The organism is Massilia sp. Root351 (assembly GCF_001425045.1).
Lineage (GTDB): Bacteria > Pseudomonadota > Gammaproteobacteria > Burkholderiales > Burkholderiaceae_D > Rugamonas.
In genome coordinates this window covers 170,491-228,161 of record NZ_LMDJ01000005.1, presented here as the reverse complement: position 1 = coordinate 228,161, position 57,671 = coordinate 170,491, and the positions used below count along the sequence as shown (strand labels likewise).

Genomic DNA, 57,671 nt, shown 5'->3' with positions numbered 1-57,671 from the left:
GCGGTGGCGGCCTATCTGCCGCCCGGCGTCTACCATGTCCCGGCCCAGGCGCCGGCCGCGCTGGAAGACCAGGCTTTGTTTGCCGCACTGCAGGCGGCGGGGCTGGTCCGGCTGGATGCCGGCGGCATGATCGCGATCGCTCCACGCGATTTGCCGCAATGGCTGGCCAGCGGCGCCTCCTCGCGCGCCACCGCGCTGGCGGAGTGGCGTGACGTCCGGCTGGACGGCGCAGGCATCAAACTGCTCAAGCGGCTCTACCACCAGGCCGACGGGGCATACGTGCGTCAGCAGGTCGACATCTACAACAGCGAGCGGCGCCTGCTGGCATGGCGCGTCAAATCGGGGCCCGCATGGGAAGCCAGCGCCGGCGACAGCCCGCTTGCGGCCTCCACGCACATGCCGCCCGCCGCCGCCCGCCTGTTCGCCGAGCTGCCGCAAGGCTGGCAACCGTGGACGCGTGTCGCCTACTGGCCGCAGGCCAGCGCCGCGCAGACGGTGACGCTCAGCCTGCCGCTGACCGCTGCCGCCAGCGGCATAGCCGGAGCCGCAACACTCGCTGCGATAGGCGGTGGCGAAGCCGCAAGCGCGAGCGCGGGCAAAGCCGGAGCCGAAGCCGAAGTCGAAGCCGCATCCGTCTGGCCCGGGTCCGGCCCTGGGGGAGCAGCCGCGCGCGAGGGCGCCGCGCTGCAGCTTCTCATCGCCGGGCGGGTAGTGTCGGTCACCGGCGCCCGTGCGGCGCTCGCGCCGTCATGCACCGGGCGCGGCTGCGCCTCCGCGAGCGATGCCGTTCGGCTCACGCTGGAGCCGCTGGCGGGCGCACGCGCCATCAAGGTGGAGGTGCAGCCGCTCGACATGACAGGCGTGGCCGCGTCCGGCGACCAGGCTTACCGTCATCTGCGCGTGGCGGGCGGCCGCATCGTCTGGCAGCCGCTGGAGGCCGCCTTGCCGGGCGGCGCCGGCGGCGCGGCCGGCGCCGCCCGCGCTCCGGCCGGCGCCGGCGTGCAGCTTCAAGACCGCAACGGCACGCTGCTATGGGCCGATGGCGGCAGCACGCCGGCCGCGCTGGATGCTGGTTTGGGCGCCATGCTGGGCATCGCCCCGGAGCACGCAAGCAGCATCGCCGGCGTGCTTGCCCGCGCCTTCGCCAACGGCAGCGGCAGCGGCAGCGGCGCCCCATCTGCGGGCCTGCCAGCCAGCGGCAAGCTGTCGCTGGATTTGCCGCTGCAGGCCCTTGGCCAGCGCATCATTGAATGCATAGGCATGCGCCATGGCCGCTGGGACGGCAAGACCTGCGGCGGAGGCCAACCCGCGCCCCAGGGCCGGCACGCCGGACTAGTGCTGCTGGACGCCGAAACAGGCGACATCCTGGCTGCGGCAGGCGCCGGCAATGCCCCCGCCGGCGCAGCCAACTGGCCGGAAGTGCGCGACTTCGACCGCGCCAACCCTGCCCGCAGCCCCTTGCGCCTGCCAGCGCTGCAGCACGACGGCGGTGCCCACCGCAGTCCCGGCTCCACGTTCAAGATTGTCAGCGCGGTCGGCCTGGAACTGGCGGCAAAGTCCGACCCGCGCCTCGATGCGCTCCTGGGCGGCATGCCGCTGCCCGCCATCAATGCTGTGGCCCGCCAGCGCGGCTATTCCTTCGAGACCGGCGCCGCCACCTATCCTGCAAGCGCGTCCGCCGGCGCGGGCGCACGCATCACCAACTACAAGGAGCAAGGGCTGGACCGCCGCGCGCAGGAGGGCAGGCTGGGACTGCCGCAGGCGCTGACTTACAGTCTCAATACCTGGTTCGCCTGGTCGGCGGAAATGAGCGACCGCAGCCTGTTCGGCCGGCCCGACGGCGGCGTGCCCGGCGTGCAGGCGCTGGAATCGGGCGCGCTCGACCCGGTGCGGCCGATCGCGGCCGCCGCCCATCGGTTGGGCTTCGAGCAACGCCTGCGGCTGGACGGCGGCCTGTTGCCGAAAGACTTCGCCTGGCAAGCCTATGACGCGCTGCAAGCGACGCCGGCCCACATGGACACCATCCACACCCGTCACGAGCTGCGGCAAATGGCGATCGGCCTGCGCATGCAAGCCACCCCGCTGCAGATGGCGATGGTGTCGGCCGCCATAGGCCAGGGCGCCACGGTGGCGCCGCGCCTGCTGCTGGAATTGAACGGCAGGGCGGCCGGGGAGCCGCGGCAGGAGCCGCTGGGCATCCGGCTGGACCGCATCCGGGCCGGCATGAAAGGCGTGGTCGATTCGGGCACCGCCGCCGGCGCGTTCGGCGCGCAGTCGCTGGCGGCGCTGCGCCGTGGCCTGTACGGGAAGACCGGCACGGCCCCGGTCAGCGACGGCGCCGCCACGGTCTGGTTCACCGGCTGGCTCGAGCCTGGCAGCCTGCCGCATCAGCCGCATCGCCTCGCCGTGGCGGCCTTCGTCAGCCATTCCAGCACCACCGGCGGCGAGCACGCCGCGCCCATGGCGGCCGCCCTGCTGGCGGGTTGGCCGGGCCGGAACGTGGAACAGAAGGGTAAATAGCCCTGTAACAAGGGGAATGGATGAGCGCCGGATGTGGCATGATTTTGAAGTGTCCGTCGAAGACCATACGATCCCTATGGTCCGGCGGCACTTATTCTTCGAGTACGGGATCACATGCGGCTGCCGGGAACGCGTTATCAGGAACATGGTTGGGAACAGGTGCGCAAGCTCCTGGGCCGATGCTCGCTGCTGGCCGTGCGCCACATGGATTTGCATCTGCTGCTGGACGGCGCGCACGAAGCGGCGCAGCTGGATATCTACACCGATGCGCTGGCGGCCGAACTGCGCCTGGCGCAGCGCGGCGCGCGTGGCGAGGCGGCCGGCAACAGTTATGGCGAAAGCGTGTCCGAACTGGCGACCAGCCTGGCCTTCGAGCTGCAGGCGCAGCCTTCCTATTGGAGCGCCCTGGCCTCCGCCATCGCCGGCGAGCACGCCAGGCATGGTGCGTTCTGGCTGAAGCCGGGTAGCGAAGGCATGCTGCGCAAGAAATTCAACGATATGTACGCCGGCCTGCGCGACAAAGTGGACGCCGATAACTACCAGGTCGCCACCGGCCGCGCGTGCAGTCCGAACAAGATGTACACCTACCGCATGCTCGACACCGCCTACCGCGAGATCGAGCAGCTGTTCGCCAACTGGCGGCAGCACCCCGAGCAGGTGGCCGCGATCCTGGGCCGTGCGGCGGACGGCATTCCCATCGAAGCACGCCAGATGAAAACCATAGGCGGATGCAAGGCCGACTGGGTGATACGCTGGAGCGAGTCGCTGGAGCGCTTCGGCGGCGCGCCGGGGCCGCTGCACACCAAATCGAAGCGCTTCTCCAGCCTGAAGAACGGCCCAGAAAAAATCGCCGCGCTGATGGCCGACATTGCCGACTACGAAGCGCTGTCGGCCAATATGGGCGCGGCCGAGGACTGGCGCGGCGACGAGGATGAAGCCGCCGCCTGGATGGATGACTATCTGCGCGTGATCGGCGAGTCCGAAGCGGCTGAAGAGGAAGCGCCTCTGCCGGATGTGGTGGACCAGATCCTGCAGCCGCTGGCCGATGAGGAGGAGGACGAGGAGTTCGAAATCCCGGCCGAGGCGGCCGAAGGCGATGGTCCGGACGAGGATGGCGCGGACCTGCTGGCGCCCCCGGCCACCGTGCAGCCCGTACGCGACCCTGTGCTGGCCGCAGCAGACCGGGCCCTGGCGGCCAGCCTTTCCTTGCCCCTCCGCTTTATGGAACTGGCTACCGCTGCGCAGGACGGCGGCAGCCGGATGCTGCAGGTGCTGAGCGAGGAATCGCTGCCGATCCGGCTGGCGGTCTACCAGAAGCTGCTGGGCCCTGAAGATGAAAGCTATCCTGACGCCTGGCTGGACCCGGCCACCGGCGAGCTGCCGACCTTGCAGCAGCTGGCGGCACTGGACCGGATTTCGATGCCGACGTTGCGCAAGCGGCGCAACGAGGCGATCGGCAAGCTATACGCGATGAACAGAGGGATGCAGAGATGACCACGCCAGACCAGAAATTGCAAGAGCGCCTGCTGCTGTCGCGGGCGGCGCCGGGCGATCGCCTGATGCTGCCGGACGCCGTGTTGCTGGCGGCGCTGGATGGTAGCCGCGTATTGACGCCGAACGAGCGCCGGGCGTTGCAGGACTCTCCGCTGACCTTGCGCCGTTTCCGGCAGTTATCGCTGGAGCGGCGTTCGGAGCGCGCAACCGGGGGCGGTTCCGCGCCGCACGCGGCCAACGACCCGGTATGGCGTGGCAGCCACGGTATGCTGCGCGCCGCCTCCAGTGCCGCCGTGCTGGATGAGCTGGTGACCGACGACGGGTACTGGCAGCTGCATTTCCTGCCGGGCCAGGGGCCAGCTGGCGCCGGGTGGCAGATCATCCTGAAACTGGATGGGGACGCGCCATTCGCCGCGCGCCTGCTGCGCGAGCAGCCGATGCTGCGCGTGGTGGACGGCGGCGGCGCCATCTTGCTGCAAGGACGGCTGGATGCGGACGGCGAATGCGAGCGCGCATGGCCATTCGATACCGCGCCGATGGCGCATTTCCAGCTATACGGCGCCCGTTTCGCCGTTGAACCGGTGGCGTGCTAGGCCATGGGACTGTTCTCATTCGTCCGCCGCCGCAGCACAGCCGCGGATGCCGCACCAGGCTCGCCTTGCGCTGAGCTGGGACGCAGCGTGGTTGCGATGCGCTTGCGCGGCGAGCAGGTAGCCGGTGGGTGCGTACAGGTGGTGTTCAGCGAGGCGGGCCAGTCGCGGCGCGCCGCTGCCTCAGGCGTGCGCGGAACCGAAGTGGCGTACGGCTTCCATCCGGGGCCGTACGGCATCGATATGGCACCGTTTGCCGCTGCGCCGGAAACCGGCCTGCGCATCCGCTTCGTGATCGACGCGGCAGACCCGCGGGTGGCGCAGCAGCGCTTTGATTTGTATCTCTTTAGCGAAGTGGCGGAGGTGCTGACGGTGGAGGGCTTGCGGGCGGCCGTCGAAGCGGCGGTGCAAGAGGCGCTGGCGCAAGGCATGCTGGATCTGCCGCCATGCACTTCGCTGGACGAGTGGAATGCGTTCCGCGCCGGCCTTAACCAGTTGCTGTATACCCGGTTCGGCATCACTGTCGAGGATTGCCTGCCTGTCGATCTCGGCGAACAGGCCGACTACGCCGCCCAACTCCGCGCCCGCGCCCAGGCGCCCGCACCGGCTGCGGAGCCAGCCGGCGCCGATCCAGCGGCCAGCCGCGCCAGCGTCACTGCACAAACGACCGGCGCAACCTCGACCGCCAGCGCTGCCACCGGGGCTGCTGCCGCTGCCACCGCCACCGACGCCGCTGCCACCGCTGCGGCCAAGGCCCCGCGCCGGGCCACCTTGGGCGCCGCCGCTCTCGGCGCGCCGCTGCTTGCCGGACAGGCTGCAGACGATGCACATGCGCTGCGCCGGCTGTTCCTGGAGCTTCCAGTGCTCTCCAGCGGCTTGCGCCAGGTCGCGCTGCCGCCGGGGCAGGCGCTCTTTCTGGCGCATCGCAGCCTGTTGCAGCGCATCGCCCTGATCGCACTGGATGTGAACACCATGCCCGTGCTGGCCCTGGCGGCGCCCAACCAGCCATTGCCAGCCGTGCAACAGCAGCGCCGGGCGCACCACAGCATCGAGGCCGCGCGCGGGCTGGATCAGGCCTGGGCCTTGCTGGCCCGTCTGCAACTGGCTGCCAACCCGCTGCAATTTGGCGCAGCCTGCGGCAGCACCGACCCCGAACCCATGCTTGCCGCCTTGCTTGACGACGCCGACCGCATCGTCTCCAACCTTGACCATCACTTGTCGCAGCGCCGTATCGCCAGCGCCGACGCGCGCCTGGAGCCCTCGCTATGAGCTGCGCCGCCACCGCGAAATTGCCCGCCAACGCCGAGTGCCGCTGTGTGCTGGCCGACGGCCGCGTGCTGACGGTAACCGCCAGCCGCCGCCCCCGCGCCAACCGCGCCGAAGTCAAATGCGCCGTTGCAGGCGCGCCTGCGCTGAGCGAGCGTATGCAGGAAGTGGTGCGGCTGGCGCGCCATACCGAGAGCCGTTTCGACAGCCGCGACCAGGTGGTGCTGAGCATGGACATCGCGCCTGCCGCAGAAGAACGCGGCTGGGAACTGGCCGCCGTGCTGGCCGACCGCATGGTGCGCGGCGCCTGGCAGCCGGGCTGTCCACAGGTCTACGCTTATGGCTGGTCTGACAACTGGCACTGCGGCAGTGTCGCCGGCCAGCCGGACCTCGCCGCTGCCCGCCTGCAGCAGCATGCCGCCAGGGGCCTGCTGGCCGTGCTGGGCGGCGCGGCTGCCGCTACCGTCGCGGATACTGCGTCCACGCTGCCCGGCAGCCTGTCGCTGACCCACCTGGGCGCCCTGACTGGCCACACCGATCCCTCGGCAGCCGTGTCCAGCGCGCGCGCCTGGTTCCCCTTGCACAGCGGCGGCATCAACGATAGCCTGAGCTGGGTCGAAGTGAGTGTCTACCCAGTAGAGCAGAGCGGCAGTGACGAAGAAGACACCATCGCCGTCCCCGGCCTGGGGCTGACCGCGCAGCTGGCCGTGCGCCAGGCACTGGCCGGCGCGCGCCACTTCGACGGCCGGGGCTTGGGCCGCTGGCGCACCGTGGTGCGTTTCGGCCAGCCACGCTTCCAGGGCGTTTCCTATGAACTGGCGCTGGTCATGGCCGACCGCCTTGCGCGCGGCCGTGAGTTTGTGCCGCGCGGCCGCATCATCGCCAGCGGCTGCTCTGGCGCCTGGCACGCCGGCCGCGTAGACACGGTGGAAGGACGCGAAGCGAAGCTGGAGTTGATACTAAAACAAGCGGTCCAGGGCGACCGCGTGCTGCTGCCCAAGGATTGGCAGAATGATATCACCCCGGCCTGCGCCGCCGCGCTGCGCGCCCGGGGCGCCTCGCTGGTGTGCATAGAACGGATCGGAATCATATGAATCGTGCGCAAAGTACGAGCGGCGCGCCCCTGCTAAAATCAGGACCGGACGGGGCGGCAGTAGCGAATAAGGCAATACGTAAGGCTAACAAGGAGTTCGACATGTTCCGAATGTTTGGTTTTGGCGGCGTCAAATGCCCGCGCTGCGAGCATAAAAACGGCGCCGGCACGGGCTACTGCGCGAACTGCGGCGTGATATTGGGGGCACCGCACAATGAGCCGGTGCTGCGGGATAACCGCTGGATACCGGCCAACGATGAACTGGCCGTGTATTTCGGCGTGCGCCAGCTGGCGGGGATTTTCAACAAAACCTTGCGCGTTCCCGCCACCACCCGCGCTTACATCCTGCAAGCGGACAAGGCCACCGAAGTGCCGCAGGGCGAGTACGAAATCGAAGGCTTTTTCACCCGCCTGAACCACCTGTTGCGCGACCAGCATGCCGAGATCCTGATTACCCGTACCACGCCGCTCCCGGTGGAGTTTTCCTTCAGCGATCTGCACACCGCCGAGCACCTGAAGGTGGCGGCACGCTTCAAAGTCGCCATCAAGGTGGAGCATGTGCCTGCCTTCGCCCAGCATTTCATGACCGTGCCCGGCACCGTCACCACGCTGAACCTGCACGACCTGCTGGCCGATTCCGTGCGCCAGGTGGCAGCCGAATTCGTCGGCGGCCGTTCGATGCGCGACATGAGCGGCAACGCCGACCTGCGCCCGCAGCTGGACGAGCGCCTGCAAGCGGCGCTCAAGCTGCGCCTGGCCGAATTCGGCCTGGCCGTGGCGCAAGTGGACACGCTGTCCCTGCGGCACGACAAATTCGACAACAACCGCGAGCGGGTCGGTTCGCTGTGGTTGGTGGCCGACGAGCGCCATGCGCAGCTGGAGCACGTGAAGCAGCTCGATGAGCTGTACAACGAAGAAGAATGGCAAGCCATCTGGCGTGAGGAACAGAAAATCCTCAGCGACTTCCGCCGCGCCGAGCTGCGCCAGGACGCCGCCGTGGACAAGGCCGAACTGGCGCAGCAGGAGGCTGAACGGGTGCAGGCCATCCGCGCGCGCGAAGTGGATCTGTACGGCCGCATCATCGAATCGAGAACGCGCCGCCAGGCCTTCGAACGCGGCGCCGGCGCCACGCTGATTGAGCTCGAACACGAGCTGGCGAAGAAGAAGGCCGGCCGCGCCGGCGACGTGGCGGAATGGGAGCACGTGCGCCAGCTTGCGCAGATCAAGATGCGCACCGAACTGGAAGTGGCGCAGCAGGCCGCGCAGGAACAGCGCCAGTTGGCGCAGCAGCGTTTCTCGCACCAGCTGCACATGCAGCAGATCCAGAACCAGGTGGCGCAGGCGCTGACCATCGAAGACGAAGCGCACCGGCGCGCGCAGCTGGTGCGGCTGCGCCAAAGCGAGACCGACGCGCAGCAGCGCGAAGCGGAGCTGGAAGCGGAGCACCACAAGGCGCGCTTCCACGCGGTGGCGCTGGCCAATGCGGCGCGCAAGCGCGAGGCGGAGCGGGTGCAGGAATGGCAGGACCAGCAGCAGCTGGCGCACCAGCGCGAACTGCTGCGCGGCGAGGCCGTGAAGGACGCCGAGAACGGCGTGCGGGTGGCCGAGGTGAACCAGAAGCTGGAGCAGCTGCGGCGCGAAGGCGCAGCCGCCGACGCCGTGGCCCAATACGAAAAACTGCTGCGCACCATCGAAGCGGACGGCATCCAGCAGCGCCAGATGCAGGCCGTGGTGCAGCGCGCCGCGCTGGACCAGCTGGCAGTGGACGAGCAGCGCCTGGCGCTGAAACAGCGCGAGCAGGAAGCCGGCTGGCAGCGCGAACTGAAGAAGCTGGAGCACGAGCGCGAACAGAACTTCGCGCGCTGGAAGGGCGAATACGACACTTTGCTTGCCCAGCAGGCGCACGCGGCCGAGCTGGCGCGCATCGATATCGAGCGCATCGCCACCATCGGCAACCTGAGCGACACCGGCAAGGTAGCCATGGCCGCCGCTCCGAATGCCGCCGCGCTGGCGCAGCTGATGAAGGAACAGGTCCGCTCCGGCATGAGCCCGGAGCAGATCCAGGCCATGGCGGCGGTGGTGGCGGCCGAGAATAGTGTCAGTCCGGTGGACGCCATGCGCATGATGCAGGAGCGCGTGGCCGAAGAACGCGCCCACCGCGATGCGCAGGAACAAAAGGACAAGCAGCACCAGCTTGAACTGCTCAAGCTGCAGAACGCCACCCACGCCAACGCCCTCAGCTCGCAGATGCAGCTGGGCGTGGGCGTGGCCCAGGCGCAGGCCGGCGCGCCGGTGCACCATCATCATGTCCCAGCCGCCGGGGCTGCGCAGGCTGGGCCCCGGTGCTGCGCGAACGGCCACCCGGTTCCGGCCGACCGTCCGAACGCGAAATTCTGCGCCGAATGCGGCGTGCCTTTATAAGTTGAAGATGCAAACAGCAAGAGACAAGATACGTGAACTGCGTGCCTTGCACGACGATGGCCTGTTAAGTCTGCAAGAGTTCGACCGCCGCAAGAACGCTATCCTGGACGCCGAGTATTCGCCGCTGGGAGGCAGCGCCGCGCCAGGTGCATCCGCTTCGCCCATCCAGCTGCGCCAGGGCACGGAGCTGGGCCTGATGGCGGGCCAGGAGATCGGCCCGCAGAACCGGCGCTACCGGCTGGAACGGCTGATCGGCCTGGGTGGCATGGGCCAGGTGTGGCAGGCCACGGACCTGGCCACGCAGGAGGAGCTTGGCCATAGCGCCCAGGTGGCGCTGAAGATCCTGCCGCCGCAGCTGACGCAGAGCGCCACCCACACCAAGCTGCTGATCGAGGAAGCCACGCAGGCGCGCCGCCTGGCGCACGAGAACATCGTGCGTATTTACGAGTGGGCGCAGGACCCGGCCACCTCCAGCTACTTCATAATCATGGAGTGCCTGGACGGGCAGGACCTGGACGCCTGGCTGGCGCACAGCGGCCCGGCCACGCCGGAACAGATCGAAACCATGCTGCGGCCCGTGGCGCATGCGCTGGACTATGCCTGGGACAAGTTCAAGCTGGTGCACCGCGACATCAAGCCGGGCAACGTGTTCCTGACGCAAAAGGGCGAAGTCAAGCTGCTGGACTTCGGTATCGCCTCGCGGGCGCGCAATGCCGGCAGCAGCCTGGGGCTGCAAACGCCGAACGCAGGCACCACCGGTTACCGCGCCCCGGAGGCCGGGGCCAGCCAGCGGCAGCCCAGTCCCAAGCTGGACGTGTACGCGGTGGCGGTGATGATTTACCAGCTGCTGGAAGGGCGCCTGCCTTTCGACGACGACCGCAACGCCAGGTTTGCGCCGTCCGCCCCCACGGCGCTGAACGAACTGCAATGGCAGGTGCTGCAGCGCGGCTTTGCCTTCGCGCAGGACCAGCGTCCGGAGTCGGTAACGGCCTTGCTGGACGCCTTGCTGGGCGCTTCCGGCCCCAGCGAGGAGCAGCTGGCGGCGCAGGCGGCCGAGCGCCTGGAGCGTGAACGGAAACGCGAGCAGGAACAGCGCCGCGAGCAGGCCGCGCGCGCCGAGCAAGCGCGCGCGGAGGAACTGAAGCGCCAGGCTGAACTGGCCGAACGGCGCAAGGCCGAAGCGCAGGCCGCCGCCATTGAAAAAGTGAAGCTGGACCAGCAGCGGCGCGAACTGGAGCGTGCGCAGCGGCTGGAGGCCGAGCAGCAGGCCAAGGAGCGCAAGGCGCGCTTGCGCGAGCAGTTGCTGGCGCGGCGCGAGGCGGATGCGCTGAAGGCGCGCCAGGCGCAGGAGGAACAACAGCGCAAGGCGGCCCAGCTGAAGGCCGAAGCGGCCTACCGCGCCGAGCAGGAGCGGCACCGCAAGGAGCAGGCGGCGCGCAACGCGGCCGAGCTGGCGGCGCTGATGCCGACCCCGGGCAGCCCGGTGGCGGACGCCAGCGGCGTGCTGCGCGACCGCTTCCTCGACGGCACCGGCGCCGGCCCGGACCTGGTGCTGATACCGACCGGCCGCTTCCAGATGGGTTCTTCGGATTACGAGCGCGACATTGCCATCAAGGCCGGTTCGCAGAAGACCTGGCTGGACCGCGAAACGCCGCAGCATTGGGTGGGCATCGACTATCCCTTCGCCATGGGGCGCTTCCCGGTGACGGTGGGACAGTGGCGCCAGTTTGCGCGCGCCACGGGCTGGGAATCGATGTCCGACACGGATTGGGCTGCGCCGGGTTTTCAGCAGGACGACCAGCATCCGGTGGTGGGCGTGAGCTGGAACGACGTGCAGAAATACCTGGCCTGGCTGTCGGAGAAGACCGGCCAAGTGTACCGGCTGCCGAGCGAGGCGGAGTGGGAATATGCCTGCCGCGCCGGTACGCACACGGCGTTCAGTTTCGGCGACGAGATCAGCACCGAGATGGCCAACTACGACGGCAACTTCACCTACAACAATGGCGCCAAGGGCGAGTTCCGGCAAGGCACCACCAAGGTCAGCGCCTTCCAGCCCAATCCATGGGGGCTGTTCGACATGCACGGCAATGTGTGGGAATGGACCCAGGACGTGGTGCACGAGAATTACCAGGGGGCGCCTGGCGACGGCAGCGCATGGGAGCAGGGCGGCGATCCGGTGCGGCGCGTGCTGCGCGGCGGCTCCTGGCTGTACCAGCCTCGCTACCTGCGCGCCGCGCTGCGCAACGGCTATTCGGCCGTGCTGGCCAATGACATTGTCGGCTTCCGCGTGGCACGCAAACTCGCGTAGGGCGGGCAGAGGGCCGGCGGGCCGCGCCGGCGGCGCGCGCAACCTGCCGCGCGGCGCGGCCGCGCATCGTCAACCCAGGCAGCGCAGCTTGGGTGTCTGGCGCATGGCGGGCGCGTCCAGCGGGTCCACCACCAAGCGGGAGCCGCGCGCGGCGAAGCGGTAGCGCCGGCCGGTGGCGCCGCCCGTCACCACCAGTTCGGCCATGCCGTCATACACGAAGGGAACCCCGTGCGTCGTGGCGAAATGCGGCGCGGCCGCTGGCGCTTGTGCCGCTTCCGCGGCCTGGGCGCGCGCTCCCGGCGTGCCCATCGTCTGCGCACCCGCTCGCAGGCCCGCGCTGGCGCGGTAGCCTTGCGAGCCGTAGATTTTTTGCACCATGTGCTGGCGCTTGCTTCCGCAGCATCCCATTTAATTCTCCTCTTGCCGCAGCGCGCCGCGCACGCGCTCGAGCGTGATCGCTGCGGCGGACAGCGCGGGCCACAGCAGTGCAAAATGCTGCCAGCTACTGCTTAGCATGGCGGCGGCCGGCAGCGCCACCCACAGGCTCGCGCAGTAGAAGCAGTCCATGGCGCGTCCGAGGACGCCGTCGCCAGCCCAGCCGCGCAGGCGCGCCACCGCATCCCACGGCCCGTCTTCGGCGTGCAGCAGGTGGGTCACCCGCCACACGGCCAGCACGGCGAGCAGCAGCTCGTACCAGGCGCCGGCCATGTCCCGCCGCCTCAGCCGCGCACGTTCGGCGCACCCGGGGCGCCAGCGCGGCCAGTGGCGGCGGCACCGGCGCCCGCCAAGCCCGGCTGCGTTTCTCCCGGTTCCGGGCATACATCCGGGCACAGTTCGGGACGCAGGATGGTGAACGCGACCTCGAACTCGTTGCGGTGCACCTGGCTCGGATCGTTGCAGTTGGCGGTGCGCTTCCATGCCCGCAGCCGCAGGATGTAGGCGCAGCAGCGCTCGAAGTCGCTGCCGCGCAGCGTTACCTTGTAGTGGCCGCCGTACCAGTGCGGACGCGGCGCCCCTTGCATCAGCGCTTCCGCGTAGCTTGGTCCCACTTCGAAGGTAGGGTCGGCGACGAAGGTGCCGTGCAGGCCGGTGCCGATATCGAAGGTCTGCGCCACGCCGTACTCCGCCGTCATGGTGTAGGCGCCCAGGTGGCCGTCCTCCGTAGTCGGCGGCACGGTCACGCTGAAGTGCACCGTCAGCGTGTCGTTGGTGCTCAGCCGCACCATGTCGCAGGCGCTGATGCAGTACTGGCCGGGCGTGCCTTCGTTGACACAGATCTGGCGGATATGGCAGTCCGGCTCCACGGTGCAGTCGTGCACCGTGCCGGGGCCGCAGGGATGCAGGGCGGTAGGCAGCGGATGCACGTTGGCCTGGTTGTCGATGCGGATGTAGACCGACTCGGTGGTCTGCTGGCCGCAGCTGGGCAGGATGCGTTCGCTCGACAGCACCAGGTTGTCGGCCGCGTCGGCCGAGTAGCCGACGAAGCGCAGCTGGTACAGCGCGTCGGGCGTCAGGCCAGGGTTGGCCAGCGTGTCGAAGTAGAACAGCGTGTCGTAGTCGTACCAGATGACGGCGCCGCCGAAGCGGGGAATGGCCGGATGCAGGTCCTCATAGTGGCGGCGCGTGACCATTACGGTCTGGCCGTTCTTGAGTATGGGAGTGAAGGCTGGCGCCGGGGCCACCACCGCGCTGCTGCCGTCCCAGTAGCTGCGCGTGAAGCCGCCGAAGGCCGGCTCCGCCAGGTCGCTCCACGGGCCGCCGTTGCGCGACACCTGCACCTTGAAGTAGTCGACGTCGCTGCCCACGCCGCCGCGTATCTGCAGCGAGCCGTAGAAGGGCCGGTCCAGCGTCAGCGCCGGGTAGGCGTAGCCGCGCAGGTCCGGCGGACCGGCCGTGACGCCGATCTGCTCGGTGGCGGTGCAGCCGACAAAGGTCACTTTCAGGCATTCCGGGCATTCGGGATCGAAGCAGGACGGCAGGCAGCAGGCCAGGCTGTTGGCCAGCAGCGTGACGTGCAGGTTGGCCGGGATGTCCCAGCGGATCTGCGCGTTGCTTTCATTGCGTATCACGCGCAGCGTGTCGCCGCACAGCTGGGTCACGCGGAACACCACGTCCGGTGCGCAGTCGTTGCGGTCCCACCATGGCCAGATATGCAGCGCCGCCAGTTCGGGTGACGGCGGCAGCACCGCCATCAGCGTTTCGGCCGACATGGGCTCGTCCACCACGCCGGGCGCAGCCGGCATGCGGCTCTTGGGCGCCATGCTGGCTTGCGCGGCCAATTGCTGCAGGTAGAGCGGGTCGGGGCCGGGGCCGGGCGGGGCCGGCGGCAGGCGCAGGCCGGCGCGCGCCAGCAGCTCCTGGATCTGGTTCAGCATGTCCGGATCCAGGGCCCAGCTCTGCAGCAGCCATGGCCGCCAGCGCAGGCAGCACCAGCGGAAGCGGATCACGAAGTTGCCGTTGACGTCGGTGACGGCGGACTTGATCAGGTCCCGGTGGTACCAGAAGAAGAAACGGTCCACGTCGTACGCTTCGACGGTGGCGCCGGGCACGGGCGCATCGCAGAAGCTCCACTGTCCGGTGGCGGGATTGTACTGCCAGCGGCGGCACACGACGCGGCCGCGCAGCGTGTAGGTGCGGCAGCAGAACAGCCAGCAGTTGTAGATCGAGATGTCCACCACAAGGATGCCCACATCCACCTTGACTTCGTAACTGGCGTTTGGCGATGGCTCCACCCCTTGCCCGGTGTCGCCGCCGCTGTCCGGATCGGCGCGCTGCCCGGCCAGGTCCACCACGTGGGAGAGGGTATCGATACCCATCAGTTCCATGTCGTCCAGGTCCGGGCCGGCCAGCAGCCGCACAGGGCATGGCAGCGTGGCGCCGGGCAGCAGCGGCGCCTCGAACTGCACCGCGAAGCGCACGGGCTCGCGGCGGTTGCCGGCCTTGACCACGGTGGAGCCCAGCACCGCGCCGTCGCGCACCACTGCCACGCGCAGGTCCAGCTCTGGGTCGAATTCGTCTTCCGGTATTTTGCTCAAATCGATGGCGCCTGTAATTTCGCTCATGATGGTCTCCACGGTTGGCCTGGTATCTTTTGACTTTAAGAAGCGCAAGTGCCGATTGCCAGTCTTAAGCGGCCGCTGTTTGAGGCAAGTCATGCAAAGTGCATTCTGCGAGATGGGCGAATGGGATAGGCGAAGGGCGGGCAAACGGTGTACATTGTGGCTTCCAAGACTTATGCATGCGAGGAGCCCCTATGGCAATCAAAGTAATCCGTGACCAATCGCTGCCGATGCGGCATATCGCCCACGTGCGCAACCACATCATTTCGGTGGATGGCACGGTGGAAGAGGGCGGCAACGACGCCGGCCCGTCGCCGCACGACCTGTACGACGCGGCCATCAGTGCCTGCAAGGCGCTCACCGTGGTGTGGTACGCCAGGCGCAAGGGCTATCCGCTGGAGAACGTGGAAGTGACCACGGAGCGCGACGACAGCGAGGAGCGCAAGGGCGTGTACCGCCTGGCCGCCACCGTGCACCTGAGCGGCGACTTGAGCGAAACCCAGCGTGCCGAATTGCTGTCCGCCGCGCAGAAATGCCCGGTCCACAAGCTGATGACGGCGGTCACCACCGAGATCAGCACGGTACTGGCGTAAAGGAAGAGATAAGCGTCATGACTATTTCCAATATCCTGAAGGGCCACGACAAGGACCTCGGCGGCGGCTTCATCGTGCGCCGCTATCTGCCTTCGGCGGTAAAGCAGGCAGTCGGCCCGTTCATCTTCTTCGACCATTTCGGCCCGATCGACGTGGCGCCGGGTTCGGACCACGACGTGCGTCCGCACCCGCACATCGGCCTGGCCACCGTGACCTATCTGTTCGAAGGCGCGATGGACCACCGCGACAGCCTGGGGACGGTGCAGCGCATCGAGCCGGGCGCGATCAACCTGATGACGTCCGGGAAGGGCATTGTTCATTCCGAGCGCACCCCCAAGGACCTGGTGGACCAGCCGCACCGCACGCATGGCCTGCAGCTGTGGGTGGCGCTGCCGAAAGAGCACGAGGAATGCGAGCCGTGTTTCGAGCACACCCCGTCGGCCCACATCCCGTCGTTCCAGGTGGACGGCGCCAGCGTGCGGGTGTTGATCGGCACCGCCTTCGGAAAGACATCGCCGGTCAAGACCTATAGCCAGACGCTGTACCTGGACGTGGCGCTGCAGGCGGGGCAGGAAATCGGCCTGGCGGGACTGCCGGCCGAAGCGGCCATCTACCCCATCAGCGGCGAGCTGGAAATCGACGGCGTGCCGCTGGCGCTGCACACCATGGCGCTGCTGGACACGCGCAGCGCGCAGCGCGTGCGGGCAAGTTCGGCCGCGCAGCTGGTGGTGATAGGCGGCGAGCCGCTGGACGGGCACCGCTTCATGTTCTGGAATTTTGTCTCGTCGCGCAAGGAACGCGTGGTGCAGGCGGGCGAGGATTGGGAAGCGCAGCGTTTCCCGGCGGTGTCCGGCGAAACCGAGCGCATTCCGCTGCCCAAGCGTCCGGCCGGCAAGGAGCCGACCCCGCTGTAATGACGGTCAGGCGGTGTGCATGTCCTGCGCGGTGACGGTGCTGTGCAGGTCTTGCGCACCGGTGCGGATAATCCAGCTTTCCGGATACGGTTCGCTGGCGAAGCGCGTCAGGCGCGGCACGCGGCTCAGCTTTTCCATCGACGCGGCCGGGGCCAGCGCGGTTTCCTTGCCGGTGAGCTGGTCCAGGTGCCAGAAGCCGCCGTCGTGGTGCAGTATCAGCGGTAGCGCGGCAGCTTGCGGCGTGGCCTGGAAGCCCGGCATCGGGTAGCCCGGATGGCAGTTCGGCGCCAGCAGGAACAGGCATTCCGCGTGCGCGCCCTGGTCGATGCGGTGCAGGATCACGCCGTGCGGCATGATGGCCGACACTTGCAGCACCACGATGCCCTTGATGCTGGCGCTCATCTCGATGCGCATGCCCTGGCGCAGCCGCACCGGCTTGTTCTTGCCCGGCCAGACGCCATCCAGCAGCACGCCGTAGCGCGACACGTCTTCAATTTCAAAGCCGCCGCCATGCGGCGCCGGAATGCGGCGGATCACCGCGTGGCGGCCGGACAGGCGGCGCGTGAGGCCGTTGGCGTCCGGGCCGGCATCGGCAAAGTGCTGCAGCAGCACGTCAGCCTCCGGGTCCACCAGTTCAAAACGTCCCAGCACGCATTCTTCCATTGCGAACAGACGGATCTGGCGCTGCGCACCGGCTTCCGGGGCGGCGTTGACGAAGCTGGCCGCCGTCGACGGGTGCGGATGCACCGGTTCGCTGCGCGGCACGGCGATTTCGATCAGGTCCTCGTCCCAGGCGATGGTGGAGAACCCCATGTCCACTTTGCCTTGCGGCCCGTCCAGGCTGACGTGGGCGATGCCGGCGTTGCGGGCGGTAACGTCGATATCCAGGTTTTCGCCGCCCTGCGCGCCGCCGCTCACGTTCAGGCGGGCGATGGAGGCGTCATCGGCCATCACGCGCACATTCTTGTGCGTGCTGAGGAAGATGCGGTGAATTTCCGTGAGCGTCGCGTCCAGGCGCGGCACCAGGATGACGAATACGCATTCCCAGCGGCGCGTGGGCATGCCGGCGTGCTGGCTCAGGATCTCGGCGCTGATCTGGTACTGGCCGTGCTCCTTGTTTTTCGATGTGAATTCGACAAAGGCGGGGCGCCAGCCGCCGTCCGCTGCGCGCACGAACTGCTGGCGCGAGGCGCCGTTGGGGATCAGCTCGGACTGCAGTTGAATCGCCAGTTGCGGCGCGCAGTCTTCCGGCATGCCGCGCAATTCCATTTTCAGGGTCTGGCGCCCGCCTGCGGCGCGCGGGTCGAAGCCGCTGATGTGCAGCTGCGGACGGGGACGCGCGGTCTGGTAGGCGGGTGCGCCGGCCGGAGCATTACCTGCGTGACTGAGCACCGCGGCCGGCGAGGCGGCGCGGGCGTTGCGCATCGCACTCAGTAGTTCGTAACTGGTGGAGGCGGCTGCAGGCTGCTGATGTCCGCCCGCGCAAGCGTCTTCTCCGGGCAGGACCCAGAAAGTGCAGTGCGGGTGGTCAGGATTGCTGCATTTTTTCATGGCTGTAGGACCGGCGGCATAAACGAGAGCTTACGCGCTTTTGCTGGTCCGTGGCAACGGTTCCGGGCATTATTTGCGCCTGCCTGAACCATCCGGGCGGGCCTGCAACATCGGCGTGATCAAAATGGCAGCAGAGTGGCTGCCGGCAGTGCTGTTTCGTCAATATTGACAAGGCTGCGGCCAGTGCCGAAACGCAGCGCGATGGCTGTCAGGTTGTCAAGATGCAGGCCGGGCGGCGGCGCGGTCCGGTAGTTGCCGAACAGTGCGTGGACCGCGTCGGCAGCCGATGCCGCGCCGCCCAGCAGCTGCGGCCACCGCGCAATCCATTCCTGCGGTCGGTGGCAGGCCCAGAAGCCGTCCGTGGCCAGCAGATAAATCGCTTCGCTGCGCACCGCAAGGGCGCGGCGGTCGGCCAGCGGCTGCAAAAAGCCCGGCAAGTGCGCGCCGCCGAGCGCGCACAGCGCGTCGTCCAGCCGCTGCGGATCGGCGAAGGCGTTCCCGAGGATGAAGGCCTGGGCAATCTGGGGCCGGTGTTCGCCGTGCACCTGGCGCCACCACTCCCGCGCGTCCAGCATGCCTTGCATCGCGAAAGCCGTGGCCGGAACGTGGTCGATGGTGAGCACTTGCGCGTGCTCGCGCGTGATCTCGTACAAGCGCGAGTCGCCCACATGGTAGAGCAGTGGCACCTGCCCGGCCGGCAGCTCCAGCAGCGTGAGCGTGGTGCCGGGGCGGTGGCTATGGCCGGCATGGGCGGAATCCCCCGGGACGCTGAACTGCTGCTGGAGCTGCGCGTGCAGCGCGTCGAGGCGGGCGGTGAGTTCGTCCAGCGAGGCGCAGGCGGGCATGCGCAGCAGGCCGGCGGCCACCGCTTCCGCGGCCTGGCGTCCGTATCCGTGGCCGCCCATGCCGTCCAGTACGGCCAGGCGCACGTGCCCGCGCGGCCAGTTGGGCAGTTGCAGCGCGCGTTCGACCTGCGCGTGCAGGATGACGGCGCGGCCGTTGGCGTCGATCAGGACCAGGTTGTCCTGGTTTTCCAAGAGCTGGGAGGCGTTGGTACCGGCGCTGGCGGCGCTGTGGGCTGCGATGTCGAGGGATGGGCCGAAGTCGAGTGTTTCGAACAGGGATGCCATGCTCATTCCGCCGTGCGCCGTAGCCACAGGCTGCTTACCCAGCCGGTGCTGGCGGCGCCGTCCGCCACGGCGCGCACTTCCCACCAGTCGCCGGAGCGCACGCCGGTTGGCACCACGCTGGCGCCGGCCGGCACCAGGGCCAGGCGCGGCGCGTCCACGCTGGCGGCGGCGCGCAGGTTCAGGTCGCGGTGCACACGGAAAGGATGCAGCGCGGTGCTGCGGGATCCGGCGGCTCGCGAAGGGCCGGCCGTGCTGCCTGCGCCGCCGGCGCGGCCGGCTGTTGGCGTTTCCGCCGCTGCTGCTGCGCTGGCCGGTGCGAAGGCGGTCGGCAATCCCGATTGCGCAAGTTGCGGCAGCGGGGCGCGGGCGACGTGCAGTATCAGGCTGCCGCAGGCCCAGGCGCCCAGTCCTGCGATGCACAGGTTGCGCACGGTGGGGCGGCGCCACCAGGCACGCGGCGTCAGCCAGGAGGCCAGCACCAGGGTGATGGCCAGTCCGGCCAGCCAGGCCGCCGCGCCGTAGTAGGAGACCAGGTGCATGGCTCGGCTCACGCGTCGAATCGCAGCACGTAGTGGCCGGCGACGAGGTGGTGGCCTGCGGGCAGCAGGTAGGGCGCCTCCGCGCTCGCTTCGCCTATGCTGGCGACGAACTCCAAGTGCTCGTCCAGGTGATACAACGCCTGGGAGGCTGCCAGCCGGCCGATTTTGAAGCCCTGTGGCGCCGCCTCGAAACTGAAGGCGTTGCGCGACAGGCCGATGCGGTCGGCGCTGGCGCCGCCGCTGCCGCCGTTGCCGCCGCTGCCGCCGTTGCCGGTCTGGCCGTGCTGGCCCTGGTTCAGGAAGCTTGGCGAGTCGAGCACGCGCAGCGCCGCCAGTGCCGGCGAGCTGCGGCCAAACTGCAGGCGCGCACCCGCTGCGATGGTGTTGCTGAGCGGCTGTGCCAGGCATAGCGTGGCGCAATAGCGCTCGGCCATCGCGGGCGGTGCCGGCAGCAGGCGGATGGCGCGCGCGTCCACCGGCGTGAAGCTGGCCGGCGCGGTGATGCGCTGGCGGCCGTTGTCGGTGCAGGCGTACAGTTCGTCGCTGTCGTTGACCAGGAAGCTGATCGCCTTGGCCGCCGCCGGATCCGCATTCAGGCCAAGTGCGTGGCTGAAAGGCACCTCGAGGGTGCTGGCGCCGGTGTCGCGGTAGCGGCTCAGGCGCGGCAACGCCAGTGCCACCAGGCTGACGCGCTGGCGCCGCACCACCGGCGCGTAAGTCGCATCGGTGGCGTCCGCGTCGGCGCTGCGCGCAGCTGGGGACCGCGATGGCAGGGGAATGGCAGTCAGCTCCGCACTGTCGGCCGTCAGTGGCGGACGGGCTTGCCAGACTGCGGGGCGGGCCGTGACCGGGGCCGTAGCAGCGGGCATGGCCGGGATGCTGGCGCCGGCGCCGGCGCTGGCAGGGGCGCTCTCCGCGCCGCCGCGCGGCGCCGCAGCTGCCTGCGGCGCTGCCGGGATTGCCCAGTTGGCGTCCGCCATGCGGGGCGCGGACACTGGCGCGGAGCTGCTGCGGGTGATCTTCAGCAGCAGCCGCGCCGGCACACCCTGCGCATCGACGGTGCCGCGTTTCGAAGTGATGACATAGTGGCCCTGGCTGGCATCGAAACTGCAGTTGAAAGCGTCCTTGGGGCGCATCTGCACCACGGGCTGTGCGTCCGGGCCGTCATTGAGCAGCAGGATGGCGCCGTCGTCGCCGAACGGCCAGCCGCTGGCGGCGAAGCTCGCCATGTGCTCGCTGCCGCCAATCAGCGCAAGGCGCTGGCTGGGATACACGGCGCACACGGGTTTCCACACCGCGCTGTCGCGCGATACGCTGACGTTGAACAGCGCCTTTTCATTGGCTGCGGGTAGATAGACCGCGTGGCCGAAGCGCACCTCCACTTCGCCGGGCGCCAGCTCTTCCTTGCCCAGCACGTCGTAACGCACCTGGTCGCTGCCGAGCAGGTCGCCGAAATCCTTCTGGTGCAGCGCGGTCAGCGTTTGCGCCAGTTCGCGGGCGCGGTTGCCGCGCGTGAGATGGTAGTCGTCATCGACTTCCTCTTGCGGCAGCATCAGCGTCACATGCGAGAAGCAGCGGGTGGCGGCGCGGCCGCGATGTTCGCGCGGGCTGCGCTCCAGCAAGTCGCGCAGCAGCGGGCGGCGCGAGAACAGCGCCAGGCCCGGCGCCTGCCAGATCGCCTCGGCGTTGAAGACGTCGGGAATCCGGCCCAGGACTTCATGTTGGACGTAGATCGGCATGTTCATTCTCCTCTAAAGATTGCGCGCTGACCGCACAGCAGGCTAGCAGGGGGCACAGGAAAAACAGTAAATGGCTGCCGCCTGCGGACAGGAAGCTCATGGGCTGGCCCATGATGGGGAAGATGGCGAGATTGGTGCCCCAGGACAGCAGCAGATGTCCGAACACGAAAGCTGCGCCGCCGCAGAGCGCGAAGCAGCGGAAGCGGCCCAGCCAGGCCAGGCGGAAGTCGCGCGCCGCTGCTGCTGCCACGCAGGCGCGCGCGGCGACGTGCAGCAGGCCGGCCACCAGCGCGGCCTGGCCCATCCACAGCAACATGGCGCCGAGCAAGCCGTGGCGGTTGAGGAAGAAGGCGGGCGCAAAGTCGTCCTGCACCGCGGGGATGTTGACGGCGGCGCCGGCGGACAAACCGAGCGAGCGCAGGCCCAGCATGCTGTCCGCGCCCCACCAGGCGCCGTCGGCGATGGCGCGGGCGCCGAGCAGCAATTGCTGGCCGGTGTGGGGATGGGACGCGGGTGCGAGCCAGACCTGGAAGCGGTCCGCATAGAAGCTGCCGGCCAGCGGCCATTGCGCCACGCCGTCGGCACCCGCGTCGCGCACCAGGGCGATGGCCGCCACTGCCGCGAGACCGGCGCACGCCAGTGCGGCGGCCATTGCGCGCTTGCCGGCCGCCATGGCGTAGGCGAAGGCCATCGACAAGCTCCACACCAGCAGCAGGATCAGCGGCGAGAAGTCGTCCACCTGGATCAGCGCGAGACCGAGCAGGGCCACAAACAGCAGCGCCGGCGCGGCCAGCTGCAGCCAGCGGGCCGCCTTACCTGTCTGGGGATAACCGGGATCGTTCCAGCCCATGCGCAGCGCGAGGCAGTGGGCGGTGAGCGCGCTCAATGCAAGCTTGGCCAGTTCTACCGGCTGCAGGTCGAACACGCCGGTTTCGTCGCCCCACAGCACTTGCGCGGCCAGCGACGCGAGCGCGGCGGCGGCGAGCAGGGCAAGCAGCCATTCCATGCTGCGCTGGGGCATTGTGGCGGGTGCGTTGCGGCTCCACAGCAGCCATAGCGCTCCCGCGCCGCTGCCCACCGCGAGCAGGGCGGTGCTTTTCTGGTAGTAGCGCAGCCAGGAAGAGACGCTGGCGCCGAGGCCGAGTTCGAGCTGCGCCAGCAGGCCGGCGGCCAGCAGCAGCAGAGCTGCGGCGACCGGGAACGACAGGCGCCGGGGCGTGAGCATCCACAAGGCAAGGCCGGCGGCGCCCAGCAGCAGCGAGCATGCCGCGCCGGCGGGATGCCCGGCGCGTTGCGCCACGATCGCCGCGCCGCCGGCAAGCAGCAATGCGGCCGCTGCAATGGCCTGTGCCACATTGGCCGCGTAAGCCCTGCGAGCCTTGCGGCCCCGTCCCGCCGCGCAATCGCTGCCACCCATGCCACCGATGTCGCCCGTCCCAGCCGCGCCTGCGGGTGGTCCGGGACGCCCGGTGGCGGCTGCACCGCCCGGCTTGGCGAAATGCGCGAAGGCGAGGGCGCTGATGGCACTGGCGAGCAGGGCGAGCACGACGGGGGCCTGCAGGAAATTCCACAGTGCGCGCCGCTGCCATTGCCAGCTGACTTGCGGCGCGAGCCGGACGTCGGGCGCCGTGAACAGCGTGACATGCCGGGTCGGGGCCAGCGTCAGCACATCGCTGCCGGCCTGCGGCGCGAGGGTGCCGGCGCCGAGTTGAAAGCGCGTACGGCCGATGCTGAAAGCGCTTACGCCGGCCAACGGCTGCTCTGCTTGCCGCAGGCTGGTCCATGCTCCAGCACGTCCGACCCGCAGGGCGGTGTAACCGTCGTCCTGGCTGCCGCCGCTGAACTCGAGCGGCCCGCCGCTGCGGGCCAGCATGGCGGTGGCTGGTGTAACGCCCTTGATCCCGAGCCGGTTGCCGCAATGGAGGTTGCCGCCGAAGACCAGCGGCCGCGCCAGCGTCAGGGCGCGCGGTGCCGTGCGGTTCCACAGCGAGGCCATACGCGCGGCCGGCGACGCGTCCGGACAGGCAGGCTGGGCACTGCCGTCGCGGTACAGGGTGGCGCCGTCGTAGCGCCAGCTGCTGCCCCCGTACTGGAAGGCGGCCGATCCGCTGTCCGTGCCGCCGGCGTCCAGGTGGAACACGGCGGCGCCGACCTGGAAGCTGCCGGCGCCGGCCAGCGCCGCGCTGCCCATGCGTTTATCTTCGGCGCCGCGGTGCAGGACAACCGGCCGCGATGTGCTCAGGTTGCGCAGCAGCCAGGCCCCTTGCGCGTCGCGGCGCAGCTGCACGTGGATGCGCTCGGCCTGCGGCGCGGCCAGCTCACGCTCACCTAGCGTGGCCTGCCCGCCGGGCGCGAGGCGCACTTCAATGGCGGCAGGGTGCCAGGCTGCGGGCGCACGCAGCAGGGCCCATGCCTGCAGGGCCGTCAGCAGCAGCAACGCTGCGGCCGTGGCGGCGAAAAGGCGCCCCCGCATCATGCCTCCGCGTCGCTATGCCAGTTGGCGTGGACATGCGCGTGGCCCCGGCCGGCCGCTTTCCCCCACCAATGGCCGGCCTGTGCCGGCGACAGCGCGGCCGGCGCGCGCGGCGTCCAGTTGGCGTAGGCGGCATGCGGCGCCGGGCCGGCCGGCGTCCTGCTGCCTGTGACACCAATAAGCGCAAGCTGGCGGCTGATGTCGATCGCGTGGCGCGGACGTGCTTGCGGTTCAGCTGCGAGCAGGTGGCGCAGCAGCCGGAGCGCGGCGTCGGCTGCTGCGCTGCCGGCCGGACGATCCTCCGCAGCGCCGTCGGTGCCGGCAAAGGCCTGCGCGAACAAGGCTTCCTCATCCTGCTGCAGGATGGCGGGCAGGCCGCCATGCTGGCGCAGCAGCAGGCTGGCGCCTGCCGTGCGATGCTCGCGATAGGCATGGCCGCATGCGCCGCAGTAGCGCAGCTGGGCGCCGGTCGCCATGAAGTAGAACAGCGCGCCCAAGGCGAAGTAGTCGCTCTGGCGCCCGGTGGCGTAGCCGCCCCCGTCCCTCGGGAAGAATTGTTCGGGCGCCTGCCAATTGGCGGTGCCGGTATAAGTGTGGTCGCCGAGCGCGTCCAGGCGGCGGTTGGTGCCGAAGTCGGCCAGCTTGACGGTGCCCAGCTGTGCGTCGACCAGCACGTTGCCGGGCTTCAGGTCCAGGTAGCGCCAGCCGTACTGGTGCACCTTGGCCAGCGCCTGGTTGAGTTGCGCCATCCATGCCAGCAGGCGTTCCGGCTGCAGTGCCGCGCCCCGGCCGCACAGCGTTTTCATGTGGCGCCCCAGGTCGCAGTCCAGCAGTTCCAGCGCCAGCACAGGCAGGCCGTTGTGCCAGCCGCTGTCAAGCAGACGCACGATATGGCGCTCGTCCCAGGGTTCCAGCAGCTGCAGGAAGGCGATCTCGGTTTCGGCGCTGGCGATCCAGCGTTCGCGCTGCGCGGGCAGGGCGCGCGCCATTTGCGCTTCGTTGATCAGCTTGAGCGCCACATCGCGCGTGCCGCGCGGCCCCTCGGCGCGCCAGATGACGCCATAGGCCGAACCGCCGATGCGCTCGCGCAGGCGGTAGTGGCCCAGTTCAAGGGTAATGATGGTGTCGCTGGCTGTCATGGTACTCCCCACACGGCGGCATGCCGTCGCGGAGAGCTAGCGGAGGGACGTAAAAAAACGGCCTGGGCGCGAGGCGCAGGCCGTCAAGGGGTCCTACAGGGATAGGATCAGCGGTGGCCGTGACCACGGCCGTGGCCATGGTGGTGGCCACGGTCATAGCCGCGGTCGTAGCCACGGTCGTAGTAGTAGTCGCGGCGCGATTCGCGGTAATAGCGCGGGCGGGCCGGTTCAACGTACACCACGGCAGGCTCGTAATAGCGCGGCGCCGGTGCGTAGTAGACTGGCTGCGGCGCCGGCGCGTAGTACACCGGGGCAGGCTGGGCGTACACGCGGGTGGAGACGTAGCCGCCGCCATGGTGGCGGCCGCTGCTCAGGCTATTGCCCACTGCCGCGCCAACCAGGCCGCCGACCACCGCGCCGCCCGAGCCGTTCTGGCTGCCGATGGCCGCGCCGATCACGGCGCCGGCGGCGGTGTTGAAATCACGGTCGCCCGCAGCCATGGCCGTGGACGAGACGGCAACGGTGGCCAGCACTGCTACCGCACCCAGGAATTTTTTGATCAGCATGGTGTTCCCCTTTGCTCGGCCAGGACCGGAATGGTCGTGTCGCCGTCGTATGCGTACCACTATAGCCAACTCTGCCACGCGCACGGCACGAATATACACATTCTTACAAAGCCGTGCGCCGCGCCTCCCATTCGGGCCGCAGCAGGCTGTAGACGCTGACATCCTGATAACGCCCGTTGATGAAGAAGGCCCCGCGCAGCCTGCCTTCCTCGCTGAAACCGCACTTTTGCGCGATGCGCACCGAGCCGGCGTTTTCGGGCGCCGTGAGCAGCTCCAGCCGGTGCCATACTTGTACTTTAAACAGGTGATCGACTAGCAGTTGCAGCGCTTCGCTGATGTAGCCGCGCCCGGCCAGTGCCGGTTCCAGCAGCCGGTAGCCGATCTCGCGCGTGGTCGGCGTGCGGCTCTTGAAGTGCGTGATGACGCCGACGATATGGTGGGCGCGGTCCTCCACCACGAACAGCTCACTGTCGTCGGTGACGAAACCGTTTTGCATGAATTCCTTGCGCATGGCTTCGGGCGACTTGAATTGCTGCGAAAAATAGTCGCCGCGCGAGGGCAAGTCGTTGACCAGGGCGATGAAGGCGTTCAGGTCGGCGGTGAGCAGGTGGCGCAGCGTGCACAGTTGTCCTTTAAGCATGGCGGCTTCCGGCAGTCCAGGAAGCTTTAGTGTAAATCCAAAAACTCGTGCGCAACATTATTAAATACGTTATCGTTTCCGTCCTCGCCGCTATCCCTGGCGTGATACCGAACATAGGACCCGCATGAAAACCGTTTTGACCGTTTTGATGAGCTGCATGCTGAGCGCCGGCGCGATCGCCGCCCCAGCCAACGACCCCGCCACCCTGGGACAGATCCGCGACGCAGCGATGAAAAGTGATTACGCCTTCGAGCGCCTGGCCGACATGACGGACCTGATCGGCCCGCGCCTGTCCGGCTCGCGTGGCGCGGCGGCAGCCGTGGACCAGGTGGCCGACGCCATGCGCAAGCTGGGCGCCAAAGTGACCCTGCAGCCGGTGAAGGTGCCGCACTGGGTGCGCGGCGAAGAGAAGGCGGAGCTGGTGGACTACGCGGGCCGTCCGGCCGGCTTGAGCCAGCGCGTGGTGCTGACGGCGCTGGGCGGCTCCGGCGCCACGCCGGCCGCCGGCATCACCGCGCCGGTGATCGTGGTGCGCGACTTTGACGAACTGAAGGCGCGTGCCGCCGAAGTGAAGGGCGCCATCGTGCTGTTCGACGTCAAGTTCGACCAGGAGATGGCCGACCGCGGCCTGGCCGGCCCGGCCTACGGCCACGGTTCGCGTTTCCGCACCCAGGGTCCGAAAGTGGCCTCGCAAATGGGGGCGGCGGCGTTCCTGGTGCGCTCGGTGGGTGGCGCGGACTTCCGCCTGGCCCATACCGGCGCCACCGCGCTCAGCGAGGCCGACCGCATTCCGGCGGCGGCAGTGACGGCGGAGGACTCCATGCTGATCGCCCGCCTGCTGAAGCGCGGCCCGGTGAAAATGCACCTGACGCTGACGCCGCAGAACCTGCCCGACGCCGACAGCTTCAACGTCATTGCCGACCTGCCGGGCACCGACAAGGCCGATGAAATCGTGATCGTCTCCGGCCACCTGGACTCGTGGGACCTGGCCACCGGCGCGCATGACGACGGCGCCGGCGTGGCTGGCGCCATGGGCGTGCTGCAAACGCTGCAGGCGCTCAAGCTGCAGCCGCGCCGCACCATCCGCATGATCGCATGGATGAACGAGGAAAACGGCACGCGCGGCGGCAGCGCCTACCACGAAGCCAACAAGGGCACCATCCTGAAGCAGTTCGCCGCCATGGAAAGCGACGGCGGCGCCGGCCGTCCGTTCGGCATCATGGGCAGCGTGGAGCCGAAGGCCGTGAAGTACTTCGCGCCGGTACAGGCGGCGCTGCTGCCGATCGGCGCCGGCGTCTTCACGCGCCGCGACCACGTCGGCGCGGCCGACCTGTTCCTGCTGGAGAAGGACGGCGTGCCGCTGTTCCAGCCGGAAGTGGACACCTCGACCTATTTCCACTACCACCACACTGCGGCCGACACGCTGGACAAGGTGGACCCGGAGAACTTGCGCCGCCACGTCGCGGTGATGTCCACGCTGTCGTGGTATCTGGCCAACATGGAGCAGCCGCTGGGCCGCGCGCCGGCGGTTGAAAAGTAAAAAAAACGGCGACATTGACGCTGCATCGGCCGATGCCGCGTCAAAACGCGTATGATGTGTTTCAGAGTTTGATACGCGGGAGTGTGCTTATGGCCTTGAAACGCTGTCTGACCGGCGTGGCGCTTAGCCTCTTCCCTCATGCGGCCCTTGCCTATCCTGTTCAGGACAACTTGACCGGCATGTCGCTGGAAGAACTCGGGGCCGTCCGCATCACCTCCGTATCAAAACGCGAAGAACCCCTGGCCGATGCGCCCGCCGCAGTCTACGTGATCTCTGCCGCCGACCTGCGCCGCTCCGGCGCCGCCAGCCTGGTTGAGGCCTTGCGCCTGGCCCCCAATCTGCAAGTCATGCAAGTCAGTTCCGGAACCCATGTGGTGACCGCGCGCGGCTTCGCCGGCGACAACAACAAGCTGCTGGTGCTGGTCGACGGCCGCTCGGCCTATACCCCTTTGTTTGCCGGCGTGTTCTGGGACGCGCAGGATGTGCCGCTGGACGACATCGAACGCATTGAAGTGGTGAGCGGGCCTGGCGGCACGCTGTGGGGCACCAATGCGGTGAATGGCGTGATCAACGTGATCACCAGGCCGGCCAGCGCCACGCAGGGCGGGCGCGTCGCGCTCAGCGGCGGCAACGCGCGCAAGGACGGCACGGCGCGCTACGGCGCGGCCCTGGGCGAGAACGGCGCCTACCGCATCTATGGCAAGGCGTTCTCGGTGCAGAACACGGAGACCGCGTCCGGCAAGCAGATCAACGACGCCTGGCACAAGGCGCAGGCCGGCTTCCGCGCCGACTGGCGGCAGGGGGCCGATGGCTACACGGTGCAGGGCGATGCCTACCGCGCCCGCAAAGGACATCCCCTGCCGGGCAGCATCATCGTTACCGGGCTGACCGTCCCGCTGGGGGAGCTGGAACTGGGCGGCGGCAATCTGCTGGCGCGCTGGACCCGCCAGCTGGGCGGCAGCACCCTCAGCGCGCAGGCCTATTACGACCGCACCGAGCGCGACGTGCCGCCGTTCTTCAACGAGACGCTGGACATCCTGGACCTGCAAACCCAGTACACGATGGCGCCCGCCGGCCGCCACGCACTGGCCTTCGGTGCGCAGTACCGGCACGCGGACGACCAGCTACAGAACAGTGTGTATTTCGGCTTCCTGCCGGCGCGCCAGAAATCCAAGTGGACCAGCGTGTTCGCGCAGGATGAAGTGGCGCTGGGCGACGCCTGGCGCCTGACGCTGGGCCTGCGGGCCGAGCGCAACGGCTATACCGGCACCGAATTCCTGCCCAATGCCCGCCTGGCCTGGAAGGTGGGCGCGGACAGCATGCTGTGGGGCGCGGTGTCGCGCACGGTGCGCGCACCGTCCCGCCTGGACCGCGACCCGGTGGTGCCCGGCGTGCCGCCCCACCTGCTGGTGGGCGGGCCGGACTTCCAGTCCGAAGTGGCGCGCTTCTTCGAGCTGGGCATCCGCAGCCAGGCGGGGCCGGACCTGCTGTATTCGATTAATCTGTACCGCGCGCTGTACGACGACCTGCACTCGCAAGAGCAGGTGCCGGGCCAGCTCAAGCTGAAATTCGCCAACGGCTTAATGGGCGCCTCGCGCGGCCTGGAAGCGTGGGCCAGCTGGCAGCTCACGCCGTCCTGGCGCCTGCGCGGCGCGGTGACGGCGCAGCACACCGACACCTGGCTCAAGCCCGGCGTGGTCGATCTTGGCGCCTCGCTCAAGCGCACCGGCCGCGACCCGGCCTATACCGCTTCGCTGCGTTCCAGCTGGCAGATGAGCGGGGAGCGCGAGTTGGACGTGGCGCTGCGCCGGGTGGGAGCGCTGTCCGATCCGGACGTGCCGGCCTACACGGCAGTGGACATGCGCTTCGGCTGGAAGCTGCGTCCCGCGCTGTCGCTATCGCTCACCGGCAACAACCTGTTCGGCGGCGGACACGGCGAAGTGACCGAGGTGGCCTACCGCACGCATGTGCGGCGCAGCGTGGCGCTGGAACTGGTGGCCTGGTTCTGAAGCGCACTGCATGCGCCTTGCCGGGCCAGCGTTCCTTTGCTACGATGGCCCGACCTTGACCCAGCCATTCTCCTATCTCGCCAAGTGGACCGTGATTGCCAGCCTCGTCGCCGTGCTGGCCGGTTCCGCGTCGGCGCTGTTCCTGTTCGCGCTGGATGCCGCCACCGCGTGGCGCCAGACCCATCCCGCCGTCGTCTGGCTGCTGCCGCTGGCCGGCTTTGCGGTCGGCTGGATCTATCTGCGCTTTGGCCGTTCGGTGGAAGCGGGCAACAACCTGCTGATCGACGAGATCCACGATCCGAAGCAGGTGGTGCCGCTGCGCCTGGCGCCGCTGGTGCTGGGCGGGACCATCGTCTCGCACCTGTTCGGCGCCTCGGTGGGGCGCGAAGGCACGGCGGTGCAAATGGGCGGCGCGCTGGCGGACCAGCTCACGCATGTATTCCGGCTGGAGCATGAAGACCGGCGCATCCTGCTCATGGCCGGCATCAGCGCCGGTTTCGCCTCGGTGTTCGGCACGCCGCTGGCCGGCGCCATTTTCGGCCTGGAAGTGCTGGCCATCGGGCGCATGCGCTATGACGCCATCTTCCCATGCATGCTGGCTGCCATCGTCGCCGACCAGGCGGGCATGGCCTGGGGTGTGCAGCACATGCACTACGCGGTGGGGCCGCAGGTGCCGGTGGGCGCGCTGGCGCTGCTGGCGGTGATGGCGGCCGGTGTCATGTTCGGCCTGGCCGGCATGCTGTTCGCGAAGGCGGCGCATGGCGCGGCCGCCTTCATGAAGCGGCGCGTCGCCTACGCGCCGGCGCGCCCGCTGCTGGGCGGCGCCGCAATCGCGCTGGCGGTATGGGCCATAGGCAGCGACCGTTATGTCGGCCTTGGCCTGCCCGTCATTGCGGACGCCTTCCGGCACCCGCTTGCGCCGTGGGATAGCCTGGGCAAGTTCGGGTTCACCGTGGCCTCGCTGGGCAGCGGCTTCAAAGGCGGGGAGGTCACGCCGCTGTTCTATATCGGCGCCACGCTGGGCAACGCGCTGGCGCCGTTGCTGCACCTGCCATTCGCGCTGCTGGCCGGGCTGGGCTTCGTGGCGGTGTTCGCAGGCGCGGCCAACACGCCGATCGCGTGCACGGTGATGGCGATGGAACTGTTCGGCCCCGAAATCGGGCCATACGCGGCGCTGGCCTGCGTGGTCAGCTACCTGTTCTCAGGCCATACCGGCATTTATCACGCGCAAAGGCGCAGCCACGCCAAGACTGGCGTGGAGCGCAAATAGTCGGTGGAAAATATGGTCAAACAACCGGCGGGGAGGGGCCGGCGCGGGTGATGCCTACGTCAGTTGCCTGGGACGGCGGTGGCTACCTGTTGCGCTACCAGCGCGTCGCGCTTGCAGTGCTTGGGCATGCTGGTTTTAGCGCCGGAATCGATGCCGGCGATCACGTCTGCGCACGCGCTGCCCGCTCGTTGCGCGTGGGAGGGCGCCATCAAGCCGTTCAGTACGTAAAAGAAGTAAAACGCAATCGCTGAGATAGTGAATGTTTTCATTTTGACTCTACCCGTTGCAGTGTAGAAAAAGTCTAACACATCAGCATGCGGCTGAGGTCATCAATCGTTAAATTTCATGCTCCTGTAACAATTCCTGGTGCGTTCGCGCAACAAAAATAGTTATAATTTCTACATCGCAAGTTTTCGAATTGATAACCTTAGTACATTGTAGGTCAAATCCTACGGAATGTAACATGCTTATTACTACTGAGTCCTTACTCATAGCGCAGGCAGTCCACCGGCAGCAGCTTCGACGCCCGGCGCGCAGGGTAGAAACCGAAGAAAACGCCCACTAGTGTGGAAAAACCACAGGCGACGGCCACCGCGCTGGATGTAATTTCCACTTTGAAATCACTGGCGGAGCTGATGCCGGCCGCCGCCGCGCTGGCAAGCAAGATCCCGGCCACGCCGCCGGCCAGGCAAATGGCCACCGCTTCGGTGAGAAACTGCAGCAGTACGTCGCGCGGCTTGGCGCCGATGGCCATGCGGATGCCGATCTCGCGCGTGCGTTCGGTGACCGACACCAGCATGATGTTCATGATGCCGATGCCCCCCACCACCAGCGAAATGGCGCCGATCAGGCCAAGCAGCACGGCCAGGCCGGTGCTGATCTTGTTGGCGGTTTCGGCGAAGGAGGCCAGGTTGTCGACCCGGAAGTCGTCCGGTTCCTCGAACTTGATGCGGTGGCGGTCGCGCAGCGTTTCGTTGATGTCGGAGATGGCGTCGGCCAGCTGGCCCCCGGAGCGGCCCTGCGCCACCACGTAATGGACGTTGTCGGGGAAGGGCAGCCGTATCAGGCTGGAACTGGCGGCGGTGATGGGCACCACCACGTATTCGCTCAAGTCGCCTCCGTCGACCTGCTTGCCTTCGCCATACAGCACGCCCACTACCTGGAACGCTACGTTCTCGATGCGGATGTATTTGCCCAGCGGGTCGGTCTTGTAGAAAAACTGGTCGGCGATTTTCTGGCCGATGACGACCATGCGCGCGCCGGCGCGCACGTCCGCCTCGCTGAAGATGCTGCCCTGGTCTATTTTCCAGTTGCGGATCTTGAACATCGCAGGGGTGACGCCGAACACCGTCTTGGACGCGGTTTCGCTGCCGGCCGACAGGTTGAAACCGCCCTGCAGCACCGGCGCGGCGCCGGACAGCGAGGGCAGGGCGTTGAGCGCGGCGGCGTCCTGCATGGTGAGAGAAGGGGCGGCGTTGTTGCGCAGGCGCTGCTGCTGCGCGCGGTTGCCGCCGGGGGAGATGAACAGCATGTTGGTGCCCAGCTGTTCCAACTCCGCGCTGATGAAACGCTTCATGCTGTCGCCCACGGCCAGCAACAGCACCACCGAGGTGATGCCGATGATGATGCCGAGCATGGTCAGCGCGGTGCGCAGGCGGTTGGCGTTCATGGAGCGGAACGCCTCCACCACTACCTGTAGAAAGTTCATGTCGTGATCGAGTAAAGTTATGCGCTGGCGAGCAGCTGCTGTTCGTGGCCCAGGGCCAGCTGGCGCAGGCCTTCCATCGCGGGACCGTCGTACAGCACGCGGCCGTCCTTCAGCCGCATCAGGCGCTTGGCGTAGGCGGCGATGTCCGGCTCGTGCGTCACCAGCAGGATGGTGATGCCGCGTTCGTCGTTGAGCTGCTGGAAGGCGCGCATGATGTCGATGCTGGTTTGCGTATCGAGGTTGCCGGTCGGTTCGTCGGCCAGGATCAGCGGCGGGTCGCCCACCAAGGCGCGCGCGATCGCCACGCGCTGCTGCTGGCCCCCGGACAGCTGGTTGGGCGTGCGCCGGGCGAAGTCCGCCAGGCCGACCCGCTCCAGCTCAAGCAGCGCCTTGGCGTGCGCCTTGCCGCGCGCTACGCCGGCGTAGATCAGCGGCAGCGCCACGTTCTCGGCCACGCTCATGCGCTTGATCAGGTTAAAGCTCTGGAACACGAAGCCGATGGTGCGGTTGCGTATCGTGGCCAGCTCGGCGCGCGACAGCGACAGCGTGTCCACGCCGTTCAGCAGGTAGCTGCCGCTGCTGGCCTGGTCCAGGCAGCCGAAGATGTTCATCAGCGTGGACTTGCCGGAGCCTGACTGGCCCATCACCGCCAGGAAGTCGCCGCGCGGTACCGCCAGGTCGATGCCGAACAGGACCTGCGTTTCCACGTTGCCCGAGTAGTAGCTCTTGGTGACCTGGCGGATGTCGATCAGCGTATCGGAGGCGGTCGTCACGCGCCGCCCTCCGGCTTGCCGCTCATGGCACGGGTAATCACCTTGTCGCCCTTCTTCAGCGCGCCGCCCACCACTTCCGTGTAGCGGAAGTTGGACAGGCCGATGCGGATATCCACCGGCACCGGCTGGTTCTTCGCGTCCAGCGTGTAGATCTTGAAAGAGCGCTGCAGGTCGTTCTTGCTGCGGAAGGCCAGGTCGTCCTCCTGCTGCGGAGCGGGGACGGCGGCCGCGGTGGCTGTTGCCGAGGCCGAGGCACTGGCCAGCAGCTCCTTCTTCTTTTTGGCTTCCTTCTCCAGCTCCTCGTCGCTCAGGCGGAAGCGCAGCGCAGCGGTGGGAATGCGCAGCACGTTCTGGCGGTTGCCCACCACCAGCCGCACCTGCGCGGTCATGCCTGGCTTCAGCAGTTCGTCCTGGTTGTCCACGTCCAGCACGACGTTATAGGTCACCACGTTCTGCAGCACGGTGGCGGCCAGGCGGAACTGGCGCATGCGGGCGCTGAATTCCTTGTCCGGGTAGGCGTCCACCACGAAGCGCGCCTCCTGGCCTTCCTTCAGCGCGCCGATGTCGGCTTCCGACACGTTGGTGTCGATCTGCATCTTGGTCAGGTCGCGCGCGATCTGGAACAGATTGGGGGTGGTGAACGACGCCGCCACGGTCTGGCCCAGGTCGATGGTGCGCTTGATGACGACGCCGTCGATGGGGGCGCGAATCACGCTGTTGTTCAAGTCCGCCTGCGCGCGGTCCAGCTGCGCCGAGGCCAGCTTGATGTTGGCCTGCGCCACCTCCACCTCGCGCTTGGACTGGTCCAGCGACAGCGGCGACACATAGCTTTGCGCCACCAGCGTCTGGTTGCGCGCGTAGGTTGCTTGCGCCAGGCGCAGCGAAGCCTGGGCTGAGGCCAGGCCGGCCTCGAACTGCCGGATCTGCGCGTTGAAGATGGTGGGATCGAGCTTGAGCAGCACCTGGCCTTTTTTCACGCGGTCGTTGAAGTCCGCGTGCAGCTCGATCACCGTACCGGACACTTGAGAGCCGACATTGATCAGTGCCACCGGGTTGATGGTGCCGTTGGCGGTGACGGTCTGGGTGATGTTGCCGATATCGGCGGCAGCGTCGCGGTACCTGGAAGGCTCGACCACGGGCGGCTTGGTTTTCTGATGGTAGGCGGCGGCAGCGCCGCCCAGTACCAGCAGGCCGATTGCCAGCATGGTTTTCTTCCGGGCGAAAAAGGTCATCGTTTGCTCATTCCAGTTGGGGATCCGCAGCGGCGCGGACCGGCCTTGGCAGTATTATGCAAGTTTGTAAAGTTTGCAATACTAAATGGCAAGATATTGCCATGGGGAATAAGATTCGCTGCCAGCGGCGCCCGGGGCTGTGGGCGCCGGCGGTACGGCAGCCGGGCCAGCCATTTCCGCCGCAAAGACAATAAGGTTGCTAGCCGTAAAAGCTTCGCGGACGCGCCGTAAAAAAACAAAAGCCCGCATGGAGCGGGCTTTCGTACATCTAGGCTGTGTATTGGTACCCCGGGCCGGAATCGAACCGGCACGCCCTTGCGAGCGGGAGATTTTCGTACCACTACGGTTTTCACCGCCAGCTGCCGCTACCGGCAACTGTTCGTGGTCTGGACTATGCCTTCACCGTGGCGCTCGCGCGCGGTAGGTGCCTGCCGTCTAGTCTCTACACGTTCCCGGCTTGCGCCAGGCTTCGCTCGGCATTGCCTCGACGTGATGTCAGGGGTTTCACCGAATTTGACAGGTTTCACCACCGGCCTTTCGACCAGCGGGCTCAAATTGTTTAAGTCTCATGTGTCTACCAGTTTCACCACCGGGGCATACACAGCCCCGCATTATGCCATGACAGCTGCTCAACCGGCAAATTTGCATTGGAGCAACGTAATCGGTGACGCGGCAGAAGGCGTACGTTGCCATGCCGCAACACCATGCATCGAGAAAGATTCTTAGGCGAAACACCTACCCGTTATCCACTATAATTCTCCCATGTCCGCCGGCGCCCGATCTTCGCGCTTGGCAACGGAACTGGCCCAACCTCCGCCGGAAGTTTGTATCGCTATGCGCGCAGTGCGCGGCAGGAGGCGCCCATGCGGCCGGTTTTACACTTTTTCCTCAGTTTCAAATTCAAGATCACCCTGCTGGTCACCGCCATGGTGCTGATTGCCGGGCTGGGCGTGGGCGGCGTGTCGCTGCTGATCGCCGAGTCGGCCATGCGGCAGTCCATCGCGCAGCAGGAGCTCACCTTGCTGGCCAGCGCGGCGGCGTACGTGGACCGCGACATCATCGCCAAGCGCCAGCTGCTCAAGTCGCTCACCGAGCAGGTCGCGGGCAAGGAACCTTCGCTGGGCGACATGCAGACGCTGCTGGAAGCGCATGGTTCCCTGCGTGACGAATTCTTCAACGTCACCGTATTCGACATCGAAGGCAACCTGGTGGCCAGCCTGCGCGACCGTCGCGCCAAAGGCACGCTGAACGTGGCGGCCCGCAAGTATTTCCAGGACACGCTGCGCGCCCGCGAGGGGGTGACGTCGGCGCCGTTCCGCAGCGTGTTGTCGGGCAAGCCGGTGGTGGCGTTGACGCAGCCGCTGCTGAATGCCAAGGGCGAGATCATCGGCGTGCTGCTGGGCGCCATCGAGCTGCTGCGGCCCTCGTTCTCGGCGCGGCTGGACAATCTGCGCGCCAGCGCCGGCGGCTACCTGTTCATCGTGGCCGGCGACGGCACCTTTGTGCATCATCCCAACAAGGCACTGCTGCTGAGCCGGGGCGACGCCGGCGACGGGTCCCTGGTGGACGCGGTGCTGGGCAGTGCCGATGGCTGGACCGACGACTTGCTGGACGAGGGCGTGCCGACCCTGTTGGCGCACCAGCGCCTGCGCGAGGTCGACTGGACCATCGCGGTTTCCTATCCGATCCAGAGCGCGTTCGCCCCCATGGCGAGCGTGCGCGTGCGGGCGTTTGCCGCCGCCACCACGGTAACGCTGCTGGCCGGACTGTTCGGCTGGCTGCTGGTCAAGCTGATGCTGCGCCCGCTGCTGCACCTGCACCGCAGCGTGGTCGACATCGAGAGCGGCGCCGCCAATATCCAGGTGTTCGACGTGCCGGGCCGGGATGAGTTTGCACAACTGAGCCGGGCATTTTTCTCGCTGTCGCAGCGCCGCGAGCGGGCCGAACAGGATTTGCACCGCCTGGCCACCACCGATGCGCTGACCGGCATCAACAACCGCCGCATGTTCGACGAGTTCTTCCCGCGTGCGCTGGCCCGCGCCCAGCGCAGCGGCCAGCAGGTCGGCATGGCTTTCCTCGACATCGACCATTTCAAGGCCATCAACGACCTGCACGGCCACGCCGCCGGCGACGCCGTGCTGGTCGAGTTCGCGCGCCGCCTGACCGCTGCCGTGCGCTACACCGACACCGTGGCCCGGCTGGCCGGCGACGAGTTCGTCATCGTGTTCGAGCAATTGCCGTCCGGCGCCGAAATGAGCTTGTTGGGCAGCAAAATCGTCGACGCCATGCGGGCGCCGTTCATACTTGGCAACACCTCGCTGGCAGTGACCACCAGCGTGGGCATCGCGCTGACCACGGCGCATCCGGTGTCGGCCGACGATGTGATACGGGCGGCCGACCAGGCGCTGTACGGGGTGAAGGCGGCGGGCCGCAATGGCTTTGCTGTCAACTGCGTGGGCGCGGAGCGGGTATTGCGGGTGCGCCGGGCATAAGCGCCGGCGGCGGCCCCGGCATCTTGGGTTGGGCACGCAATTGGTGTAGCATGCTGGACGGCGTGGGGGCAGGGTGCGCGTAGCGCGCCGGCCGCGCCTGCTTTTTCCAGGAATACCGAATGCAAATCCAAATCAATGACATGCTGCGCAGCTATATCGACCCGCTCACCGAGGCCGAGTACGCTGCGCTTGAACGCAGCATCCTGGCCGAGGGCTGCCGCGACGCGCTGGTGCTGTGGAACGACGTGCTGGTGGACGGCCACAACCGCTACTCCATCTGCCAGCGCCACAGCATTCCGTTCAAGGTGATCCAGAATGAGTCCTTCCACAGCATGGAGGACGTGATGCTGTGGATGATAGACAACCACCTGGGCCGCCGCAGCGTGTCGGACTTCCAGCGCGGCGTGCTGGCGCTGCGCAAGAAGGACATCATGGACGCCCGCGCCGCCGAGATCGCCGCCAAGGCGGCCGCCGAGGACGCGAGCATCGCGCCGCCCGAGCCGGCCGACGAGGCGGCGCCCACGCCGGCCAAGGTGCGCACCTCCCGCGAGGACATCGCCCGCGCAGCGCGCCTGAGCAGCAACACCATCAGCCAGATCGAGAAGATCCAGAAGACCGCCGCGCCGGAACTGGTGGAGGCGGTCCGCGCCGGCACCATTTCCATCAACGCGGCCGCCACGGTGGCCTCGTTGCCGGAGGCCGAGCAGGTGGCGGCGGTGGCGGGCGGCAAGAAGCTGCTGCAGCAAGCCGCCAAGGAAATCCGCGAACAGCGCGCCGCATCGCGTCCGCCGAAGGAAGCCAAGGGCGGCGAGGACGGCGGCCACGCCGAGCCGCAGAGCGAAGTGGAGCAATTGCGCGCCGAAGTGGCGCAGCTGAAGGACCGCGTGTCCAAGCTGCGTAACGAGAACGCGGAGCTGCGCGAACGTATCGCGCAGCTGGTTGACGCTTCCTGAACCGGGGGGCCGTATGTCGAGAATGCGTCTTCTGCTTGCGGCCGCCTGTGCCGTTCCCCTGTGCGCGTACGCGGCGCCGCCGCCTTCGTCTGCCGCCACGCCAGCCCCGGTAGCGCCCGCTGCGGCTGCGGCGCTGCCCAAGGCCGAGGCTGCCCGCCTGAAGGCGCTGGCGCAGCGCGTGACTATCCTGCGCGACAAGTGGGGCATCCCGCACGTCTATGGCCAGACCGACGCGGACGCCGTGTTCGGCTTGCTCTACGCGCAGGCGGAGGACGATTTCCCGCGCGTGGAACTGAATTTCATCAATGCCATGGGCCGCCTGGCCGAAGTGCAGGGCGAGACCGCACTGTACCGCGACCTGCGCATGAAACTGTTCATCTCGCCGGCCGGCCTGAAAGCCCAGTACGCCGCCAGTCCTGCCTGGCTGAAAAAGCTGATGCAGGCCTGGGCCGACGGCCTGAACTATTACCTGCTGACGCATCCCTCCGTCAAGCCGGCGCTGATCACGCACTTCGCGCCCTGGATGGCGCTCAGTTTCAGCGAGGGCAGCATCGGCGGCGACATCGAGTCGGTCGACCTGAAGGAGCTGGAGCGCTTCTACGGCCAGGCGCCGCAGACCGGCGCGCCTGGCCCCGCCGCGACCCTTGCCGGAAGCGACCTGGACCATGAGCCCAGCGGCTCGAACGGTTTCGCCATCGCACCCGCCATCAGCAAGAGCGGCAACGCGCTGCTGATGATAAATCCGCATACTTCGTTCTACTTCCGTCCCGAGGTGCAGCTCAGCAGCCAGGAAGGCCTGAACGCCTACGGCGCCGTGACCTGGGGCCAGTTCTTCGTCTACCAGGGCTTCAACGACCGCCTGGGCTGGATGCACACCTCCGGCGGCGGCGACGTGATCGACGAGTACCTGGAAACGGTGAGCGGCAGGGACGGCAAGTTCTTCTACAAGTATGGCCACGAGGAGCGCCCGCTGAAGGCGGTGCAGCTGCGCTTGCCGTACAAGAGCGCCGGCGGCATGGCGGAAAAGACCGTCACCGCCTACTTTACGCACCGCGGTCCGGTGGTGCGTTCGGTGGGTGGCCGCTGGGTGTCGGTGAGCCTGATGAACGAGCCGCTGAAGGCCTTGCAGCAGTCGTGGCTGCGCACCAAGGCGCGCAGTTACGCCGAGTTTCACAAGGTCATGGAGCTGCGCACCAACTCGTCCAACAACACCGTGTATGCGGATTCGGACGGCAACATTGCCTACTTCCACGGCAATTTCATCCCGGTGCGCGACCCGCGCTTCGACTACCGCAAGCCGGTGGACGGCAGCGACCCGGCCACCGACTGGAAGGGCTTGCACGCGGTGAAGGACACCATCCAGCTGTTCAATCCGAAAAACGGCTGGATCCAGAACACCAACAGCACGCCGTTCACGGCAGCCGGCGTCTACAGCCCGAAAGCATCCGACTATCCCGCCTACATGGCGGCGCAGCCCGAGAACGCGCGCGGCATCCACGCGGTGCGGGTGCTGGAGAACAAGAAGGACTTCACGCTGGACAGCCTGATCGCCGCCGCCTACGACAGCCAGCTCACCGCCTTCGAACCGCTGCTGCCGCAGCTGTTCGCGGCCTGGGAAGAGCTGCCGGACGGCGACACGCTCAAGTCCAGCCTGGCGCCCCAGGTGCACGTGTTGCGGCGCTGGGACATGCGCTATTCGCTCACGTCGGTGCCGACCTCGCTGGGCATCTTCTGGCTGCAGGACCTGGCCAAGATCTTCGGCCCTGCCGCCAAGAAGCAAGACATGCCGGTGCTGGACTACATCGCCACCCAGCTGGCGCCGCAGGAGCGCCTGTATGCGCTGGCGCGCGCGTCGGCCAAGCTGACCGAGGACTTCGGCAGCTGGCAGACGCCGTGGGGCGAGATCAACCGGTTCCAGCGCCTGACCGGCGACGTGGTGCAGCCTTTCGACGACAGCAAGCCCAGCATTGCGGTGCCATATGCGTCCGGCAACTGGGGCGCGCTGGCCGCTTACGGCCAGACCTCCACGCCGAAGACCAGGCGTATCTACGGCGAGCGCGGCAACAGCTTCGTGGCGGCGGTGGAGTTTGGCAAGCGGGTGCGCGCCAAGAGCATTTTGGCCGGCGGCCAGAGCGGCAACCCGGCGTCGCCGCACTTCATGGACCAGGCCGAGATGTACGCGCGCGGCGAGTTCAAGGAGGTGCTGTTCTACAAGGAAGACGTGGAGAAGCACCTGGAACGCAAATACCACCCGGGCGAGTAACCATATTCGTCCGGTTCAGCTGCCGCGATTGACGCAGATCATGGTGGCCGGGCCTTGAGGGAACATGCTGTGGCGTAGGGAGGTGCGCCATGGCTGACTTGGAAAAACGCGACGGACCTGCGCGTCCGGTCCAGATACGCGACTTCATCTTTGTGCGCGAGTTGAGCGAGGTCTACTTGCTGCTCGACTTCATTTCCGGCCGCTGGGACAAGGGCCTGGAGCCGGACGTGCAGATGCTGATCGAGGAAATTTGCGAGATCGGCTGGCCGCCCGAGGACGGCCCCAAGACCCAGGCGCACCAGGCCGCCATTCTGCTGAACGCCAAAGACAAGCTCAACGCCGCCGCCAAGCCAGCCAACGGGGCGACGATAGCCTTCACCTTGCTGGTGGTGGGGGAGGACGACCCGCGCCAGCGCAAACTCTGGGGACGCCATGCGGACAGGCGCGGCACCGCAGCGCGCTCGGGCGAGCGGACCGACCAGCGCGCGCGGGGCAGGCAGGGCAATGGCGGCCCGGAATACCCGGTGGCAGCGCCCGGACTGGGAGGACCGTCCGGGCCGGGCGGCTGGCGCGAAAGCGCGGCGCAGAACGGCGAGCGGCGCACCGGCAACGGGAATAACGGCGGCAATGGCGGCAGTGGCGGCAGTGGCGGCAATCCGTGGGCCGGCGGCCGTGACTGGCCGGGGCGGCGGGGAGGCTGCAACAACGGCGACCTGATCGCGCCCGGCGGCGGTTTTACCCGGCCGCCGACCCGCATGTCGCTGGCGCGCACGGCGTTTCCCGGCCTGATCGGACCGGCGGGCAGCTTTAGCCGGGGCATCTGGCGCATCGTGGTGGGGCTGCTGATCTGGCTGGTGTTTACCTGTTTGCTGTCCTGGAACGTCACGGCGGGCAATGTGATCCTGACCCATCTGGACACATTGCGCTCCCAGCAGCGCGAACTGACCGCCAAGGTGTCCAGCGCCGAGGCCAAGCTGGCGGCGGACGAACTGGCGCGGCTGGCGAAAGCCGCACCGCAAAGCGGAACGGCGGCAGCCGTAGCCGGCGCCGCCGCGCCGCCGGCGCCGCCGCTGATCGTGTATTGCGACCCGGCCCGTGCACCGCAGCAGGACGCCACGCCGCTGGCGCAGCGCTACCGCAGCGTGGAGGAATACCATTTGTGCATACAGGACAACCGGCTGGACCGCGAGCGTGCGGTCACCCGCCGCAACCTGGCCGCCTGGCTGCAGCCGTGGAAGGCGCTATACCGTACTGCGACGTATTTCCTGGAGCCCATCCCCGAGCCGAGGCTGCGCTCAGGCCGTGCGCCGCGCCAGAGCGGCGACGAGGAAACCGCGCGCATCCTCACGCTGGTGCTGGGTAGCGCCGTGCTGCCGCTGTGCTACGGCATCCTGGGCGCCGGCGCGGCAGTGGTGCGCGACCTGTGGCGCAAGATGCGGGAGAGTATGCTGTCGCCGCGCGACTATTCGCTGGCGCTGGGGCAACTGGCGCTGGGCGCCACCATAGGCGCGTGCATCGGGCTGTTCGTCAACGCCAGCGGCACCGGCAGCACGGCGGAGCCGGCCTTGGCGGGCGCGTGGACACTGAGCGGTTCGGCGCTGTCGTTCATTGCAGGCTTTGGCGTGGAGGGCGTGTTCCAGGCCATGGAAAGCTTCGTCCGGCGCGTGTTCAACGTGCCGGACCCGGCCAAGCCGCGTTAGTCCGCTTCGCCGGCCGCCCTTCCTGCTGGCTCAGATCGCGGCCAGCGCGTTCTGCAAGTCCCGCCGCAAGTCGTCCAGGTCTTCGATGCCGACCGACAGCCGGATCAGTCCGTCGCCGATGCCGAGCGCGGCACGCTGGGCGGCCGGGATGCTGGCGTGCGTCATCAGCGCGGGGTGCTCGATCAGGCTTTCCACGCCGCCCAGGCTTTCCGCCAGCGCGAACACTTCGCAACGCTCCAGGAAGCGGCGCGCGCCTGCCAGGTCGGTGTGCAGGTCGATGGAGATGATGCCGCCGAAGCCTTCCATCTGGCGCCTGGCCAGTGCGTGCTGCGGATGCGACTGCAGGCCTGGGTAGAACACCTTCTTCACCTTGGGCTCGCGCTCCAGCCATTCGGCCAGCTGCAGCGCGCTGGCGCAGTGCCGCGCCATGCGGATGGCCAGCGTTTTCACGCCGCGCAGCGCCAGGAAGCTGTCGAACGGCGAGGCGATCGCGCCCACCGAGTTCTGCAGGAAGCCCAGCTGCTCGCGCCACTCGGCCTGGCGCGGCTCGCCCGCCACCACGGCGATGCCGCCGATGATGTCCGAATGGCCGTTGAGGTACTTGGTGGCCGAGTGCACCACGATGTCAAAGCCGTGCTCAAGCGGGCGTTGCACCAGCGGGCTGGCGAAGGTGTTGTCGGCCACGGCGATGATGTTGCGTTCGCGGCAGATCGTGGCGATGGCTTGCAGGTCGGCCAGCTTGAGCATGGGGTTGGTCGGCGTTTCCACCCACACCATGCGGGTTTCCGGGCGCAGCGCGGCCAGCAGGTTTTCCGGCTTGGTCAGGTCGACATAGGTGAAGTCGTGGCCGGCGCTGCGGCGGCGCACGCGCTCGAACAGGCGGTAGCTGCCGCCGTACATGTCGTCGCCCGCGATGATGTGCGAGCCGGCGTCGGCAATTTCAAGCACGGTGGAGATGGCGGCCAGGCCGGAGGCGAAGGCATAGCCCTGCACGCCGCTTTCCAGGTCGGCTACGCAGCGCTCCAGCGCCCAGCGGGTGGGGTTGTGCGAGCGGCCGTAGTCCAGGCCTTTGTGCACGCCGGGGCTTTCCTGCACGAAGGTGGAGGTGGCGTAGATCGGCGGCATGATGGCGCCGGTGGACGGGTCCGGCGACTGCCCGGCGTGGATCACGCGGGTGGCCAGGTGGGCTTTGTGTTCTTTGTTTGAGCTCAAGATAGCGTCCTGCGCAAGTGGTTGAGGAGATCGAAGCGGGTGATCAGGCCGTAGAACTTGCTGCTGTCGGCCACCACGGCGGTCAGGCCCCGGTCCAGTGTGCTGCGCAGGGCCTGTACGCTGGCGGAGGGATGCAGGGTCTCCAGGCGTGCGGTCATGGTGGCGCCGACCAGGCTACTGAACTGCTCGGCGTGATTGTCCACCTTCAGCAGCAGGTCCGATTCGTCGATGATGCCCACCAGCTTGCCCTGTTCCAGCACCGGCAGCTGCGCCAGGTCGGCCGCGCGCATGCGGTTGAAGGCCACCAGCAGGGTGTCGGACGGGGCCACGCTGACCACGTCGCCCTCGTCGTAGCGGCGGCCGATCAGGTCGCGCAGGTCGCCGGTCTGGGCGCGCTGCACCATGCCCTGGTCCACCAGCCAGCCGTGGTTGTACATCTTGGACAGGTAGCGAGTGCCGGTGTCGGCCACGAAGGTGACCACGCGCTTGGGCGCGGTCTGCTCGCGGCAGTACTTCAGCGCCGCAGCGAGCAGGGTGCCGGTGGAAGAGCCGCCCAGCACGCCTTCCGCGCTGAGCAGGGCGCGCGCGCTGTCGAAGCTTTCCTGGTCAGAAATGGTGTAGGCCTTGCGCACCGAGCGCATGTCGGCGATGGACGGGATGAAGTCCTCGCCGATGCCTTCCACCGCCCACGATCCGCTGGTGTCGGACACCTTGCCGCTGGCGATGTACTCGGCCAGGATGGAGCCCTTGGGGTCGGCCAGCACGAATTCGAGCTGCGGCTGCACCTTGCGGAAGAAGTTGCTCAGTCCGGTCAAGGTGCCGGACGAGCCCACGCCCACCACGATGGCGTCCACTTCGTGCGCCATTTGTTCCCAGATCTCGGGCGCGGTGGTGGTTTCGTGCGCCAGCGGGTTGGCGGGATTGTTGAACTGGTCGGCGTAGAAAGCGCCCGGCAGTTCGCGCGCCAGGCGCGCTGCGTAGTCCTGGTAGTACTCGGGGTGGCCCTTGCCCACGTCCGAGCGGGTCATGTGGACCTCGGCGCCGAGCGCCTTCAGGTGCAGCACTTTTTCGGTGGACATCTTGTCGGGCACCACCAGCACCACGCGGTAGCCCTTGATGCGGCCCACCAGCGCCAGGCCCAGTCCGGTATTGCCGGCGGTCGCTTCAATGATGACCCCGCCCGGCTTCAGGCGGCCGTCGCGCTCGGCGGCCTCGATGATGGACAGGCCGATGCGGTCCTTGATGGAGCCGCCGGGATTCTGCGATTCCAGCTTGAGGAACAGGCGGCAGGGGCCGGTGTCCAGCCGGGTGACTTCGATCAGCGGGGTATTGCCGATCAGGCCGAACAGGGCGGCCTCGTGGGGTTTGTTCATAAACACTCCTCGCTTAGAAACGGCGCCGGCCGATTGTGTCGGCCGCGCCTTCCGTGAAAAGGGCGGATGTTAGGCCGCACAAAACACGCTGGGAAGGAATCATTCTGTGCTTGTATATGCAATTTTTGCATCTTTACAGTATGCGCCAATTTCGCGGGCGCGGCAAAGACCTGCCCATGGCCGTGGCGACGCCTTATAATCCGGCTTTGATTACTCTCTCAAGCAACAACTGTGGCGAAACTCTATTTCCGATACTCGGCCATGAACGCCGGCAAATCGACGGCGATGCTTCAGGTCGCCCATAACTACGAAGAGCAGGGCCAGACCGTGCGCCTGTTCACCGCCGCCATCGACAACCGCTACGGCGTCGGCAAAGTCACCTCCCGCCTGGGCCCGCAGCGCGAGACTGAAGTATTCGACGCCGAGACCGATTTCCTCAAGGAGATTGACCAACGGATCGCGTGTTTGCTGATAGACGAGGCGCAATTTCTCACCACCGTCCAGGTGCAGCAGCTGCACAAGCTGGCCCAGGTGCGCGGCATCCCGGTGATCACCTACGGCCTGCGCAGCGACTTCCGGGGCGAGCCTTTCCCCGGCTCGGCCTACCTGCTGGCGCTGGCCGACGACATCGAGGAACTCAAGAACATCTGCACTTGCGGCAAGAAAGCCACGATGAATATCCGCGTGGACCAGGATGGCAAGCGCATGAAGGAAGGCGAGCAAATCAGCATCGGCGGCAACGAGAGCTACCGCCAGGCCTGCGGGCGCTGCTTCTACTCGGAGTAGGGCTGCACCGTCCTGATGCAGCGCAACAATGCGTGAGATTGTTGGGCCGTTTACCTGCTAAGCTTCCTTGGCTGGAATTGTCAATTTGATATTTTCACTCAAGGGAGAGCGGATATGAGCCGGATTCAGCTGGGCGCTTACTGTAATACCGACGACACTTTTCTGGTCTGGAAAGCCGATGTGCTGGCAGGGTGCATCGGCTTCGCCATCGAACGCGTCTGGCTGCACAGCGACGAGCCCGGCCGCGTGCTGAACCAGGCGGAATACCTGGTCAACCGGGTGGGATTTGCCGGTGACGCGGGGGCCGGGCCGAACCAGCGCCAGCCCTCCAGCGTATGGCCGTTCCAGCGCTATAACTGGACCGACCACGAGCTCGGTTTCCAGGACCGCGCCAAATACCGCGTGGTGCCCATGGTGGGCGTACCCGGCGCACTCAGCGCCAAGGAAGAATGGGCCAGCGACTGGGTACAGGTCGATGCGGTACAGCCCGGCAAGGGCCGCCTCAGCTGCTTTTTCAACCGTCCGATGGCGGCCTCGCCGTGGATGGCGCGCATCGTAGCCGAGCAGGGCATCCGCAGTTCCACCGAGCTGGTGGAAACCATTTCCGACGTGTCGAGCCGTTCGCTGCGCAGTTTTTGCGGCGGCACCCTGATCGTGGGCTTGCGCCAGTTGTTCGACCATGCCGATCGCCATCCCGGCGTGCATCTGTACGCAGCGCTGTTCGAGCTGGAGGACGAAGAGGTGGTGCGGCGCTTTTGCAAGCTGGGCGCGCGCGCTCATATTGTGCTGGCCAACGGCAGCGCCAAGGAGTCCGAGCCGGACGCCAACGCGGTGGGGCGCGAACTGGTGCGCGAAGCGGGCTGCGACGTGACAGACCGCATGACGTCGCTGCCCGGCCAGGTGGGCGACCTGGGCCACAACAAGTTCATCGTGGTGGTCGATGGCAACGAGCCGGTACGGGTCTGGACCGGGTCCACCAATCTGACGCCGACCGGCTTGTTCACGCAGGTCAACAACGCGGTGCTGGTCGAGAGCGGCGAACTGGCGGCGCAGTATCTTGCGCAATGGCAGCGCCTGGCAGAGGCGCAGAGCGCCGTGCCGTCCTCGCTGAAGAAGACCAACGCGGCGCCGGCCGCCGGCACCGATAGCCCGGCCCGTATCGAACCCTGGTTTACGCCCACCGTGAAGCAGGGCGACCTGAAGCGGCTCCAGGAATTGGTGGAAGGGGCGCAGGAGGGCATTCTGTTCCTGTCCTTCATGCCGGGTCCGAACGGGCCCGTGCTCGACGTGCTGGAAGAGCGCGCCGAAGGTAGCTTCGTGCGGGGCGTGCTGAACCAGTTCGTCGGCGGCGCCAAGGGCAAGCTGGTGGCCGCGCTGGTGGGCGGCAGCCAGGCCGACCCGATGGACCTGGACGTGTTCAAGCCTTCCGGCATCCAGCAGCAGTTCGCCTTCTGGGCGGCGGAATTCATGCGCGGCGGTAAGATCTCGGTGCTGGTGCACAGCAAGGTGCTGTGCATCGACCCCTTCGGCGCCAAGCCGGTGGTGGTGACCGGCTCGCACAATTTCTCGTCGATGGCGTCGGAAAGCAACGACGAGAACTTCCTCGTCATCGAGGGCGACGCCGCGCTGGCGCAGGCCTACGCCACCCATATCATGTCGGTCTACAACCATTACCGCTGGCGGCAGTACGTGGCGTCCACCCTGGCGGCCGACGGCGAACCATGGCAGAAGCTGGACAGCAAGCCAAGCTGGCAGGAATCGCGCGTGCGGTCGGCCAGGCAGCAGGCCGAGTGGCGGTTCTGGCTGAACGATTGAGACCATTCGGGGCGGGTTAAGGGCGGGGGGCGATTAGTTGTGCCCTGCGGGACCGAAACTCGGTATTATTCGACCATGTTCGATTGTGCCGCCATCGCCCCCGCCTGGTTCTGCCAGCATCGCGATGTGCTGCTGGACGTCTCGCTCTACCTGCTGCCCTCGCTGGCGCTGGCGCTGGTGATCCGGCGCTTGTCCTCGGTCCATCCGGTCTTCTTCCTGTTCACCCTGGCGGGCACCATCTGCCACGAGCTGGCGCATTTCTGTATCGGCTTGCTGACCGGGGCGCGGCCGGCGGGCTTTTCCGTGGTGCCGCGCAGGGTGGGGCGCAACTGGCAGCTCGGCTCGGTAAGCCTGACCCGGGTGCGCTGGTACAACGCGGCGCCGGTGGCGCTGGCGCCGTTCCTGGTGCTGGCCGTGCCGGTGGCGGTGGCGCTGTGGCGCACCCATCCCGGCTGGCAGTTCCAGCCGCTCGACTTGCTGCTGGCGTTTGCCGTGGCGCCCCAGTTCCTGGCCTGCTGGCCGTCCTCGGTGGACTGGAAGATTTCGCTGCGCTCGTGGCCCTATGTTGTCATAGGCGCAGTGGCCTGGTCGGGGTCACGATTTGTTACATGAATAAAGTCCCCTTTCCTTTAATCATGCCTTAAGCTTCCTCACTGAAACTGTGTTCTCCAGCGGGCCGCCGGTTGCCTGCTATCCTGTAGAATAAAGCGCAGCTGGACCCAGTTTTCCATGAAATCAAGTTTTCGGAGTAAGCCGATGAAGAAGCAGATGCTGTTGAGCGCGATTGCGCTGGCCGTTTCGGTACAGGTGGGCGCGGCAGCGCCCGAAAAAGCAGCGGACGTTGTCAAGCCACAGGCTGTGCAGTCCCAGGCCGCGTTGTGGGCCTCGCACGTCATGTCGCGCTATCACTACAAGGCTACCCCACTGGACGATGCGATGTCGGAGAAGATCTTCGACCGCTACTTCAAGTCCCTGGACGGCGAGAAGCTGTTTTTCGTGCAAGCGGACGTGGACCAGTTCGCGTCCATGCGCAGCAAGATGGACGACGCCATCATGTCGGAAAACCTGACAGTGCCGTTTGCCATCTACAACCTGTACCAGCAGCGCTTCAACGAGCGCATCGGCTATGCGCGCGAGCTGCTGAAGACCAAATTTGATTTCTCGCAGGACGAGAGCTACCAGATCGACCGCGAAAAGGCCGAGTGGCCGAAGACCGAGGCCGAAGTCAAAGACCTGTGGCGCAAGCGCGTCAAGAACGACTGGCTGCGCCTGAAACTGGCCGGCAAGGACGACAAGGCCATCCGCGAGACGCTGGACAAGCGCTACGAGAACTACCTGAGCCGTTCGCGCAAGCTGAACAATGAAGACGTGTTCCAGATCTTCATGAACGCGTACGCCATGTCGATCGAGCCGCACACCAATTACCTGGGGCCGCGCGCCGCCGAGAATTTCGACATCGCCATGCGTTTGTCACTGGAAGGCATCGGTGCCCAGCTGCAGCAGCGCGACGACTACACCGTGGTGCGCGAAGTGGTGCCGGGCAGCCCGGCCGCCTTGTCGGGCAAGCTGAAAGTGGGCGACCGCATCGTCGGCGTGGCCCAGGGCGAGAGCGGCAGCTTCACCGACGTGGTGGGCTGGCGCATCGACGACGTGGTGCAGCAGATCCGTGGCGCCAAGGATTCCGTGGTGCGCCTGCAGATCCTGCCGGCCGACGCCGGCCCAGACGGCAAGCTGGCGCAGCTGTCGCTGGTGCGCAAGAAAATCAGCATGGAAGAACAAGCGGCCAAGAAATCCATTCTGGAAGTGCGTGACGGCAATGCCAAGCGCCGCGTGGGCGTAATTTCCCTGCCGACCTTCTACCTGGACTTCGAGGCGCGCCGCCGTGGCGACAAGGATTACAAGAGCGCTACCCGCGACGTGGCGCGCCTGCTGGCCGAACTGAAGAAAGAAAAAGTCGACAACGTGCTGATCGACCTGCGCAACAATGGCGGCGGCTCGCTGACCGAGGCGGTGGAACTGACCGGCTTGTTCATCGACAAGGGCCCGGTGGTGCAGCAGCGCAACGCGCAGGGCAAAGTGGAAGTGGAAAGCGACACCAACGCCGGCCTGGCCTGGGATGGCCCGGTAGGCGTGCTGATCAACCGCAGTTCGGCCTCGGCGTCGGAGATCTTCGCCGCCGCGCTGCAGGATTACGGCCGTGGCCTGGTCATCGGCGAGCCCTCGTTCGGCAAGGGCACCGTGCAGACCCTGGTCAACCTGGACCGCTATTCGCAGGGCGACAAGCCGCGTTACGGCGAGCTGAAGATGACGGTGGCGCAGTTCTTCCGCATCAATGGCGGCACCACGCAGCTGCGCGGCGTGACGCCGGACATCAGCCTGCCGTCCATGTCGGACCCGGAAAGCTTCGGCGAGTCGAGCTACGACAATGCGCTGCCGTGGGTGGCCATCAAGCCTGCCGTCTATATCCCGGCAGGCGAGCTGAAGGACATCGTGCCGATGCTGGACAAAAAGCACGAGGCGCGCGTGGCCAAGGACAAGGACTTCCAGTACCTGGCCGAAGACATCGCCCTGGTGAAGAAGCAACGCAAGGACAACACCATTTCGCTGAACGAGACCGTGCGCCGCAAGGAGCGCGACCAGCAGGAAGCGCGCGCCAAGCTGCGCGAAGCCCGCTTGCTCAGCCTGGTGGCCTCGCCGGATGACCCGGTGCTGATCCCGGACGCCAAGGAAGCGCTGAACAAGGCCATCTCAGCCAAGCCGGCCAATGCCAACGCCAAGGCTGCGCGCCAGGTGGCGGCAGTGAAGGGCGCGTTGCGCACCGACGACGGCCTGCAGGCGGACGAGCGCGGCTTGAGCGCCGAGCTGGACGCAGAGAAGGCCGCCAAGGCTGCCAAGGACGTGCTGCTGAATGAGGCGGTGCATATCCTGGCGGACGAAGTGGGCCTGCTGAAGACCGATACCCGACTGGCCTCCCGCGTGCTCCCATACGCAGCCGATGTGGGAAAGTAAGTATTTTTGCCAAGTTATACGCATCGTTTATTTCTATCATCACTAATATAAAGTAGAAATATACGATGCTCTACGGCATCATAGCTCCTGTCTCCTCTATTCTCCTCAAAGAGATTAGATTTAGCCCGCTCCCGTAGCGGGCTTTTTTTTTGCCGGCCTAGCCCGGGACGCGCCATTCGGTCAGATAGTCTTGCGGAGTCTTGCCCAGCACACGGCGGAACATGGCGGTGAAGGCGCTGGGGCTGGCGTAGCCGAGGGCGCTGGCGATGCTGGCCACGCTGTCGCCGCGCGCCAGGCGGATAAAGGCGTCGGCCAGGTGCACTTGCTGCACCCATTGCCGGAACGGCAAGCTGGTCTCCTTGGGAAACAGCCGCATCAGCGTACGGCCGCTGGCGCCGGCATGGCAAGCCCACTCATCGATCGAACGCGCATTGCCGGGGTTGGCCATGATGGCTTCGCACACGCTGACCAGGCGCCGGTCGCGCGGCCAGGGGATGGCGATCGGCACCGTGGCGGCGGCGCCCAGTTCCGACAGGATCAGGGCGGCAAGGTGCTCGCCCCGGCCGGGAATAGGGTATTCGGCCGGCTCGGCGGCGAGCGCCAGCACCAGTTCCCGCAGCAGATTGCTCACCTCGATCAAGCGGCAGCCGGTCTGCAGGCTGGGCAGCGCGTCGGGCGCAACGTACAGCGAACGCATGCTGACCTTGGTAAGCATGGTCAGCTCGTGGGCCACGCCTGGCGCAATCAGCAGGGCGCGGCGGGGCGGGATCAGCCACACGCCGACATCGGTGGTGACGCGCATGATGCCTTCGATGGCGTACAGGAATTGCGCCCGCTGGTGACAGTGGCGCGGGATCAGTTGCCTGAACGCCTGCTCCTTCGGCAAGGCGACAATGGCGCGCGGCACGGCCTGCAAGGCGTCTGCGGTGAGAATGTCCGGGGTAGTCTGCATGGCGGAATGTGGCAGTTGGGCGACGATTTATGGCAGATGCTTGCCAAACCACCATATTACACTGCAACTCCGCCAACCGAGCCAGTCTTATCATGAACACCGTCTTACCGCGTACCGTCAACGCAGCCGTCCATACCGCCCCCACGCAGGCGCAGGGCACCGTGATGCGCATCCTGGGCGCAGTCGCTTTCGTGCACCTGCTGAACGACCTGATCCAGGCACTGCTGCCATCCATCTACCCCATGCTGAAAGAGCAGTTCAGCTTGAGTTTCACCGAAGTGGGCCTGATCACGCTGACCTTCCAGTGCACCGCTTCCATGTTGCAGCCGTGGATCGGCCTCTATACCGACCGCCGTCCGATTCCCTTCCTGCTGCCGGCGGCCATGTGCTTTACCCTGGCGGGCATATTGATGCTGTCCGTGGTCAGCACCTTTCCGGCCTTGCTGGCGGCGTCCGCCCTGATCGGCATAGGTTCGTCGGCCTTCCACCCGGAAGCCTCGCGCGTGGCGCGCATGGCCTCGGGCGGGCGCTTCGGCTTCGCCCAGTCGCTGTTCCAGGTCGGCGGCAATACCGGCAGCGCGCTGGGTCCGCTGCTGGCGGCCGGCATCGTGGTGGGCCGCGCGCAGGGCAATATCGCCTGGTTCTCTCTGTTTGCGCTGGTGGCGATCGCCGTGCTGTACCGCGTTTCGCATTGGTACAAGGAACATCTGCGCACTGTCACGCGCAAGGCGGGTACGGCAAGCGGTCCCAAGTTGTCGCGCAAGCAAGTGCTGGGTGCGCTCGGCGTGCTGGCGCTGCTGGTATTTTCCAAGTACATCTACATGTCCAGCCTGACCAGCTACTACACCTTCTACCTGATCGAGAAGTTCGCGTTGCCGGTGGCGAGCACGCAGCTCTATCTGTTCCTGTTCCTGGCCGCGGTGGCCGCCGGCACCTTCCTGGGCGGGCCGATCGGCGACCGCATCGGCCGCAAACGCGTGATCTGGATCTCCATCCTGGGCGCCGCGCCATTCACGCTGGCGCTGCCGTACGCCAACCTGTTCTGGTGCGCGGTGCTGACGGTGATTATCGGCTTCGTGATTTCCTCGGCGTTCTCGGCCATCGTGGTGTTCGCCCAGGAACTCGTGCCGGGCAACGTGGGCATGATATCGGGGATCTTCTTCGGGCTGATGTTCGGCATCAGCGGCATCAGCGCCGCAGCCATGGGAAAAGTGGCGGACGCGGCCGGCATCGGCTATGTATTCCAGATCTGCTCCTTCCTGCCGCTGCTGGGTATCCTCACCATTTTGCTGCCGGACGTGGAGGCGGAAGCGTGATATGCGCTTTGATGATTTCCCTCATCATGAAGATAAAGTAGCAATGTATGCTGCTTTGCGGCATCATGGTTCCTGTCTCCTCTATTCTCCTCCAAGAGATTAGATTTAGCCCGCTCCCGTAGCGGGCTTTTTTTTTCTGGGTTGCAGGGACTGCAGCGGAGCGCCCGGCGCGCAGCTTTCCTTATATTCGACTTAATTATCTCGCTCATCATCAATATAAAGTAGACGTATTTGCTGCGACGCGGCATCATAGCTCCTGTCTCCTCTATCCTCCTCCAAGAGATAGAATTAGCCCGCTCCCGTAGCGGGCATTTTTTTGCGCGCAGGGAATCCAACGGCCCTGGCTCACGCAGGCAGCCTATCGGCGCAGCGATGGAGGCTGGAGCGACCACCTCCAGCGTTCTGAGTTGCCGCGCGACGCAGTACGCGGTGCGACGCGGCAGCTGAAGGTGAATGTCATATACGATCTGATTATCTCTGTCATCAGAAAGATAAAGTGGATTTATATGATGCGATGCCGCATCATGATTCCTGTCTCCTCTATTCTCCTCCAAGAGATTAGATTTAGCCCGCTCCCGCAGCGGGCTTTTTTTTTGGTGCATCGCGGCCCCGGCCTGGCGGGTGTTGCGCCCGCCGCTCCGGAATTTTATCGTATTGCCATGCCGCTTTGCTATCATTGAAAGATCGACTCTTTCTTTCATGATTATGATCTTCCGCCAGCTTTTCGATCCGACTTCCTCCACTTACACCTATTTGCTGGGTGACAGCGGCGAAGCCGTGCTGATCGACTCCGTCTACGAGCAGGTGCCGCGCGACCTGGCCCTGTTAGGCGAACTGAACCTGCGCCTGCTGGCCTCGCTGGATACGCATGTGCACGCGGACCATGTCACCGGCGCGTGGCGCCTGCACCAGCGCTGCGGCAGCAGCATGGCGGTGGCCGAAGCGGCCGGCGCGGCCTTGGCGGACCGTCCGCTGCGCCACGGCGACCGGATCCAGTTCGGCAGCCGCCACCTGACCGTGCGCGCCACGCCCGGCCACACCAATGGCTGCCTGACCTATGTGCTGGACGACGAAAGCATGGCTTTCACAGGCGACAGCCTGCTGATACGCGGCTGTGGCCGCACCGACTTCCAGGGCGGCAGTCCGCAGCAACTGTTCGCTTCGGTGCGCGAGCAGATACTCACGCTGCCGGACGCCTGCCTGCTGTACCCGGCGCACGACTACCGCGGCATCACCGTCACCAGCGTGGCAGAGGAGCGGCGCTTCAACCCGCGCCTGGGCGGCGACGTCGACGAGGGGGACTTCGCCGGCCACATGAACAACCTGAACCTGCCCCATCCCAAGCTGATGGCGGTGGCCGTGCCCGCCAATCTGCGTTGCGGCCAGCCGGAAGGCGGCGAGGGCGAAGTCCCGCCCGACGCGCAAGCCTGGGCGCCGCTCACGCTGCGTTTCAGCGGCGTGTGGGAAATCGAACCGATGACGCTGCTGGAGCACGCGGACCAGGTACAGATCGTGGACGTGCGCGAAGCTCCCGAGTTCATCGACCGCCTCGGCCATTTGCCGGGCGCGCGGCTGGTGCCCTTGTCGCAGCTGAAAGACCGGCTGGACGACTTCGACCGCGACCGTCCCGTGGTGGCCGTGTGCCGCTCGGGCGTGCGTTCGGCCCAGGCCAGCGTGCTGCTGGCCAAGGCCGGCTTCACGCAGGTGGCCAACCTGGCTGGCGGCATGCTGCGCTGGAAGGCCGAAGCGCTGCCGGTTGCACAGGACGTTGCCTAATAGGAAATTCGTCGTATAATTGCAATTCAAGCAATTGAGGCGATTATGCAATTAGCCCTATCCCTGCTGGGCGCGGAAATCCTGACCGCGCTCGGCATGCTGTACCTGATGCTGGGCATGGCCTCGCTGGGCGTCGGCCTGAGCTTGCGCGCGCGGCCGCAAAGCCAGCTCAGGCTGCAAGTCAACGCCTGGTGGTGGATCTTCCCGGTGGTCACCGTCAGCCTGTTGCTCCATCCGGCTGGCGCGCCCATGCTGGCACTGTTGATCGGCGCGCTGGCATTGCGCGAACTGGCGCCGTTCGCCGTTCCTGGCAACGCCGTCAAGGCGGTCTTCGCTTGGTCCGCCGCCATCATCCTGGCGGCCACGCTGGCATTGACATTCGTCAAGCCGCCGGCAATTACCGCGCTGCTCGCGCTTGCCATCCTCGTAACACTGATATATTTCCTCCGGTCACGTAGCAATTCCGCGCTGGTGTGGCTCTTGTGGCTGGGACTGTGCTTCAGCGTCAGTTTCCTGCCGCGCTACGAGGCGCTGCCGCTGGCGCCGCACCAGCGCCTGGGCTGGTTGTTCTACTTGTACGTGCTGACCTCGCTGAACGACGTGGCGCAGTTCATCAGCGGCACGCTGTTCGGCCGCCACCGCATCGCCCCCGGCATCAGCCCGAACAAGACCTGGCAGGGACTGCTGGGCGGGGTGGCGGCGACCCTGCTGCTGTCGCTGGCGCTGGGCAGCTATCTGCATCTGGCGGATGCGGCCCGTCTGGCGGCGTACGCCGTGCTGCTGTCGCTGGGCGGCTTCTGCGGCGACCTGATGTTCTCGGCGGCCAAGCGGGTGCTGGGCGTAAAAGATTTCTCGCAACTGATCCCCGGCCACGGCGGCATCCTGGACCGGGTGGACAGCCTGGTGGTCACCGCGCCGCTGCTGTACTTTCTCATTATCACCACTCAAGGGAAGCTCGCATGAAAGCTGAACGCTCACTGGCCTGGCGCACCACCGAATCCGGCTTCGACTGCAAGGACGGCACGCGCCTGTTCTACCGCGCCTGGGAGCCGCTGGCGCCGCGCCAGGACGGGCCGCAGCGCGCGCTGGTGTTTCTGCACCGGGGGCACGAGCATTCCGGCCGCATCCAGCCGCTGGTGGAGCAGTTCGGCTTCGCGCAGGACCACGCTTTCGCCTGGGACGCGCGCGGCCACGGCTACTCGCCCGGCGAGCGCGGCGACGCGCCCAGCTTCGAGGCCCTGGTGGAAGACTTCGACACCTTCATCCGCCACATCCGCGGCGCGCACGGCTTCGCCGAGGAAAATATCCTGGTGGTGGCCAACAGCGTGGGCGCCGTCATCGCCGCCACCTGGCTGCACGACTACGCGCCGCGCGTGCGCGGCGTCATCATGGCCGCCGCCGCTTTCGAGATCAAGCTGTACGTGCCGCTGGCCAAGCCCGCGCTGCGCTTTGCGCGCCGCTTCAAGCCGGAGCTGTTCGTCACCAGCTACATCCGCCCCGGCATGCTGACCCATTCGGCGCAGGAGGCTGCCGCTTATGGCGCGGATCCCCTGATCGCCAAGGCCATCTCTGCCTGCGTGCTGCTGGGCCTGGCAGACACCGCCAGGCGCATCGTGCACGACGCCGCCGCCATCGACACGCCGGTGCTAATGCTGGCCGCCGGCAAGGATTTCGTGGTGAAGGAGGGGCCGCAGCAGACCTTCTTCGAGCGCCTGTCCTCGCCGCTGAAGCGTTATGTGCGCCTGCCGGATGCATTCCACGCGCTGTTCTACGAGCAGGACACCAGCGTGGCGTTGCATGAAAGCCGCCAGTTCGTGGAGCACTGCTTCGAGCGCGCGCCGCTGGCGCCGTCGCACTACCTGAACGCGGACCGCGACAGCCACAGCGCGCGCCGCTACGCCGCCATGCAGGCCGGGGAGAGCTGCGGCGCGCTGGCCAAGGGCTGGTTCGGCCTGCAGCGCGTGATGCTGGGCGCGATGGGCGGCGTGAGCGACGGCATGAAAATCGGCCTGCAGCACGGCTTCGATTCCGGCGCCTCGCTGGACTATGTGTACCGCAACCAGGCCGGCGGCCGCTTCATCATGGGCAAGACCATGGACCGGGGCTATCTGGACGCGGTGGGATGGCGCGGCATCCGCCTGCGCAAGCGCCAGCTGCAGCAGATGCTGGGCGAGCGCATCGCGGCCCACACGGGCGCCGCGCCGCTGCGCATCCTGGACATTGCAGCAGGCTCGGGCCGCTACGTGCTGGAGACAGTGAAGCGCTTCCAGGACAAGGACATCCAGGTCACCCTGCGCGACTACACGCAGCACAACCTGGACCAGGCGCGCATGCTGGCGGGACAGTTGCAGTTGCGCGCCAGCGTGGACTGCCAGCTGCGCGACGCTTTCAATCCCGGCAGCTACCAGGCGGCCGAAGGCGGATACGACATCGTCATCGTGTCCGGCCTGTACGAGCTGTTCAGCGACAACGAGCCGGTGGCCGCGTCGCTGACGGGCATCTTCAGCGTGTTGCGGCCGGGGGGCTACCTGATTTATACCGGCCAGCCTTGGCACCCGCAGCTGGACATGATCGCGCTGACCTTGACCAGCCATCGCGGCACGCCGTGGCAGATGCGTCCGCGTCCGCAGGCGGAAATGGACGGGCTGGTGGCCTATGCCGGCGGGCGCAAGCTCGCCACCAGCATTGGCCTGGAAGGGATCTTCACGGTGTCGCTGGCGCAGAAGCCCGCAGCGCCTGGCGCAGGCGGTTGATCACGGTCCAGACCGACAGCGCAAGCACCAGCATCAGCATGCCGTTCAGCACCAGCGGCGCGGCCTGGTAACCGATCAGCAGGGCGAGCAGCCCGAACCAGAAGGCGCGGTCGCTCTTGCCCATGGGGCCGTCGAAGCGGCGCGCGCCGCCCACGCTGAGCGCGAGCACACCGGCGAACTCGGCCAGCAGCGCGCCTACCACGCACAGCACCACCAGCGGCGCGTGCAACGCGGCGGCCAGCGTGAAAGGCAGGTACAGCGCGGCGTCCGATACCTGGTCGCAGAGCTCGTTGAGCAGCGTGCCCAGGCGGGTCTTTTGCCCGGTGGCGTTGGCCAGCATGCCGTCGATGGCGTTCAAGGCCATGCGCAACAGCAGGAAGGCGGGCAGGCCCAGCCACAAGCCGGTCCAGCCGGGCTGCCAGGCCAGTACAACGCCATAGGCCACGGATAAGAGCATGGTGGCCAGCGTGATCTGGTTGGGCGTCACGCGGCAGCGCAGCAGTGCGCGCATCAGCGGCTGCAGCAGTTGCTGGAATTTCGGTTTCAACTGGTAGATCGAGAAGCTCATTGCTTGGCGTACTCCGTGTAAAGTTGGGCGATAAGGCGGCTGCGCTGGTAGCCCATGGCGCAGTGCAGGTAAATGTCGCGGCCCTGGCTGGCGTGGGTGGCAATGGCGGCCAGGATGGGCTGGGCCGAGCGCGCAT

The 57,671-nt window shown here is 67.1% G+C and carries 44 protein-coding genes (2 of these 44 only partly in view); 24 read left to right on the top strand and 20 right to left on the bottom strand.

The features are described from left to right. The 7 genes from ASD15_RS10245 to ASD15_RS10215 all read left to right on the top strand — a co-directional run. A protein-coding gene (locus tag ASD15_RS10245) for a penicillin-binding transpeptidase domain-containing protein (RefSeq protein ID WP_057154739.1) crosses the window boundary here: on the top strand, window positions 1-2,520 show its 3' portion. The gene continues 1,017 nt to the left of window position 1, outside the view; 2,520 of the gene's 3,537 nt are visible here — the last part of the coding sequence; the start codon falls outside the window, past its left edge; the stop codon is at window positions 2,518-2,520. 159 nt (window positions 2,521-2,679) lie between these two features. Further along, entirely contained in the window at window positions 2,680-4,014 is a 1,335-nt protein-coding gene (locus ASD15_RS10240; protein WP_307188272.1) for a hypothetical protein, read from the top strand. Then, entirely contained in the window at window positions 4,011-4,607 is a 597-nt protein-coding gene (locus tag ASD15_RS10235) for a hypothetical protein (protein ID WP_057154737.1), read from the top strand. Before ASD15_RS10240 ends, ASD15_RS10235 begins: the two co-directional genes overlap by 4 nt. Window positions 4,608-4,610: 3 nt before the next feature. After that, on the top strand, window positions 4,611-5,873 hold the full coding sequence (locus tag ASD15_RS10230) for a hypothetical protein (RefSeq protein ID WP_082551727.1): 1,263 nt from the start codon (window positions 4,611-4,613) through the stop codon (window positions 5,871-5,873). After that, on the top strand, window positions 5,870-6,964 hold the full coding sequence (locus ASD15_RS10225; protein ID WP_057154735.1) for a hypothetical protein: 1,095 nt from the start codon (window positions 5,870-5,872) through the stop codon (window positions 6,962-6,964). Before ASD15_RS10230 ends, ASD15_RS10225 begins: the two co-directional genes overlap by 4 nt. Window positions 6,965-7,065: 101 nt before the next feature. Then, window positions 7,066-9,384, top strand: a complete 2,319-nt coding sequence (locus ASD15_RS10220) for a hypothetical protein (protein WP_057154734.1) — start codon at window positions 7,066-7,068, stop codon at window positions 9,382-9,384. A 7-nt stretch (window positions 9,385-9,391) separates the two neighbouring features. Beyond that, window positions 9,392-11,692, top strand: coding sequence for an SUMF1/EgtB/PvdO family nonheme iron enzyme (locus tag ASD15_RS10215; RefSeq protein ID WP_057154779.1), 2,301 nt, complete (start codon window positions 9,392-9,394; stop codon window positions 11,690-11,692). A 69-nt stretch (window positions 11,693-11,761) separates the two neighbouring features. Here the strand turns inward: ASD15_RS10215 and ASD15_RS10210 are convergent, their stop codons facing one another. From ASD15_RS10210 to ASD15_RS10200, 3 genes are read right to left on the bottom strand one after another with little or no spacing between them, the layout of a single operon-like run. After that, window positions 11,762-12,100: a hypothetical protein gene (locus tag ASD15_RS10210; protein ID WP_057154733.1), complete on the bottom strand. Its 339-nt coding sequence runs from the start codon at window positions 12,098-12,100 to the stop codon at window positions 11,762-11,764. Then, window positions 12,101-12,400, bottom strand: coding sequence for a hypothetical protein (locus tag ASD15_RS10205; protein WP_057154732.1), 300 nt, complete (start codon window positions 12,398-12,400; stop codon window positions 12,101-12,103). Window positions 12,401-12,411: 11 nt separating this feature from the next. Continuing rightward, window positions 12,412-14,754: a hypothetical protein gene (locus tag ASD15_RS10200; RefSeq protein WP_057154731.1), complete on the bottom strand. Its 2,343-nt coding sequence runs from the start codon at window positions 14,752-14,754 to the stop codon at window positions 12,412-12,414. 191 nt (window positions 14,755-14,945) lie between these two features. Here ASD15_RS10200 and ASD15_RS10195 point away from each other — a divergent pair, with 191 nt between their 5' ends. Continuing rightward, entirely contained in the window at window positions 14,946-15,344 is a 399-nt protein-coding gene (locus tag ASD15_RS10195; RefSeq protein WP_057154730.1) for an OsmC family protein, read from the top strand. Window positions 15,345-15,361: 17 nt separating this feature from the next. Further along, window positions 15,362-16,258 (top strand): pirin family protein, encoded by an 897-nt coding sequence (locus tag ASD15_RS10190; protein ID WP_057154729.1) that lies wholly within the window; start codon window positions 15,362-15,364, stop codon window positions 16,256-16,258. Window positions 16,259-16,264: 6 nt separating this feature from the next. On the opposite strand, the gene ASD15_RS10185 is transcribed toward ASD15_RS10190, so the two are convergent. The 8 genes from ASD15_RS10185 to ASD15_RS10150 all read right to left on the bottom strand — a co-directional run bounded on the left by ASD15_RS10185 (window position 16,265) and on the right by ASD15_RS10150 (window position 26,035). Beyond that, window positions 16,265-17,683, bottom strand: a complete 1,419-nt coding sequence (locus ASD15_RS10185) for an FHA domain-containing protein (protein WP_229418137.1) — start codon at window positions 17,681-17,683, stop codon at window positions 16,265-16,267. Window positions 17,684-17,928: 245 nt separating this feature from the next. After that, window positions 17,929-18,939: a PP2C family serine/threonine-protein phosphatase gene (locus tag ASD15_RS10180; protein ID WP_057154728.1), complete on the bottom strand. Its 1,011-nt coding sequence runs from the start codon at window positions 18,937-18,939 to the stop codon at window positions 17,929-17,931. A gap of 2 nt (window positions 18,940-18,941) precedes the next feature. Next, entirely contained in the window at window positions 18,942-19,478 is a 537-nt protein-coding gene (locus ASD15_RS10175) for an SH3 domain-containing protein (protein ID WP_057154727.1), read from the bottom strand. A gap of 8 nt (window positions 19,479-19,486) precedes the next feature. Beyond that, a complete protein-coding gene (locus tag ASD15_RS32760) occupies window positions 19,487-21,217 on the bottom strand; it encodes a hypothetical protein (protein ID WP_057154726.1) in 1,731 nt (576 codons plus the stop codon). After that, window positions 21,195-23,693, bottom strand: a complete 2,499-nt coding sequence (locus ASD15_RS10165; RefSeq protein ID WP_157200883.1) for an FtsW/RodA/SpoVE family cell cycle protein — start codon at window positions 23,691-23,693, stop codon at window positions 21,195-21,197. The genes ASD15_RS32760 and ASD15_RS10165 overlap by 23 nt, the downstream gene beginning before the upstream one ends. Then, the gene (locus tag ASD15_RS10160) at window positions 23,690-24,829 is read right to left on the bottom strand and encodes a serine/threonine-protein kinase (protein ID WP_082551725.1); all 1,140 of its coding nucleotides are present in this window, start codon (window positions 24,827-24,829) and stop codon (window positions 23,690-23,692) included. Before ASD15_RS10160 ends, ASD15_RS10165 begins: the two co-directional genes overlap by 4 nt. 107 nt (window positions 24,830-24,936) lie before the next feature. Beyond that, a complete protein-coding gene (locus ASD15_RS10155; RefSeq protein WP_057154725.1) occupies window positions 24,937-25,395 on the bottom strand; it encodes a glycine zipper domain-containing protein in 459 nt (152 codons plus the stop codon). A gap of 103 nt (window positions 25,396-25,498) precedes the next feature. Beyond that, window positions 25,499-26,035, bottom strand: a complete 537-nt coding sequence (locus ASD15_RS10150) for a GNAT family N-acetyltransferase (protein ID WP_057154724.1) — start codon at window positions 26,033-26,035, stop codon at window positions 25,499-25,501. Between the two features lie 124 nt (window positions 26,036-26,159). Between ASD15_RS10150 and ASD15_RS10145 the strand changes: the two genes are divergently transcribed. From ASD15_RS10145 to ASD15_RS10135, 3 genes are all read left to right on the top strand, one after another. Continuing rightward, complete coding sequence (locus tag ASD15_RS10145; RefSeq protein ID WP_057154723.1) at window positions 26,160-27,575, top strand: M20/M25/M40 family metallo-hydrolase; 1,416 nt, start codon at window positions 26,160-26,162, stop codon at window positions 27,573-27,575. A gap of 89 nt (window positions 27,576-27,664) precedes the next feature. After that, window positions 27,665-29,584, top strand: a complete 1,920-nt coding sequence (locus tag ASD15_RS10140; protein WP_162249891.1) for a TonB-dependent siderophore receptor — start codon at window positions 27,665-27,667, stop codon at window positions 29,582-29,584. 55 nt (window positions 29,585-29,639) lie between these two features. After that, window positions 29,640-30,854, top strand: coding sequence for a voltage-gated chloride channel family protein (locus tag ASD15_RS10135; RefSeq protein WP_057154721.1), 1,215 nt, complete (start codon window positions 29,640-29,642; stop codon window positions 30,852-30,854). A 59-nt stretch (window positions 30,855-30,913) separates the two neighbouring features. Here ASD15_RS10135 and ASD15_RS10130 read toward each other — a convergent pair whose 3' ends face one another. The 4 genes from ASD15_RS10130 to ASD15_RS10115 form a co-directional block, all read right to left on the bottom strand. Beyond that, window positions 30,914-31,123: a hypothetical protein gene (locus ASD15_RS10130; protein WP_157200882.1), complete on the bottom strand. Its 210-nt coding sequence runs from the start codon at window positions 31,121-31,123 to the stop codon at window positions 30,914-30,916. A gap of 215 nt (window positions 31,124-31,338) precedes the next feature. Beyond that, window positions 31,339-32,562: an ABC transporter permease gene (locus tag ASD15_RS10125; RefSeq protein WP_229418136.1), complete on the bottom strand. Its 1,224-nt coding sequence runs from the start codon at window positions 32,560-32,562 to the stop codon at window positions 31,339-31,341. 17 nt (window positions 32,563-32,579) lie between these two features. Continuing rightward, the gene (locus tag ASD15_RS10120) at window positions 32,580-33,335 is read right to left on the bottom strand and encodes an ABC transporter ATP-binding protein (protein WP_057154718.1); all 756 of its coding nucleotides are present in this window, start codon (window positions 33,333-33,335) and stop codon (window positions 32,580-32,582) included. Then, entirely contained in the window at window positions 33,332-34,567 is a 1,236-nt protein-coding gene (locus ASD15_RS10115; protein WP_057154717.1) for an efflux RND transporter periplasmic adaptor subunit, read from the bottom strand. The genes ASD15_RS10120 and ASD15_RS10115 overlap by 4 nt, the downstream gene beginning before the upstream one ends. Before the next feature lie 863 nt (window positions 34,568-35,430). Here ASD15_RS10115 and ASD15_RS10110 point away from each other — a divergent pair. The 4 genes from ASD15_RS10110 (at window position 35,431) to ASD15_RS10095 (ending at window position 41,975) form a co-directional block, all read left to right on the top strand. Further along, window positions 35,431-37,059 (top strand): sensor domain-containing diguanylate cyclase, encoded by a 1,629-nt coding sequence (locus ASD15_RS10110; RefSeq protein WP_057154716.1) that lies wholly within the window; start codon window positions 35,431-35,433, stop codon window positions 37,057-37,059. Window positions 37,060-37,178: 119 nt separating this feature from the next. Then, a complete protein-coding gene (locus tag ASD15_RS10105; protein ID WP_057154715.1) occupies window positions 37,179-38,012 on the top strand; it encodes a hypothetical protein in 834 nt (277 codons plus the stop codon). Window positions 38,013-38,034: 22 nt separating this feature from the next. After that, entirely contained in the window at window positions 38,035-40,275 is a 2,241-nt protein-coding gene (locus ASD15_RS10100; RefSeq protein WP_082551722.1) for a penicillin acylase family protein, read from the top strand. An 89-nt stretch (window positions 40,276-40,364) separates the two neighbouring features. Further along, complete coding sequence (locus ASD15_RS10095) at window positions 40,365-41,975, top strand: hypothetical protein (RefSeq protein WP_057154713.1); 1,611 nt, start codon at window positions 40,365-40,367, stop codon at window positions 41,973-41,975. A gap of 30 nt (window positions 41,976-42,005) precedes the next feature. Here the strand turns inward: ASD15_RS10095 and ASD15_RS10090 are convergent, their stop codons facing one another. Then, window positions 42,006-43,187 (bottom strand): PLP-dependent aspartate aminotransferase family protein, encoded by a 1,182-nt coding sequence (locus ASD15_RS10090; RefSeq protein WP_057154712.1) that lies wholly within the window; start codon window positions 43,185-43,187, stop codon window positions 42,006-42,008. Further along, a complete protein-coding gene (locus ASD15_RS10085) occupies window positions 43,184-44,560 on the bottom strand; it encodes a cystathionine beta-synthase (RefSeq protein WP_057154711.1) in 1,377 nt (458 codons plus the stop codon). Before ASD15_RS10085 ends, ASD15_RS10090 begins: the two co-directional genes overlap by 4 nt. Window positions 44,561-44,791: 231 nt before the next feature. On the opposite strand from ASD15_RS10085, the gene ASD15_RS10080 reads away from it, so the two are divergent. The 4 genes from ASD15_RS10080 (at window position 44,792) to ASD15_RS10065 (ending at window position 50,170) form a co-directional block, all read left to right on the top strand. Then, window positions 44,792-45,346: a thymidine kinase gene (locus ASD15_RS10080; protein ID WP_057154710.1), complete on the top strand. Its 555-nt coding sequence runs from the start codon at window positions 44,792-44,794 to the stop codon at window positions 45,344-45,346. A 114-nt stretch (window positions 45,347-45,460) separates the two neighbouring features. Beyond that, window positions 45,461-47,161 carry a phospholipase D-like domain-containing protein gene (locus ASD15_RS10075; RefSeq protein WP_057154709.1) on the top strand — a complete coding sequence of 567 codons (1,701 nt, stop codon included), beginning with the start codon at window positions 45,461-45,463 and terminating at the stop codon, window positions 47,159-47,161. Window positions 47,162-47,236: 75 nt separating this feature from the next. Then, window positions 47,237-47,773 carry a hypothetical protein gene (locus ASD15_RS10070; protein ID WP_057154708.1) on the top strand — a complete coding sequence of 179 codons (537 nt, stop codon included), beginning with the start codon at window positions 47,237-47,239 and terminating at the stop codon, window positions 47,771-47,773. Between the two features lie 144 nt (window positions 47,774-47,917). Further along, a complete protein-coding gene (locus ASD15_RS10065; RefSeq protein WP_057154707.1) occupies window positions 47,918-50,170 on the top strand; it encodes a carboxy terminal-processing peptidase in 2,253 nt (750 codons plus the stop codon). Window positions 50,171-50,327: 157 nt separating this feature from the next. Here ASD15_RS10065 and ASD15_RS10060 read toward each other — a convergent pair whose 3' ends face one another. After that, a complete protein-coding gene (locus ASD15_RS10060) occupies window positions 50,328-51,122 on the bottom strand; it encodes a helix-turn-helix domain-containing protein (protein ID WP_057154706.1) in 795 nt (264 codons plus the stop codon). Window positions 51,123-51,214: 92 nt separating this feature from the next. Between ASD15_RS10060 and ASD15_RS10055 the strand changes: the two genes are divergently transcribed. The 4 genes from ASD15_RS10055 (at window position 51,215) to ASD15_RS10035 (ending at window position 56,967) form a co-directional block, all read left to right on the top strand. Continuing rightward, entirely contained in the window at window positions 51,215-52,438 is a 1,224-nt protein-coding gene (locus ASD15_RS10055) for an MFS transporter (RefSeq protein WP_057154705.1), read from the top strand. A 705-nt stretch (window positions 52,439-53,143) separates the two neighbouring features. After that, entirely contained in the window at window positions 53,144-54,214 is a 1,071-nt protein-coding gene (locus ASD15_RS10045) for a rhodanese-like domain-containing protein (RefSeq protein WP_057154776.1), read from the top strand. Window positions 54,215-54,259: 45 nt separating this feature from the next. Next, complete coding sequence (locus tag ASD15_RS10040) at window positions 54,260-55,177, top strand: phosphatidate cytidylyltransferase (RefSeq protein WP_057154703.1); 918 nt, start codon at window positions 54,260-54,262, stop codon at window positions 55,175-55,177. Next, entirely contained in the window at window positions 55,174-56,967 is a 1,794-nt protein-coding gene (locus ASD15_RS10035) for a bifunctional alpha/beta hydrolase/class I SAM-dependent methyltransferase (protein WP_057154702.1), read from the top strand. Before ASD15_RS10040 ends, ASD15_RS10035 begins: the two co-directional genes overlap by 4 nt. On the opposite strand, the gene ASD15_RS10030 is transcribed toward ASD15_RS10035, so the two are convergent. Beyond that, window positions 56,918-57,535, bottom strand: a complete 618-nt coding sequence (locus ASD15_RS10030; RefSeq protein WP_057154701.1) for a CDP-alcohol phosphatidyltransferase family protein — start codon at window positions 57,533-57,535, stop codon at window positions 56,918-56,920. The genes ASD15_RS10035 and ASD15_RS10030 overlap by 50 nt on opposite strands. Then, window positions 57,532-57,671, bottom strand: the final stretch of a protein-coding gene (locus tag ASD15_RS10025) for a phosphatase PAP2 family protein (RefSeq protein ID WP_057154700.1). Its footprint extends 1,108 nt past the window's final position; only the last 140 of its 1,248 coding nucleotides appear in the window; its start codon lies off the right edge, out of view; the stop codon is at window positions 57,532-57,534. Before ASD15_RS10025 ends, ASD15_RS10030 begins: the two co-directional genes overlap by 4 nt.

Bases quoted from the DNA above. Each gene is read 5' to 3' on its own strand.
- ASD15_RS10235 (WP_057154737.1), top strand. From the start codon at position 4,011: ATGACCACGCCAGACCAGAAATTGCAAGAGCGCCTGCTGCTGTCGCGG.
- ASD15_RS10230 (WP_082551727.1), top strand. From the start codon at position 4,611: ATGGGACTGTTCTCATTCGTCCGCCGCCGCAGCACAGCCGCGGATGCC.
- ASD15_RS10225 (WP_057154735.1), top strand. From the start codon at position 5,870: ATGAGCTGCGCCGCCACCGCGAAATTGCCCGCCAACGCCGAGTGCCGC.
- ASD15_RS10220 (WP_057154734.1), top strand. From the start codon at position 7,066: ATGTTCCGAATGTTTGGTTTTGGCGGCGTCAAATGCCCGCGCTGCGAG.
- ASD15_RS10215 (WP_057154779.1), top strand. From the start codon at position 9,392: ATGCAAACAGCAAGAGACAAGATACGTGAACTGCGTGCCTTGCACGAC.
- ASD15_RS10210 (WP_057154733.1), bottom strand. From the start codon at position 12,100: ATGGGATGCTGCGGAAGCAAGCGCCAGCACATGGTGCAAAAAATCTAC.
- ASD15_RS10205 (WP_057154732.1), bottom strand. From the start codon at position 12,400: ATGGCCGGCGCCTGGTACGAGCTGCTGCTCGCCGTGCTGGCCGTGTGG.
- ASD15_RS10200 (WP_057154731.1), bottom strand. From the start codon at position 14,754: ATGAGCGAAATTACAGGCGCCATCGATTTGAGCAAAATACCGGAAGAC.
- ASD15_RS10195 (WP_057154730.1), top strand. From the start codon at position 14,946: ATGGCAATCAAAGTAATCCGTGACCAATCGCTGCCGATGCGGCATATC.
- ASD15_RS10190 (WP_057154729.1), top strand. From the start codon at position 15,362: ATGACTATTTCCAATATCCTGAAGGGCCACGACAAGGACCTCGGCGGC.
- ASD15_RS10185 (WP_229418137.1), bottom strand. From the start codon at position 17,683: ATGCGCAACGCCCGCGCCGCCTCGCCGGCCGCGGTGCTCAGTCACGCA.
- ASD15_RS10180 (WP_057154728.1), bottom strand. From the start codon at position 18,939: ATGGCATCCCTGTTCGAAACACTCGACTTCGGCCCATCCCTCGACATC.
- ASD15_RS10175 (WP_057154727.1), bottom strand. From the start codon at position 19,478: ATGCACCTGGTCTCCTACTACGGCGCGGCGGCCTGGCTGGCCGGACTG.
- ASD15_RS32760 (WP_057154726.1), bottom strand. From the start codon at position 21,217: ATGCCGATCTACGTCCAACATGAAGTCCTGGGCCGGATTCCCGACGTC.
- ASD15_RS10165 (WP_157200883.1), bottom strand. From the start codon at position 23,693: ATGATGCGGGGGCGCCTTTTCGCCGCCACGGCCGCAGCGTTGCTGCTG.
- ASD15_RS10160 (WP_082551725.1), bottom strand. From the start codon at position 24,829: ATGACAGCCAGCGACACCATCATTACCCTTGAACTGGGCCACTACCGC.
- ASD15_RS10155 (WP_057154725.1), bottom strand. From the start codon at position 25,395: ATGCTGATCAAAAAATTCCTGGGTGCGGTAGCAGTGCTGGCCACCGTT.
- ASD15_RS10150 (WP_057154724.1), bottom strand. From the start codon at position 26,035: ATGCTTAAAGGACAACTGTGCACGCTGCGCCACCTGCTCACCGCCGAC.
- ASD15_RS10145 (WP_057154723.1), top strand. From the start codon at position 26,160: ATGAAAACCGTTTTGACCGTTTTGATGAGCTGCATGCTGAGCGCCGGC.
- ASD15_RS10140 (WP_162249891.1), top strand. From the start codon at position 27,665: ATGGCCTTGAAACGCTGTCTGACCGGCGTGGCGCTTAGCCTCTTCCCT.
- ASD15_RS10130 (WP_157200882.1), bottom strand. From the start codon at position 31,123: ATGAAAACATTCACTATCTCAGCGATTGCGTTTTACTTCTTTTACGTA.
- ASD15_RS10125 (WP_229418136.1), bottom strand. From the start codon at position 32,562: ATGAACTTTCTACAGGTAGTGGTGGAGGCGTTCCGCTCCATGAACGCC.
- ASD15_RS10115 (WP_057154717.1), bottom strand. From the start codon at position 34,567: ATGACCTTTTTCGCCCGGAAGAAAACCATGCTGGCAATCGGCCTGCTG.
- ASD15_RS10110 (WP_057154716.1), top strand. From the start codon at position 35,431: ATGCGGCCGGTTTTACACTTTTTCCTCAGTTTCAAATTCAAGATCACC.
- ASD15_RS10105 (WP_057154715.1), top strand. From the start codon at position 37,179: ATGCAAATCCAAATCAATGACATGCTGCGCAGCTATATCGACCCGCTC.
- ASD15_RS10100 (WP_082551722.1), top strand. From the start codon at position 38,035: ATGCGTCTTCTGCTTGCGGCCGCCTGTGCCGTTCCCCTGTGCGCGTAC.
- ASD15_RS10095 (WP_057154713.1), top strand. From the start codon at position 40,365: ATGGCTGACTTGGAAAAACGCGACGGACCTGCGCGTCCGGTCCAGATA.
- ASD15_RS10085 (WP_057154711.1), bottom strand. From the start codon at position 44,560: ATGAACAAACCCCACGAGGCCGCCCTGTTCGGCCTGATCGGCAATACC.
- ASD15_RS10075 (WP_057154709.1), top strand. From the start codon at position 45,461: ATGAGCCGGATTCAGCTGGGCGCTTACTGTAATACCGACGACACTTTT.
- ASD15_RS10070 (WP_057154708.1), top strand. From the start codon at position 47,237: ATGTTCGATTGTGCCGCCATCGCCCCCGCCTGGTTCTGCCAGCATCGC.
- ASD15_RS10065 (WP_057154707.1), top strand. From the start codon at position 47,918: ATGAAGAAGCAGATGCTGTTGAGCGCGATTGCGCTGGCCGTTTCGGTA.
- ASD15_RS10060 (WP_057154706.1), bottom strand. From the start codon at position 51,122: ATGCAGACTACCCCGGACATTCTCACCGCAGACGCCTTGCAGGCCGTG.
- ASD15_RS10055 (WP_057154705.1), top strand. From the start codon at position 51,215: ATGAACACCGTCTTACCGCGTACCGTCAACGCAGCCGTCCATACCGCC.
- ASD15_RS10045 (WP_057154776.1), top strand. From the start codon at position 53,144: ATGATCTTCCGCCAGCTTTTCGATCCGACTTCCTCCACTTACACCTAT.
- ASD15_RS10040 (WP_057154703.1), top strand. From the start codon at position 54,260: ATGCAATTAGCCCTATCCCTGCTGGGCGCGGAAATCCTGACCGCGCTC.
- ASD15_RS10035 (WP_057154702.1), top strand. From the start codon at position 55,174: ATGAAAGCTGAACGCTCACTGGCCTGGCGCACCACCGAATCCGGCTTC.
- ASD15_RS10030 (WP_057154701.1), bottom strand. From the start codon at position 57,535: ATGAGCTTCTCGATCTACCAGTTGAAACCGAAATTCCAGCAACTGCTG.